Here is a 57221-nt window from a genome sequence, read left to right on the forward strand (position 1 = left end):
TTCGCTACGGAGTTTTGGGAGCGTTTTTCATATTACGGTATGCGCGCCATCCTTACGCTCTTTTTGACTGCCGAGTTGGTTAAAGGTGGTTTCGGCTACACAGAGGCGCATGCGTTAGAGATTTATGGTATTTTTACTGGTTTGGTTTATGTAACTCCTATCATTGGGGGGATCTTGGCTGACAAAGTATTAGGACAACGAAAAACGATTTATATTGGTGGAATTACCATGGCGATTGGTCAGTTTGTACTGACCTATTCGGCAATGCACGGTAACGATCCTACTGCACATCACCAGTTTATGTTTAACCTGGGGTTGGCCATCTTGATTTTGGGTAATGGTTTCTTCAAGCCAAATATCTCAACAATGGTAGGTGGTTTGTATGATGCAAAAGATGATCGCCGTGATGGTGCTTTCACCCTTTTCTATATGGGAATTAACGCTGGAGCCTTCTTTGCGCCATTGGTTGCAGGTTCTTTGGCTGAAAGTGTTGCCTGGTATTATGGATTTATGTCGGCAGGTATCGGTATGTTACTTGGTACTGCTTGGTTCTATTGGAGAGCCGAAACTTTGGGCTTTGTAGGGATGCCACCAAAAGCGAAAATCGATGCTTTGCGTATTGCAGCAAAAGACTGGATGGACGTGATCATTTATGCTGTTGGAACCATTGCCGTGGCTGTTGGTTTTATGTTCGGATGGACGGCTATTGATGGTGATATCCAAGACATCATTTTAGTGGCTGTAGCAGTAGGTGGATCTGCTTATTTGTTGTTCACGATTTTCAAAAATACGGAAGGAAAAACAGAGTGGAGCCGTGTTGGTGTGATCTTCTTGCTGACGATTTTTAACATCGTTTTCTGGTCAGGGTTTGAGCAGGCAGGGGGTACTTTCAACTTGTTTGCCCGCGATATGACCGACCGTTTGGTTTTCGGTTGGGAAATTCCAGCTTCCTATTTCCAGTCTGTTAATGCAATTGCGATCTTTATCTTTGCGCCAATCTTTACCGTTATCTGGGCCAAATTAGGAAAGAAAGGAATCAATCCAAGAACTCCTGTAAAGTTTGCATTGGGGATCTTATTGTTGGGTGCTGGTTTCTTTGTAATGGCACAGGCAGATGCCGCAACAGCGGGTGGAACGATTAAAGTTTCTCCATTATGGTTGGTGTTGGTTTACTTGATCCACACTTGGGGTGAGCTTTGTTTGTCACCAATCGGTTTGTCAATGATCACCAAATTGTCGCCTCCTAAGATTGTTTCTGTCATGATGGGACTATGGATGGGATCGATCGCACTGGGTAACTACCTTGCAGCATCTATGAAGTCTATCGTAGCTTCATACGACTTGCCATTGTTCTACTTCATCGGAGTGGAAGCCGTGATCGCAGCAGTGGTCTTGTTGGCATTGTCACCATTTATGAACAAAATGATGAAGGGTATCCACTAATTGGAATTACCTTCTTGAAAATATCGAAAGCCTCGGGGATAACTCGGGGCTTTTTTTTGTTTATAAGGATTGCCGCAGAATAAGTCCCACGGAATAAATTCCGCGTCTATTTCGAGATGCCCTTTTCAGGGCAGGTGTGTCGAAGTTACATTTTGCAAATGTTGCGGATTGTACTCCGAAGAAAAAATGATCATTCCCATAAATAACGCTCGTCGTATGCTTGTTGATATTTGTTTAAGAATGCCAAATACTCCTCTTTATAGCCCTTTGTTTGGTGGTGTATTTTCTGATTTTTAATGTATTCAGTAACTGCATCTACCTGTGTTGGGTTCACCGAAAAAGCCTCGTAACCCGCTTGCCAATAGAATGGTTTAAGGGCATGATCTTGCTCTTTCATCCAAATAGAGGAGCAGGCTTTTATTTTTTTTACCAAGTCGACTAATGTAATATTTTTGTTGAGCATGCATAGTAGGTGAACGTGATCGAGATATCCACCAACTATTATTGGATGGCAGCTCATATCTTTGCAAAGGGTTGTCAGGTAGGCAAACAAGCGGTTCTCTATTGCGGGTAGAATGAGTGGAACTCGATTTTTTGTTGAGAAGGTAATGTGCATGTAGTTTTGAACCAAAGATGAACCCATCTTACTCTATTTAATGAATATTAAGTTTTTTGCACTTACGAGAGATATGATTTTGGGTATAAACAGATGCTACCTGAATTTTTTTGAGGTACTTTTTATGACAAATGTGCCGAAGGTACATTTCGCAAAAGCTGCGGATTTCAATCCGTAGAAATTGATCCGAGGAAAAATATCGGGGTTTGTATTACCACGGAATAAATTCCGCGTCTATTTCGAGATGCCCTTTTCAGGGCAGGTGTGTCGAAGGCACATCTCGCAAAAGCTGCGGATTTCAATCCGTAGAAAATCAGCCCATAAATTATCATTAAACAAGTTTAATTTTATCTAAATCTCATAAAATAAACATTACCCCAAATAAAATTTACCCCCGCTATTGTTTTACAATTAAAATGTCGGATATTTAAACACGGAAAAAGTGTTTTCGTAATTCCTGATCACTTCCACACCTACGCAGCGCTGATAATTAGATATTTATCAGGCTTTTTTTTGTGCGTTAGTTTTTAGGCTAAATATAAATAATATGAATATCAAAAAAGCATACAGCTTCGACGACGTATTGATTGTCCCTAAATACAACACGATTAAATCTCGTCGTGATGTTTCATTCCGTACGCGTGTAACCAAAAATCATTCGATCGATATTCCAATTTTGATCGCCAATATGGATACCGTTTGTGAAGCTGATATGTGTATTGCTGTCGGTGAATTGGGCGGTTTGGGTGTGCTACACCGATTCCTGACCATCGAAGAGCAAGCCGCTGAGGTGTCCAAAGTAAAGGCGGAAGGTCTGCTTTGTGCTGCCGCTTTGGGTATTAAAGATTATGAAGATCGATTGGCAGCCTTGAGTGAAGCCAAAGTAGATATTATTGTTTTGGACATTGCCCATGGGCACTCTGAAATGGCCAAAGACACCTTGGTGTTTATCAAGAAAAATTATCCGCAGATTGATGTGATGGTAGGGAATATTGCTACCGCGGCAGCTGCATTGGATTTTATGGAATGGGGTGCTGATGGCCTTAAAGTGGGCATTGGCCCTGGGTCTATGTGTACCACCCGTATCATGACAGGCTGTGGCGTGCCTCAGCTTTCTGCGATTGATAATGTATATCAGGCAGTGGCAGGAAAAGTGCCGATCTGTGGCGACGGAGGCATCAAGGTTCCTGGCGACGTGGTGAAAGCGATTGGCGCAGGGGCTGACAATGTAATGGTTGGTTCTATTGTTTCTGGTACAGATGAAACTCCTGGAGAAGTTGTTTCTATGGACGGTAAAAAATATAAGACCTACCGTGGAATGGCCTCTTTTGATGCGGCAATTCAGAAATTGAAGAAAGACAATGTGAAATCAATGGAAGTTGTTTCTGTTGAAGGAGAGAAGACATTGGTTGATTATAAAGGACCTGTGGAGCCGATCATCAAAAAATACCTTGGTGGATTGGCATCAGGCATGACTTATAATGGTACAAATAACATCGCTGCCATGAAAGGTAACGTGGAATTCGTTGAAATTTCTACGCAGGGAATGAAAGAAAGTATTGCGCACGGAGTGAATAAAATTTAAGCTGCGGCGGAATCATAACTTTAGGTAGTAAGCAGTGTCTCGGCAAGGACACTGCTTTTTTTTATGGCCTTTTTATTCTGATTTATATATAGTATTTTGCCCAAGCTGCGGTATGGCACAAAAATGTATCGCTTCAGGTATTTTTCATATCCCTGATCTTATTTTTTCGTACCTTTTGTTACACCCCATCACCTCAATAGAATAACAAAGCATGAGCAAATTTTTCTTCCCATTACTAATCGCTGTTGTTTTAGGTGCATGCCATGCGCCGCCAGAATTACCTCATCAGCCAGAAATAGGTTTCCTGTCGGTGAAGTACTGGGAGACGGATTCCCGCCGTGATTCCCTCAATTTAGTCCTTGCTTTTCAGGATGGTAATGGCGATTTGGGGCTCGCTCCCATCGATACCGTTCCACCTTATAACCGTCGGGATTTCGTGCTTGGCGCCAATGGCCAACCAATAACTTATGCGAATCGTCGTCCCGAAGACCCTATTTTTACCACCAAAAATAATGGTATCAAGTGGGAAATACGTACATCAGAGAGTGAGACGGATTTTCAGGCAGATACTTTAAGGATTGAACTGAACCCGAACCATTATAACTATTTTGTTCGCTGGTACCACAAAGATGCAGGCGTGGAAGGGGCACAATATGAGGAGTATAACTTTCTTGAGGTAACAGGTGTGCCGCTCGATGGCCGCTTTCCAATATTGAATACCACTGATCGTGAGCGTCCGTTGCAAGGCGAGCTTAAGTATGGCATTGTCTCCTCTGGGATTCGGCAATTTAGCAAAGATTCCATTCGGTTGGAATTATGGATTCAGGACAGGGCACTTAATGAAAGTAATCATGTCTTCACACCGAGTTTCACACTAAACGATATTAAGGCGAGTAACTAAACGGATTCGCCGAACATTTAATTTTAGGCGATGAAATATTTACTGATTTTGGGTTTGTTGTTGATCAGCATCCCGACGATGGCACAAAAATCTACTGAGATGAAAGAAAAGGATGAAGCTTACTGGAAAGAAAAACTGAGCCCAGAAGAATACCGGGTACTCAGAGAGAAAGGAACCGAGCGTGCTTTCACGGGGAAATTTGATGATTTCTACGAAGTCGGTTTGTACAGTTGTAAGGCCTGTGGGCAGGATCTGTTTTTGTCAGATGCCAAATTTGCCAGCCACTGTGGATGGCCGAGCTTCTTCAAAACCATTGGGGAGAAGGCTGTAACAGAAACAGTGGATCGCAGTCATGGAATGGTACGCACCGAAATTACCTGCTCAAACTGTGACAGCCACCTTGGGCACGTATTTAATGATGGTCCGCCACCAACAGGCCTGCGGTATTGCATGAATTCTGTCGCTTTGGATTTTAAGCCGATAAAGAAAGAAGATTGATTTGACAAAATACCTCAGGCGATAGGGAAACACTCTCGTAGGCACGTTGCATGCAACGTTCGTACCGTAGGAAAAAAATATCAGACAAGGAAAGCTATTCGAAAGGATGGCTTTTTTTATTTTTTAGAGGAAACTCGATTGTCGATCAAAGAAAGAAATGCTAATTTATGACTTTAATCTAAAGCTATGAAAGTATATACCAAAACTGGCGATAAAGGAACCACCGCCCTTGTGAATGGAAAGCGAGTTTCCAAGTCGCATATCCGACTCGATGCTTACGGAACCACAGATGAGCTCAACAGTTACATCGGTTTGATCCGTGACCGTTCAACAGATCAGGAGCGCCGAGCGCTGTTGCAGGATATTCAAGACAGACTTTTTACCATTGGTTCGCATTTGGCCAAAGATGGCGAGGTGAAATTCGCATTGCCAGAGCTGCATGAAGAAGACATCACCATACTTGAAAAAGCCATAGACAAAATGCAGGAGACGGTGCCACCAATGCGGTCTTTTGTTTTGCCTGGTGGCCACGAAACCTCATCATTCTGTCATATTGCACGTTGCGTTTGCCGTCGTGCTGAGCGCAATGTGATTAAAGTGTCGGAGGAAAGTGAAGTTCCTGACTTGGTCGTGAAGTACCTGAACCGTTTGTCAGACTACCTTTTTGTATTGGCGCGGATGGTCATTTATGAACTCAAGCTGGAAGAAATTCCGTGGGTGCCTAAAAAGTAAAAGCCCTCTTTTGGTGATCAGTCAATGAAATACCGACTAAATCAGGCTTTTTAGTTTTGAAATGAACAGGACAAAGTTTTTGTGGGATCAATTGCTTATCTTTCGGCAATTGTTGGTTTCCATAAGAACATCAATTTAAGATATCAGTAAATATTACCTTTTGAATATGGCAGAGACGCTCTCAATTTCAGAAAACCTCGTGGCGGAAAGTAACCTCCCACAAGTTGATTTTAATAACATCCCTTTTGGGCGAGTATATACGGACCATATGTTTGTCGCAGATTACGTCGATGGACAATGGACAGATTTGCGCATTGAAGCTTACGGAAATATGTCGTTGAGCCCTGCAAACATGGCCCTGCATTACGGGCAGTCAATTTTTGAGGGAATGAAAGCCTTCAAAGATGCTGATGGTAATGTATTGATGTTCCGTCCGGAAGAAAATGCCAAGCGCTTAAATCGTTCTGCAGAACGTATGTGTATGCCTTCAATCCCTGAAGAAATCTTCTTGAGCGGTTTGAAACGTTTGCTTGAAATCGATGGCGACTGGGTGCCGAACTTGGAAGGTACTGCACTTTACATCCGTCCTTATATGTTTGCGATGGATGAATATGTAGGCTTGAAGCCTTCACTAAACTATCGATTCATGATCTTCTGTTGCCCTGTGGGTGCGTACTATTCTCAGCCAGTAAGCGTAAAAGTTGAGGAGGAATATTCTCGTGCAGCATCTGGTGGAACAGGTGAAGCCAAAGCAGCAGGTAACTATGCGGGTTCGCTTTACCCTGCGCGTTTGGCACAACAGCAAGGTTATGACCAATTGATCTGGACTGATTCTATCGAGCACAAATACATCGAGGAAGCGGGAACGATGAACCTGATGTTTGTGATGGATGGCGAATTGTATTCTCCTGCATTGTCAGGTACCATTCTTCCAGGAATCACCCGAGCATCTGTTTTGCAGGTGGCTGAAGAGTGGGGTGTGAAAGTTCACGTTGGTCGTTTGGCTGTAGAAACTGTGATCGAAGCACACCGCGCAGGTAAATTGCAAGAAGTTTTTGGTGTAGGAACAGCCGTAACCGTAAGTTCAATTTGTCGCATCGGTTTCCGAGGTGAGGATTTTGAATTGGATATGGAAAACCGTGAGCTGTCACAAAAAATTGCCTCCTATTTCGAGTCGATCCGTTACGGAAAACAAGAAGATACACACGGTTGGATTGAGAAGGTTTAATCCGGTTCACCGTAAAATATTATAATTGTAGAGCCAGCGCATGCGCTGGCTTTTTTTGTGCAAAAAAACCAATCCCCAAAGGATTCAATATTAAAGCGATGGGTGAAACCCATCGAAATTTAGCACCCCCGCCACCAACCCTGAAAGGGTGGAGTTACCTCCATAAGTATCGTTCATTAAATAAAGGGAGATTCGATTTGTGATTAAACCTCTTCAGGATTGATCGGCTTGTGTATGATAAATCAGTTCGGAAGAAAACACATTTCCCAATAAATTTCCGTTCTGAAATTATAATTTCCTACCTTTGCGCAACGGTTTCCTATATAAGGAAATACTAAATCATTATTTTCAACAACTTATCTATCCATGACAGTAGAACAACTGAAGGATTTAAAGGCGCGTATTTCGGCCTTGAGGGGGTATCTTTGACTACGATCGTAAGGTATCAGAAATCGCAGAAGAAGAAACAATAACTGCTCAGCCTGAATTTTGGAATGATCCAAAGGAGGCGGAGAAAATCCTGAAAGGGATCAGAAATAAAAAAGTCTGGACCGACGCCTTTGCGGTATGCTTTTCTGGTCTGGAAGACTTAGAGACACTCTATGAGTTTTACCAGGAAGGGGATGTAGACATGGACGAGGTGGACGTGGACTATAAAAAGGTGCTGAATGATGTTGAGGAATTGGAGTTCAAGAAGATGCTTTCTGCAGAGGAAGATCAATTGGGGGCCATGCTCGAGATCAACCCAGGAGCAGGAGGTACGGAGTCGCAGGATTGGTCAGAGATCCTGATGCGTATGTACATCATGTGGGGTGAGAAGAACGGCATGAAAGTGAAGCAGATTGATTACCAGGCGGGGGATGTGGCAGGCTTGAAGCGTGCGACATTGTCTTTCGAAGGGGAGTTTGCTTACGGTTTGCTGAAATCAGAAAATGGAGTACACCGTTTGGTGCGTATTTCTCCTTTTGATTCTGGTGGACGTCGCCACACGTCATTCTCATCGGTATATGTTTACCCAATGGTAGATGATACGATTGAGATCAACGTGAACCCTGCGGATATCAAGTTTGATACTTTCCGTTCATCAGGTGCTGGTGGGCAGAACGTGAACAAGGTAGAGACGGCAGTGCGTTTGCATCATGGACCTTCAGGGCTCGTGATCGAATGTCAGCAGGAGCGTTCGCAGTTGGGTAACAAGGAGATTGCTATCCAGATGCTGAAGTCCAAGCTTTACCAATTGGAGGTAGATAAGCGTAATGAGGCACGTGCAGAGATTGAAGATTCCAAAATGGGAATTGATTTCGGTTCGCAGATCCGTAACTACGTTTTGCATCCCTACAAATTGATCAAGGATGCCCGTACAGGCGTTGAGCGCACCGACGTTCAGAATGTCCTCGACGGTGATTTGGATGATTATATCAAAGCTTATTTGTTGGCCGCACAAGGCAGCAACAACGAGCAGGATTAATTTTTCCTCATAGATATTGAAAGGGAGTTGTGTGATACAGCTCCCTTTTTTTGATTTGTAGAGACGTTATTCTTAATGTCTTCTTGCAGTGGGAAAAGGACCATGATTTTCATGATTAAAAGGATTGCCCTGATTTTTTAAACGGCTCCCTGTAAAGGCATAATTCATTATGTCTCACGTCTTGTTTTGATTCAGATTTGTAGAGACGTTATTCTTAACGTCTTCTTGCACCGGGAAAGGAGATCATGATTTTCATGATTAAAAGGATTCTTGATTCTTTCTTTGGGGCTCAAGTAAAGAGGCTGTCGCACAACCATAACCTGAAGTTGTCCCTCAAATTTTATTTGGTCGCTGTATGGGCAGACCTGGGTGTCTGCCCAAATTCTCATAAATTTTGGATGGTTTGGATACACACATAGGTGCATCCGTACAGCTTACAAAATAATCTTTTGTGTCATACTCTAAGAATTAGGTTGTGCAGCAGCCCCTCACGTTACAATTTGAATAAATCGAATGAAAAATCTATATGATCAGTATTGTGTTAGACGTAAGTAATTACGTCTCTACAGGATAATGATTTTAACTTGATAATATTGAGGGTGTTCCAAGCGAGGTGCTTGAATCAGGATAGCTTTATTTCAACTTTCACCGCTCTCAAACCCTTAGACTTTTTGGTATTGCTTTTTCTTAGGCTAAATTTGCAGCCTGCCTTCAGGCCGATTATTTATTTACAAGTAATGCTTTGAAAACAACATCCATCTATCACTTCCAATTCTGGCTTTTGTGCCTGAGTTCCCTTCTTTTCTTCGCCAGTTTCAATATGCTCGTTCCCGAGTTGCCCGAATACCTGACCCGCATGGGTGGAGCGGATTATAAAGGTTGGATCATTGCCCTTTTTACGCTTACGGCTGGCCTATCGCGACCTTTCAGTGGTAAGCTGACCGACACCATTGGCCGTGTGCCCGTAATGATCTTCGGGGCAAGCGTCTGTTTTGTGATGGGCTTCCTGTATCCGATCATGCAGACGGTGGGTGGTTTTCTGATGATTCGACTCTTTCACGGACTATCGACAGGTTTCAAACCCACCGCCACCAGTGCTTATGTGGCGGATGTGGTGCCTGCCAAAAGGCGTGGAGAGGCCATGGGAATTCATGGTTTCTTTGGTTCTACGGGCATGGCATTGGGGCCGTGGTTCGGGAGTTTGATTGCCAATCAATATGGTATTGATGCCCTTTTCTATACCTCAAGTGTGGTGTCCATTTTGTCGGTGATTATTCTTTTTGGGATGAATGAAACGGTGGAGGAGAAACAGCCTTTTCAGTTGAAATTACTCAATGTCGGCTTGGATGACTTTTTCGATGCACGCGTTTTAGTGCCTTCGGTGGTGATGTTGTTTACCGTCTATTCTTTTGGGGTGGTGCTGACCATCATTCCCGATTTTACCGTGCATTTGGGCATCTCCAATAAGGGAATTTTCTTTACCGCCTTTACCGTGGCTTCCTTGTTGTGTCGGGTGGTGATGGGGCGCTTGTCCGATAAATATGGTCGCCGACCGATCTCTATCATTGGCCTGACGATCATGAGTGCGGGCATGATCCTTCTGGGATTTGTCAATAATTTCACCTTGTTGATGGTCGCTGCTGGGCTGTTTGGATTTGGCTTCGGGTCGATGATTCCTGCGATTTATGCTTGGGTAATTGATCTGGCGGATGATGCCCGTCGTGGTCGGGCAATCGCCACCATGTACATCGCTTTGGAGTTGGGGATTGGTATTGGGGCCTTGGCCTCGCAGGCGGTTTATGATAATCAAGCGGATAATTTTCCAATTACTTTTTGGTCTGCAGGGGCAATGTGTTTGATCGCTTTGGGGTATGTGGTATTGCGCGGCAAAAGAACGGCGTAATTAATTTTCACAGAGAAAGATCAAACCGTTATATTTTACTATCCAAATATTCTCCTTTTTTAGTCATTTTATCCTGCTTTGGATATCAATAGATTTTTGAAACCTGTCTTATAGTATCTCAATGAAGGTTTTGGTAGTTTATGAATATTAAACTTAACCAAAACCTATTTTTATGCCTAAATATTGGCTCCTGATTTTTTGTGGTGCTTTTCTTTTTAGTTGCCAAAGCTCGCCTCAAGATCCACAACCTGATGATGCGATTGATGAACCGCCCAAGGTCGATGTACCCGTTGATGATGAAGTAAGCCCAATTGAGCCGACTTGTTATCTGAAAACGATGAAAGGGGGGTATAGTCATTCAGATGAGGTCAACTCTATCTCCACCTACAGCTATGATGAAAACAAGAGATTGATTTCAGTTGTTGATCAAAACCTGAATCCCGAATACACTACTGTTGAAACTTATATATACAATGAAAAAGGGCAGTGTATAGCAATGGAGTATACAGGAACTGAAGTTGAAGGGAAGATGGGGCATACATACACTTATGATGAGTTAGGGCGCTTGATTAAAGTCTATCTTGATTTGAAAGGTGAAGCAGTAAACAGCCGAGTAGGAAGAAAACTTAAAGATACTTTTTTCAAACAGTTTTTGGGGATAGCTCATCAGCGACAAAAGCAAGTCAATGAATCCAACGAAACGATTACCTTGGTTTATCAGGGGGATGCTAAATATCCCTCACAGATGATTGGTTCCTATGATGTTGAAGGAGAGTCAATTATTCATACGAATGATTTGGTGTTTGAGAATGGTAATTTGGTGCATTTCTCGGATACTTACATTGATGAAGATGGTCAAGAGGTATTTAGGGAAGTCATTTGCGAATATGATGATAAACCATTGATTTTATCTCAGTTACCTCAAGGTATAATTTCCCCCAATCTTCAGACAGCAATCTCTGCTATTTAAATTATTTTCCCTTGAACTCAAAACATCTGAGCGAGTTATCAAGTGCTTCAGTGAATCTTGTCAAGGGTGCTCCTGTGTTGCGCCTGCGGCAGGAGCATTTACCCGCCCTTGACTGATTCTAAGGAAGCGCTTACTTTTGCTTCTGATGTTGTTGAGTGCGGCTTGGATTGGTAAAGATCGCAGGGCCTTTTCTCATCGATTGAGCTATGCCTTCTTTCGTTATTGTAAAAGTTCATATATTCGATAAGTCCTATCTGCAGCTTTAATCCATCGCGATACTCATTCAAATAAATATCTTCATATTTGACCGTTCGCCAAAATCGTTCAATGTAAATATTGTCGGTTGCTCGACCTTTTCCATCCATGCTAATAGTTACTCCTTGGCCTAAGAGATAGCCCGTAAAGAGATCACTCGTAAATTGACTCCCTTGGTCTGTATTGACAATTTCAGGAGCGCCATGGTTGTTAATACATTCTTGAATTGTATTGCGGCACCACTCTGCTGACATGGTGTTTGAGAGTGACCAGCCTACAATATATCGAGAGTGGACATCAATCACAGCCATCAGATACATGAACCCTTTTGCAATAGGAACATAGCTGATATCCGTCTCCCAAACTTGATTTGAATGGGTTATTTCAAGGTTTCTAAGTAAATAGGGGTATATTTTATTTTCAGGTGAAGGTTTTGAAGTGTGCGGACCAGGAAGAAGAGAACGAAGCCCCATGACTTTGTACAGACGTTCAATTCGCTTCTTATTGATCGGATAACCGCAATCATTAATCAAAAACGAAGTCATAGAAGGTACCCCTCGAAAAGGATGCTCAAGGTATTCTTTGTCAATTACACGCATCAATTCAAGATTCAATTCACTTTCCCCTTTTGGCTTGTAATACCAGCCCGAACGAGAAATTTGGAGAAGCTCACATTGACGTCTAATGCTTAAATCAGCATGTTCCTCATCGACCATCACCTGTCTTTCGGTAACGCTCTTTACTTCGATGAGGCCTTTTTTAAAAAATCATTCTCAACTTGAAGTTGTCCTATTTTAGAGTATAATTTATTTAACGCTCCTTCATGATCAGATTCCTGCTTGATAGCCTTACTCCCTTTTTCAAAAACACTCGATGCATTCTCCAAAAAAAGTTGTTTCCATTGGCCAATCTGTGCAGGACTGATTTCATATTTCTGACAAAGTTCCGCTGTGCTTTGTTGTTCTTTGATCGCTTCAAGTGCTACCTTGGCTTTAAACTTGGGGCTAAATTTTCTTCTGCTTTTCATTGATTTACAAGTTAGTATATTATTTTAACTTGCTGTCTGAATTGTTGGGGTAATTATAAGGAGAGAGAGTCATTAGTGGTCTGATCTATGAGAATAATTTAATTCACACTCATATCAAAGAAAATGGCGTCAGCCAATTCGAGCAGTTTTTCAATTTTGAATATGATGAGGAGGGCAAAGCTATTTCTGGAACCTACGCAATGGAACATTATTCTGACGGTATTTCCGGTGGTTATGAGGAGTATGGCTTTGGGATTTTTGAGTATGATTGTAATGATTAATTTATATAAATATCAACCTAAATGAAAAATTTAGTTTTAGCTGTATTGTCAGCATTTTTGTTGTTCGGGTGTAGCTCTGATGAAGAAATTGGAGTTAGTAATCAACACCCGAAAGATCTTGAGATTATTTGTCCATTAGTTTCTGTTTCGAGTGATGAGGGATACATTTACACCATCAATTATGTTTATGAGGAAAGTAAGCTCGTTTACTACACATTAACAACATCGGACGGTTATCCCAGCACAATAGCTACCTACAAATATAACGCACAAGGACTGTTAAGTGAAGAAAAAGCTGGTGGTGTTACAACTTATTACGAATATGATGAGGCTGATCGTTTGATAAAAACTACTCAAAGGTACCCAACTGGTGCTTTGCGTAATAAAAGTAGCAAGGGTGCTCGCTTTCCTTTTTATCAGCTTTTGAATAAGAGAAGATCCCACCTAAACACTCGCTTGGGTAATAGCGAAACTGAAGATGATTACACTGAATATCAATATAGGGCAGGAGAATTTTATCCCTATAAATTGGTGTCATATTATTCTGAGGGAGGAGAAAAGGGTATTATGGAAGGTGAATTGGAGTATAAGAATGGAAACGTTACTCGGGTGGTATTAATTAATTCCTTAGATGATGAACGGGTCGAGTATTTGATGCATTATGATGATAAGCCGTTGAGCGATGCTTCAGTACCTTTTGCTGTGCGATTTGAAAGCTTACAGTTTGCGGTCAATAATCTTATTCTTGTAGAGGGGTATTTCAATGGGAAGCTTACCATGGAAGATAAAAGTGAGCCTACTTATTCGGAGAATGGGTTGATAGCTGAAACTAAATTAAGCATTGTTGCATATGATGAGGATGGCGAGGTAACCTATTCAGAGGAGCAAGTGTTGAAATATAATTATCAGTGCGACTGATTTTTCGATAATTTTTTTTGTGGCGGAAGTCGCTAAAAATAATGCAGTTAACAAAAGGTGAGTGATTGGGCTGAAAAAAAAGCAAACCCCTTGTTTGCATTTTTAAATCCGTTGCTTACCTTTGCAATCCCTTAAGGAAACAAACGCAGTCAAAAAGCAGGCGTTTTCAGCGGAATCTCAACGGAGATGCTGTTAAGGGCGATTTAATGAATCACAAAGATATTCTCTGCGGGTGTGGCGAAATTGGTAGACGCACTAGATTTAGGATCTAGCGCCGCGAGGTGTGTGGGTTCGAGTCCCTCCACCCGCACTATTACGACAGAATATCTTTTGCGGATGTGGCGAAATTGGTAGACGCACTAGATTTAGGATCTAGCGCCGCGAGGTGTGTGGGTTCGAGTCCCTCCATCCGCACTAATTCATTAAATCGAAAATAATATTGATTCTTCAATAACGATAATGCCTGCGGGCGTGGCGAAATTGGTAGACGCACTAGATTTAGGATCTAGCGCCGCGAGGTGTGTGGGTTCGAGTCCCTCCGCCCGCACTACGTTATGAAGAATCTGCGGATGTGGCGAAATTGGTAGACGCACTAGATTTAGGATCTAGCGCCGCGAGGTGTGTGGGTTCGAGTCCCTCCATCCGCACGAAGCACAAATCGAAAGGTTTGTGCTTTTTTTATGCCTGATTTTTTTTTGGCAATAAAAAACCTCTCGTGGGGAGAGGTTCTGTTTTTCTTGTGGTTTGTCAAACGTAAAGTCCGTCGAGCTCAGTGAGGATCTTTCGAGAGATCACGATCCGTTGAATTTCCGAGGTCCCTTCATAAATCTGCGTAATCTTCGCATCACGCATCAGTCGCTCTACATGGTATTCCTTTACAAAGCCATAGCCGCCGTGTATTTGTACGGCTTCTACGGTGGTTTTCATGGCCACTTCAGAGGCCATCAGCTTGGCCATGGCGCTCCACTTCGAAAAGTCCCTTTTTTGATCTTTTTCATAAGCAGCTTTCAGTACCAGGAGGCGGGCGGCTTCAATTTCAGTGGCCATGTCAGCGAGTTTAAAGGAGATCGCCTGATGGTGTGCAATGGGCTTGTTGAAGGTCTTCCTCTCGAGGCTGTAGTTTCGGGCCAGTTCGAAGGCACCAGAGGCTATACCGAGCGCCTGGGCGGCAATACCGATGCGTCCGCCATTCAGGGTGTTCATGGCGAAATTAAAGCCAAAGCCGTCTTCACCAATTCTGTTTTCTTTTGGTACCTTAACGTCTGTAAAACTCAGCATATGGGTATCGGAACCTCGGATCCCCAGCTTGTCCTCTTTTTTACCTACCACGAAGCCTTCCATTTCTTTTTCAACAATCAGGCAGTTGATTCCCTTGTGCCCTTTTTCTCGGTCCGTTTGTGCTATGACTAAATAAATGGAGGCGCTATTGCCATTGGTAATCCAGTTTTTTGTTCCATTGAGCAGGTAATGGTCCCCCATGTCAATGGCTTCGGTCTGTTGGCTTGTGGCATCGCTACCTGCTTCAGGCTCTGAAAGGCAGAAGGCGCCGATAAGTGCTCCGCTGGCCAGTGGTTTCAGGTATTTTCCTTTTTGTGCTTCCGTGCCGTATTTCTCCAGCCCCCAACACACCAGGGAATTATTCACAGACATCGAAACCGATGCGGAGGCATCAACTTTAGAGATCTCCTCCATGGCCAGAACGTAGGAGATGGTGTCCATTCCTCCTCCATTATATTTGGGGTCTACCATCATGCCCATAAAGCCTAAAGCGCCCATTTCCTGGATCTGTTCCGCGGGAAAGGATTGTGCGTTGTCACGTTCGATCACGCCAGGCAGGAGTGCAGTTTTGGCAAAGTCCCTGGCGGCATCCCTTACGGCAATATGCTCTTCGGTTAAATCAAAATTCATAAGTGGTCAGTTGTTTTGGGGTGTCAGTAATGAGTTTAGAGCGTTCATGAAACTAAAACTGCGGTTGGGTGGTTAGTTGATCAACCCGCTCTTAAATAAATTAATGATAATTATCATAATTTAAAAGATAAATCACTGATAAAGGTTGTGTATGTATTTCAATTATTAGAAATAATACTTACGGTATTCAGTTTATTCATTAAATTTACCCTTAGTTTTAAATGAAGAAGGTTATTGAATTAGGTGATAATATTTGATATTAAACATATATCATCTTCTCTTTGATCTTTATTTTTATGTGGTTAACTAATTTTTGCGCATGTATTTTTTGGAATATTTAAAAAAGGAAGAAGGTGGGCTGAATAAGAAGGAATACGCCTCGCTGCGAAGTTTAACGCATCTTGTGGACGTTTTTTTCTTGATTCAGGCAATCATTTTATTGACCACATATTGGGGAGAAATACAAACCGTCAGTACGGTTTTGGCATTCCTGATGTTACTTCCAATGGTTACGTTACTTCTAACGCATTTGCGGTTCAGAAAGCCGTTGTTAACTATACTATTGTTGGCAGGGCAGGGAGTGGGGCTGTCGGCGCTGTCAGTGGTTTTGATCACTGCTGGAACAGTTTCTGTCCTTGTGCTGCAGGCGCAAGTCATTTTATTTTATATCTTCAGCATGTTGTTTCCTGCGAAAAAAAGAAGTCTGGAGTTGTTGTTACAGTTGCTGATTATGGCGGGAATAGTATTGCCTTTTATACTTGGAGAGGCATTCGCAGGGGCAGATTTGCGTTGGAGCAGTCCTGTGCTGAGCATCATGATATTGACGGCTCTTTTTATTCCGATTGTATCGCTTGCGCATCGCATTCAGTTGGTGCTTTATAAGGTTGAGCAGCGATTTCGGACTGAATTAGTGGCGGTGAAGAAAACGGTTGTTGAAAAACAACAGGAGTTTGATCAGCAATTTCAACGGGTAAAGGAGCAAAAGCAAAAAGATGAGAAAAGGCAGTGGGTGATTTCTGGTGTTGCTGAGGTAGAGGATATTCTGCGGCAGGATGCGGAATCCACCGAAGTGGAAGGAGAGGTGATCAAGGCGATATTGAAGTACCTTGATGCCACGCAGGGGGCATTGTATTTGGTGGAGGATTTTGAAGCTGAGGAATCCATTTTGGAGCTGACCTCGTGTTATGCCTACGGTCGGAAAAAATTTGTTAGCGATAAGCTTGAGCCAGGGCAGGGGCTGGTGGGGCAGTGTTATCTGGAACAGGAATATATCCACCTGACCGAGGTGCCGCAGAATTATATGAAAATTACTTCAGGCCTTGGCGCTGCCGAACCAAGTTCAGTATTGATATTTCCTGTAAAGTGGAATGAGAAAGTGGTCGGAGTGCTTGAGATGGCTTCTTTTGGAGCGTTTACGGCGCATCATTTTGAGTATGTAGAAAAAGTATCGGTGGCCTTGGCTTCTTTTGTTACTAACCAAAAGGTCAATTCTAAAATCAAGAAATTACTGAGGGCTTCACAGATTGCTGCGGAACAAATGCGGACACAGGAAGAAGAGGTGCGCCAGAATATGGAGGAATTACAGGCGGCTCATGAGCAGATGGAAAAACTTCAGGCAACGCAAAAGGAACAGCATGAGAAAATGCTCAGGGAGATTGATGAGCGCAATAAAGTCTTTTTGAAAATTATTGATGAAATGCCTAATCGGGTTGCACTGAAAGATAGTCAGCATAAGTTTGTACTGGCCAATAAGGTGGTATGTGAGCTGCACAACCGTACGGAAAAGGAGCTTCGTAATTTGACTGAAGTAGATGTGGCGGGAAAAGAAATCGGTGAAAAAATTCTGGCACTCGATCAGGAAATTATGAATGGCACGGAGCGAAAAATCTATGATAAAGTGGAGTGGATTGATGGGCAAGAGCGCCATTTTAAATCCATGAAAATGCCCTTTTTTATCGATCACCTGAAGGAAACGGGCTTGTTGTGTATTCAGTACGAAACAACGGAAGTACAACAGCTGAAGGCGAAACTTGAGGAAATAGGTGCTGAAGTTTAGCTTTGGAGCGTATTTAAAAATTGGCCATCCTACCTCAAATTCGGGTGATTGGAGTTGATTTTAAATGATTTATCACTTCTGCAAAATGCCAAATTCTTGTTACGAATTTAAGGCTTAAACACGCCATGAGTTATGTGCCGTGAAAAAAAAGTCAGTGGGTTTTCCACTGACTTTTTTTATTTCTTTTCGGCTTCGGTTGGCCAGTCTTTAAAAGGGTAACTGATCAGCGAAGCATTGTAATACTTCGGGTCGCCAGTTACTTCTGCGCCAATCCAGTTTGGTTTTTCAAATTCGGTATCTTCTGCAGGGAGTTCAATTTCCGCCACAACCAGCCCTTTGTTGTCTCCGTGAAATTCATCAATTTCCCACAGGAACCCCGCCCAGGGTAATTTGTATCGATGTTTTTCTATCGTTGGACGAAGGCACAGGTCATTCAGGATTTCCTCGGCCTCTTCAAAGGGGATTTCATACTCAAATTCTGGTCGGCTGGCACCTACGGTTGGCCCTTTGACGGTCATGAAGGCAGTATCTCCAGCAATGCGGACACGAACAGTTCGTTCGGCCTCAGCGCATAAGTAGCCCTGGTGGTAATAAACCCCTTCAGCAAGTGATTTATAGGCATCAGTATCTACTAAAAATTTACGTTCAATTTCTTTCCCCATAATGGTTCTTAAGGTTACGAAAGCAAATAAAGAAAAAAAATAACAGACGGCGAAACCTTCGGGCGATCAATCAGCAAAAAGCCCCTTTCCGACACGGTGGTCAGTAAGGGGCTTCCTTTTTTGCTGCGTGATTCAGCAGCTCATTGTTGATTTATTATTCAGCATCCATAAATGGGTAGCGAATGTCTTTTGCTGGTACGAATGTTTCTTTGATAGTACGTGGTGAAACCCAACGTAACAAGTTGATCATCGATCCCGCTTTGTCGTTCGTTCCTGAAGCACGGCCACCACCAAACGGCTGTTGCCCTACGACTGCGCCAGTACACTTGTCATTAATGTAGAAGTTTCCTGCAGCATTTTTAAGCGCTTTTGTTGCTTTGGATGCCGCATAGCGATCCTGCGAGAAAATAGCACCAGTAAGTGCATAAGGAGAAGTTTGGTCGACGATTTCCAATGCCATATCGAAATCATTGGCATCGTAAACATAGATCGTCAATACAGGACCAAAAATCTCTTCTACCATTGTAGTCGATTGTGGATCATGCGAAAGGAAAACAGTCGGCTCTACGAAATACCCTTTGGATTTATCGTAGTTTCCTCCAGCAACCAATTCCACCATGGCATTTTCTTTGGCGCCATCAATGTATTTAGCGATTTTATCAAATGACTTTTCGTCAATGACCGCATTCACAAAGTTCGAGAAGTCTTCTGTTGGGCCCATCTTGATTGTTTTCAGGGTCGCCGTCAGTTTTTCTTTAACCTCCTCCCAGATCGTATGCGGGATGTAAGCACGAGAACATGCCGAACATTTTTGCCCCTGGAACTCAAAGGCACCACGAACAAGCCCTACAACCAGAGCATCAATGTCTGCAGACTCATGCGCAAGGATAAAGTCTTTACCGCCTGTTTCCCCAACAATGCGAGGGTAAGATTTATACTTGTGAATGTTTTCACCGATGGTTTTCCAGATGTGCTGGAATACGCCTGTAGAACCCGTAAAGTGAATTCCTGCAAACTCTGGATGATTAAAGATCACCTCTCCTGCCGTTGGGCCATCGACATGCACAAGGTTAATTACCCCGTCAGGAACGCCCGCTTCCTTGAAAACCTCCATCAATACATTGGCAGAGTAAATCTGTGTGTTGGAAGCCTTCCATACAATGGTGTTGCCCATCATGGCAGCTGAAGTAGGTAGGTTGCCCGCAATTGCCGTGAAGTTGAATGGCGTAAGGGCAAACACAAAACCTTCCAGTGGACGTTGCTCCAGACGGTTCCAAACTCCAGGAGCGGATTGTGGCTGTTGCTTATAAATTTCTGTCATGTAAGAAACGTTGAATCTCAGGAAGTCAACAATCTCACAGGCAGAATCAATTTCTGCTTGAAAAGCATTTTTCGACTGGCCAAGCATCGTGGCTGCGTTGATTTTTGCCCGATATGGTCCAGCAATTAAATCGGCAGCTTTCAGGAAGATCGACGCACGGTGCTCCCATGTCAATTCTTCCCATTCTGGTTTTGCAGCCAAAGCGGCGTCTATGGCTTGCTGAACGTGTCCTGCATCTCCTTCATGGTAATAGCCAAGAATATGCTGATGGTCGTGTGGGGGCGACATCGGGTGCTTCTTCTCGGTGCGTACTTCCTCTCCACCAATAAACATCGGAACGTCAACTTGTGTTGCTCGTGCCGCTTCAATCGCTTTTTTCAGGGTCTCGCGCTCGGCTGATCCTGGCTGATATGAAAGAATAGGTTCGTTGATCGGTGTCGGGACATTAAAAACTCCTTTAGCCATGCTTGTGGTATTATTTAGCTGATAATTAATTAAAAAAGTCCTTTTTCTGGATGAAAAAGGCGGTCTGTTGTTTGACAAGACCCTTAAAGTTACAGAAATGAAGTGAAAATCCGAAAACTATTTTTTCAGCTTAGGATTGTTTTTGTGTCGATTAATATCTCTGATGTTCTTTTTCTCGAAATTTTTTTGTAGTGCTTCCGTAAGGTCAATTCCCGTCTGGTTAGCCAGGCAAATCAATACCCAGAGCACATCGGCCATCTCATCTCCAAGATTTTTGTCAAGGTCAGATTTTTTAAAAGATTGATCTCCGTAGGTTCGCGCCATGATGCGGGCAAGTTCCCCAACCTCTTCGGTCAGGATGGTCATATTGGTCAGTTCGCTAAAGTAGCGTACGCCAACCGTTTTAATCCAGTGATCGACTTGCTCCTGAGCCTCACGGATGGTTATTGCTTGTGGTTCGTTCATATTATTCTTTATTTTTACTGTCGATCATGATCGTAACTGGGCCATCATTGGTGAAGTTTATCTGCATATCTGCGCCAAATTCTCCCGTGTAAACAGGCTTGTTCATAACACGCTGCGCTTCTTCAACAAAGGCTTCATAGAGTGGGATGGCGATGGCAGGTTTAGCTGCTTTAATGTAGGAAGGGCGATTGCCTTTCTTGGTCGAGGCGTGTAAGGTGAACTGGCTTACGATCATTAAATCTCCGCCAGTGTCCAGTAAGCTCAGATTCATTACGCCCTGTTCGTCGTTAAAGACCCTCAGATTAGTGATTTTTTTGACCAGCCACTGAATGTCTTCCTGACTGTCGGTATCCTCTATGCCCACTAAAACCACCAGTCCGTTGCTGAAACTGCCTCGGTCGATGCCATTGGCCACAATATTTGCATTTTTGGCTCTTTGTATGATAATCCGCATGCTAATAATTTTTATTCAAAACCGTTAAAAGTTCTTTTCTTCGTAAAGATGTAAGGCTTGGCGTATTTTTTTAGAAAAAAGCGCCAATTATTGATGAAATATATATTAAAAAACAAACAATTTAAAGAAGCCTTCGTTGAGTAAGATTATGAATTACAAACTCATTAAAACCCAAACGTTACAGGAAGAGGAAATCTTCATGAAATATCACCCCTCTGAAGGTATTCTGGAGGGGATAGCGACTGGTTACATGTATGAAGATGTATTTCAGGAGCGTGGAGAAGCGCTGCTCCGTATTGCTGAGGAACGAGGTGTAAAAAGGATGCTCCTCAGTTGCGAGGTATTAAATGTACTGAAGCCTTCAAATCAATTATATCTCAGGGATCATTGGTTTCCTGCACTTTACCGACTTGGAGTAAAAAAAGTAGCCATTGTTGAGCCGATAGATATGCTGAGCAATTGCTCCCTGAAACAGGCGGTGGATTTGATGGGTGCAATGAACACCAAGGAATTTTATCAGTACTTTTCAGCAAGAGATCAAGCCATTGCGTGGCTTAAAGCATAAAACAAAAAAGCTTGTCGTTTGACAAGCTTTTTTTTTAGGTTAGTAATTCTTGATTTTCATAGACATGGTTGCCCGAGGTTTCATATTGTGCCACCTGGTACATTTTTTCAGCAACCGTGGAGGCTTCAATAGCTCGGTACTTTTTTAGCGAACCCACCAATATCAGGTTGAGTACAGGGCTGAGCAGCTTGCCAATTTCTTCCATCAGTCTGGTTTCTTTCCTATCGCCAAGCAATAAAGAGGGGCGCAAAACACTGAACTGCTCGAAGCCGACTTCCTTAATAGCCTCTTCGAGTTCTCCTTTCACCTTACTATAAAAAGCCTTTGATTTTGGCGAGGCTCCGAGGGAGGAGATCAGAAGGAAATGGGGGCAACCTTTATGATGAGCTGCCTTGGCAAGGTGCAGTGGAATGTTATAATCCACTGCGCGGAAGGCCTTTTGGCTTCCCGCTTTTTTAATGGTAGTTCCAATACAACAGAAAACCTCATCGAAGTGTGCGGGCAATTCATGGGTGAGATGTGATAGCTGAAAATTGCTGGTCACAAAATGAATTTTCGGATGACTCGAGGCTGGTGGCCGACGGCCAAGCACCACAATTTCACGGTACTGATCATCCTGGATCAGGTGTTTCATTAAATGTCCTCCGATAAGCCCAGTGGCTCCGATGACTACTGCCGTTTTTTTACTCATGGGTTGCTAATTACTGTAAATTCTTCCTGAATGGTTTTTCCTCGATCTTTGGCATACCACTTTTGTACTTTTACCGCTTTCTCATTGGTATCTGTGCCTCCAGCGGCTTTCCAGTCGAGTACAATTTGTTGGGCAGCAGCGGGTCTTGGTCCCCACTGAAACTGTTCGTCCATGGTTTCAGCATCAAAAGCGATTAATTTAGGGATTGCGCGCCCACCGTTGGTTAAGTATTGATCCGTCAGTGGCAAGTGCTCATCTCTTAACAGAATGCGCAGTTGTATGTTGGGGTTCGAGGCCGCCATAGCCGCAATGTGTGGTAAATTAAGTGCGGCATCACCACACCAGGCTTCAGCGAGTACCACCCAGTATTGTGGTCGTTCAATACGACGGAGGGCAGCGACTGTTTCGTCCTGTAGTTTGAATGTTTTCGCTGCGCGGTGCATGCGTTGTTCATTCAGTTTGGTGTATTCAATTAAAGCTTCAGACTGATCCGTCCCTGAGGTTTTACCCTCTTGAGTTAAATGACTGACCAACTCCTGATACTGCTCGTAGGTATATCCTTTTTCAAAAATCGCTGCATTAATTGCCATAGTGGTGTTGATAAATTAAATGGGAATTGATTATTCTTCTCGCTCCAAAATTGTCGTCTTTTGGTTGCGTTTCCAATCTTTGTAACGTTCAATTTCATGGCGCAGGGAATGATACACCCATAATATGACAGATATGTCGTCTACAAGTCCAGCGACAGGGAAAAAGTCAGGAATGACATCAATCGGGCTGACGAAATAGATCAGGCCAGCAACGATCATCACAATAGAGCTCCACGGGATATCGCGGTATTCTCCCTTGGCGTAAGCGGCCACCATCTCGACCAGCAGCAGGACCTCTTGTTTGATTTCATTGATTTTCCCTTTTTTATCTGTCAGGTGAAATTTAACATCATCAATCAGGCTTTGGCTATTTTTATAGTCGGCTAAAATATGGGCGGCCTGCTGGAGGGCATATCTGAAGAATCCGCTATTGACCGCCTTATTTAGAATATTATTACTTTTCTTTCCCATATTAATTGCTTAAAAATGAAAAGAGGCGAAGGAATTCTCTTCCCTTCGCCTCCCTGTCCTATTATACGGAATAAAAGATCTCCATGTTGAGCTTAGAAGATGCTTCGGATTTCGTTTTTTACACTACTGAGCGCAAAGGTAATGTAATCTTCCTCCTTGGCCATACGTTCAAATACCGCTTTGGCAAGCTCCATGCTTGTGGCCTTTGGGGAAAGTTTTTCCGCCTCCTCGTTAATGAGCATGATCAGTCGGTCGGCAGTGGAACGAACAAGGTTCCAGGCGTCGTCACTCATATAAACTTGTTGGCTTAAATTGTGGTTCAACTCCTCTCGGATTTCGTGTCCAAGAATTTGCTTAAATTCGTTGGCACTCATGCCACTCTGGTTTACCCTTGGCAGTAGGTTATGAGGGCTGATTCGCTCTAAAAACAAGCAGATGCGCTCATAGGCCTGAAGGCGGTTAGGTAAAATAACCTCACTGTTTTTTATTTTCAGACTCAACAATTGTTTTTCAAAATCTTTTTGAAGGAACGACTGGGTGGTCAAATACATGGCGTAAAGCACCAAGGCTGCAGGAAGAATGATCTTTACGAAATCAAATAATAAATCCATGATTGAAAAATGTCTTTTTGGTGATGTATTTGCTTTTAATAATTCGTTAAATGAGCACTGAAAAGCTTATTTTAGCACAAATTTGGCTTAAAATTTTGAATTAAGAATATATGGAACCGATAAAAATCACCGAAAAAGCCCAAAAGTATCTGAAAGAAGCTTTAGCCACCAAAAAAATCCCTGAAGGATTCATGTTGCGTATGGGAGCAAAAGGTGGCGGCTGCCATGGTGTAAACACTTACCTTGGCTTTGATAAAGAAACAGAAGAGGACAAGCGCTATACCATTTCAGGTATTGAGTTGATTATCAAGAAAAAAGAGGTGATGTTTTTGATTGGTAAAAAATTGGACTATGTTGATGAAGGCGAAGTTCAAGGGTTCGTATTTCTTACGGCGAGTGCTGAGGAAAAATAAAAAAAGGGAATGCCTGATGAAAGGCATTCCCTTTTTTTGATCTGAATTATTTTAATTTTTTCAGCACGTCTTCAAACTGGTGCAATGGGATCATGTTTGGCCCATCAGAAAGGGCGTGGTCAGGGTCTTCATGTACTTCAAAGAAGAAGCCGTCAACGCCAACCGCTTTAGCCGCAGCAGCAATGTAAGGCGCGTATTCGCGGTTTCCACCACTTCTGCCACCAAGTCCGCCAGGCTTTTGCGTAGAGTGGGTGACGTCCATGACTACTGGGTAGCCCAGGTTTTTCATGTCGACCAAATTACGGATATCCACCACCAAATCACCATAGCCCATCAAAGTGCCGCGCTCTGTCAGCATCACTTTGTTATTGCCAGAATCAATGACTTTCTGCGCAGGATACACCATGTCTTTACCTGAAAGGAACTGTGCTTTTTTAATATTGACAATCTTGTCTGTTTTTGCGCAGGCCACCAATAGGTCGGTCTGGCGGCAAAGAAAAGCAGGGATTTGCAGGATGTCGATGACCTCCGCCAAAGGAGCTGCCTGGCAAGATTCATGCACATCGGTGGTGATCGGTAAATTGAATTGCGTTTTCACCTTTTCCAAAATGCGTAAGCCTTCTTCCAAGCCTGGGCCTCTGAAGGAAGAGATCGAGGTTCTGTTGGCCTTATCAAAAGAAGCCTTGAAGATATAAGTTAAATGCTGGCGTTCGCAAATTTCGGCAATTTGTTCCGCAAGTCGCATCACCATGTCTTCACTCTCGATGACACACGGGCCAGAGATAATGAATGGTGCCGATTTTAGTTTATTATATAGTTCCATAAAGGTATATTTTTACTTGTTTGGAGTCTCCATCAGGGATTTTACTTTTTCAAAATCCTCGAGGGTATCAACGCCTATAGGACTGTGTTGTGTTTCGATCATCTTAATGGCATAACCATTTTCGATTGCACGAAGTTGTTCCAGCTTTTCCACCCCTTCGAGGTAGGATGGGGCCATTTGTGCATACTTCAGCAAAAATGATTTGCGATAGCCATAAATGCCGAGATGTTTGAAATACTGAAGGTCTTCAGGGACATAGCCACTTTGCAGTTCCTCAATACGGTCCCTGTAAAAAGGGATGGGGGAACGTGAAAAGTAAATGGCATGACCACTTTGGTTGGTGATGACCTTGACGTTATTGGGATTGTTCAAAGTTTCGCAACGCTTGATGGGCGTCATGACGGAAGCCATCGGCAATGTACTGTCGGACTTAAATTCAGCAGCGAGTTGCGTAATGATTTCCGAAGGAATCTGTGGCTCATCTCCCTGAACGTTAATAATCACCTCGGCCTCCATTTGCTGTGCCGCTTCGGCGATACGGTCGGTACCACTCTGGCAATCAACGGACGTCATGATGATGTTTTCTGTAAAACTCAGGCAGCGGTCCCGAATTTCTTCGGCATCCGTAGCGATAAATACAGCATCAATGCCATCGGCAGCCAATGCTTTCTCATAGACCCATTGTACAATCGGTTTGCCTTGAATTTCCAGCAGAATCTTGCGTGGAAGGCGGGTGGATTGCAGCCGAGCGGGAATAACAACAATTGTTTTCAAAAGACTAAAGGTTAAGGTCGTAAATTTGGATCACCCCTAACAGCTGTTCGTCTTCAGTAACTAACAGGGAGTTGATTTTATGCTGATTCATCAATTGGTCCGCTTCACCAAGTTTGGCGGTTTTATTGATGGTTTTGGGATGAACGCTCATCAGGTCTTTTGCCGACATGGTAAAGAAATCTGCCTCGTGGCTTTCCATATTTCTACGGATGTCGCCATCAGTAATAATCCCTTCAACCTGTCCATTTTCAATCACGATCGCCAATCCCAGTCGTCCTTCTGAAACGCGCTGTACGACCATCAAAGAGCTGGTGTCAGGCGCAACGATAGGCAGGTTTTCTTTACGCATCAATGTTTCGACATTGGTGAGCAGCATACGGCCAAGGCTGCCTCCAGGATGGAAACGTGCAAAATCTTTGGCTTCAAATTGTCGCTTTTTCATCAGTGCCACCGCAAGGGCATCGCCCATGGCCAAAGTGGCCGTGGTGGAGCTTGTAGGCGCCAGGGCCAAAGCACAAGCTTCTTTCTCTACGGCAACATTAAGGTGGTGATGCACATTTTTTGCCAGGATAGAATCGGGCTTGCCCGTCATCCCAATCAGAAGATTGCCATTGTCCTTGAAGAATGGGATCAGGTTCAATACCTCATCGGTTTTACCGCTGTTGGAAATCAAAAGTACGGTATCGTTTGGGGTTACCATTCCGAGGTCGCCATGAAATGCTTCGCCAGGATGCAGGAAGAAACTCGGCGTACCAGTACTCGCTAATGTTGCAGCAATTTTTTTTCCGATATGTCCAGATTTGCCCATCCCACAGATGATGAATTTTCCCGTGCTTTTTAGGACGGCTTCCACTGTGGCGACAAAGTCACTGTCGATTTGGTTGGCAAGTTGCTTAACGGCCTGGGCTTCAATTTCAAAAACTTCTTGAGCCAGTGCCAATATTTCATGTTTACCCATGGGTGATCGATCTAAGAAATGATAATAGCTACAAAACTAAAAAAATAAGTTCAACAATTAAATGGTACATTCAATCCTTTTCAGGCTAATCCTTGTTATCTCAGTACTTAAGTAAAAGGAGGGGGATATGAAAGTTGTTGCAAGAGGGGTATTCTTATGGTTTTTTTTAGGATTGGTAAGCTGTCAGGGCCCTGCGGTAGAAACCATTCAAATCGGGCCTGTGCTGCCGCCACCACCACCACAAGAGGAGAAGCTGCCACTGGTCATTACACAGCTATTGGATGGGGTGCCCGACACTGTATTGGCATTCCGCTATGCGCAAAACGACCAATTTGTGCAGGCAAGGTGGCGGGATCGTCATGTTTTTTTCTTTGAGTTTGATCAGCAACAGCAGTTTAGGTCTTATACCTTGCGTGTGGATGGCTACGATGTGAAAAAAATTGACAAAATTAGCCAGCAGGACGATCAGATTTTTTTCAGGCAGGAAATTATTGATCAGGAGATTTTCTTGCGGTACAGGAAATCCAGGATGAAGGTACTTTCCGCAGATTTAAACATTATTGAAAGGCTTGATGAAAATAACCATGCGGAATCCATGACTTTCAGGGATATTGAGGCCGATACCATTGTGGGAATGGTGAAATTTGACCGTATGCCCAATGGTAATTTGCTGAAGCTGGAAGAAATAAGTCGGGCCCCTGAGGTCACGCAGCCTTTATTTACCATTAATTTTGAACATGATGATCGGCAAACTTATTTTGGGCGCTTCGGACAGTTGCCTGAAGTGGTGTTACTGGATATATTTGAAGAAACCCGTCTGAGTGCTTTCAGCATGGGAAATAATGCGACAAAACTGGCGGTAGAAACCCAAAGGCGGACCCGCAGATCGCAGGAGGTGAACCATTACGAATACATTTATGATGAGCAGGGTTACCCTTTGGCATTAGATTTTATCACGGATCGGTTTGGTGTTCTCGATACTGTAAGGTATTTTATAACTTATCGATAAAAATTACGAATACTGTTATATTACATAACGCTCTACCCAACATAACTTATGACCTTATTAAAAAATGTATTTGTTGCATTAATTGCAGTGGTGGCTTTCGCTGCCTGTAAATCTGATGACGCTGCTCCGCAGGAAATTGCTACACCAACGATGCTGACCATCAACTCTACTACTGGAGAGATTCCATTGTATGAGTTTGAGTATAATGAAGATAAATCGATCAAGGAGATCATATTAGAAAATTATGGTGTAAAATGGGCTTTTGAGTATGACGATCAGGGGAGGTATGAATCCCACGGACTGATGAGCCTTGATGGGCAGCTCACCCTTCAGCAGCACCAGGCAATTTGGGGGAATAATGAGCAAATTTCAGAAATTAAATATTTTATCAATATTGATAACAGTACCTCCAGGCTCAAAAAGAATTCATCGTTTTTGGGTATTAAGCAAGGAAAGCAGTTCTACCTCCAAAATTCAAATTTAAGAACATCGGAATTGGTGGAAGTTTTAACCTACGAGCCGTTTTATCAGGGAGGCCGCATGAAAGAGGCCAACTTCAACCAGGGGGAGTTTAACCTGGGGAAAATGGTTTTTGAATACGGGGATAACGGTCAGTTATTGTCTGCGGAACAGATTTACGATTTTAATGATGGTGAAGAAGATATATTTCAGTCTACTAAATTTGCTTTTACCTACGATAACCGTGTAGCACTTTTTGGCAGCTTTGGGAAATTACCGCAGATCGTTTCTTATTTTATCATGGAAACCCTATTGAGTAATAATATCGATTTGCTGTTGCCGAGTGCTGTAAATAACCCGACGACATTACAGTACACGGTATCAGATGGGAATGATGCTGACGGTTTTGTAGAGTCAATCGCTTATGAGTATGACGACAAAAACCAACCGATAAGAATCCTTATTGGGCCAGAAGGGCAGGAGTTTGTGAAAAATGCCGCTTATTCTGAATAATGAACGTGGCCGCTGATCAGCCTTGGGGCTTTGTAGCACATGCACTCCGATGGTCGATTCATCAGTTATTTTTTCAGCGCTGAAGTTCATGAGTGCTGAAAATGAATTTTTCGGGATTTAGCCTTAAATAAGAAAGTAAATATTTTCTGAGAAATCACACCACAGAAAAACCGTTTCAGCAGGAACGGTTTTTTTGTTTTATATGGGCTACCTGTTTGATTTTTACGATCTTTGTACAAATATCGAAACACTATGCAATCATTGAAATATAATATTAAAATGGTCATCACGGATGTGGATGGCACCCTTACCGACGGTGGGATGTATTATACCGAGCAAGGGGATGAGTTTAAAAAGTTCAATGCCAAAGATGGTATGGGGATGAATCTTCTGCGCAAAGCGGGGATCGAGGTTGGGATTATCAGCCACGGAAAAGCACCACACATGGTCCTGAACAGGGCCGAGCGTCTTGGACTGAAATATTGCTATGTGGGGCAGGAGCCTAAGATGAAGGTGCTCGAAGGTTGGTTGAAAGAACTGAACATTTCTGCGGCGCAGGTATGTTATATCGGTGATGATATTAATGATCAGGAAATCATGGAGTCTGTAGGTTTGTCGGCTTGCCCTGCCGATGCTGTCAAGGTAATTCGTGCCACCGCAGACATCGTTTTGAGCCGTGGTGGAGGCGATTGCGCTTTCCGTGAGCTGGTCGATGAACACCTTTTGGGTTAAGCGAAGCCTCGTGGGTGGAGGAATAGTCTGTCGGTTGGTTTTTTATTCTGCCAACTAAGGGTTATTTTTGCCATTCTTTTTTTAATGGATTAAAAACTGCTTTAATAGAAAGCTCATGAATATAAATAGTGCAATCAAAAAAGCCATTTCTGAGGCTTTTCAGGCGCAATTTGGTGCCGAATTACCTGTTGAAGAAGTGAAGCTTCAACCTTGTCGTAAGGATTTTGAAGGAACACATACTTTCCTGACTTTCCCTTTTGCGCGCATCAGTAAGAAAAATCCTGAGCAAACGGCGCAAGTTTTAGGGGAATACCTGAAAGAAAATAGCGAAGTGATCGCTGATTTCAATGTGGTGAAAGGTTTCTTGAACTTGGTGCTGGAGCAACAGGTGTGGGTTGATGCCCTGAAAACGATGGCCGCTGACGATCAATATGGTTTCGCCGCTTCGAATGGCAAAAAAGTGATGGTGGAATATTCTTCCCCAAACACCAACAAGCCATTGCACTTGGGGCATTTGAGAAATAACTTCCTGGGGTATTCTGTTTCTGAGATTTTGAAAGCGGCAGGTTACGAAGTGCAAAAAGTGAACTTGGTCAACGACCGTGGTATCCACATTTGTAAGTCGATGCTTGCCTACCTGAAGTTTGGTGAGGGGGAAACGCCTTCGACAGCAGGGATCAAAGGCGATAAGCTGGTAGGGAACTACTATGTGAAGTACGATCAGGAGTACAAAAAAGAAGTACAGGCATTGGTTGCTGAGGGGAAATCGGAAGAGGATGCCAAGAAAGAAGCCCCTTTGATGGTTGGCGCTCAGAAAATGTTGCGTGACTGGGAAGCTGGCGAAGAAGAAGTGGTTGCACTTTGGAAGAAAATGAACGGATGGGTGTACGATGGCTTTAATGCGACTTACAAAACCATGGGCGTTGATTTCGACAAGTTCTACTATGAGTCGGATACTTACCTTTTGGGAAAAGACATCGTGAATGATGGGCTTGAAAAAGGCGTTTTCTTCAAAAAAGACGATAACTCCGTTTGGGCTGACCTTTCGAATGAAGGATTGGACGAGAAACTGGTATTGCGTGGCGATGGCACTTCGGTATATATCACACAAGATATGGGGACGGCAGATCTTAAACACAAAGATTTTGCCTTCGATCAGTCTATTTATGTGGTAGGGAATGAGCAGGATTATCACTTCGATGTGTTGTTCCGCATTTTGAAAAATGTTGGTCGTGAGTATGCTGAAGGAATGTATCACCTTTCTTACGGAATGGTAGATTTACCTTCAGGGAAAATGAAATCCCGTGAAGGAACAGTGGTTGATGCCGACGATTTAATGCAGGAAATGTTTGATACTGCTGAAGCGCACACCAAAGAGTTGGGTAAGATTGACGGCTTTACAGAAGCAGAAGCTTCAGCACTTTATCGCCAGCTGGGCTTGGGTGCACTGAAATATTTCTTGCTGAAAGTGGATCCGAAACGCCGAATGATGTTCAACCCAGAGGAGTCTATCCAGTTCCAGGGAAATACAGGCCCGTTCATCCAATACACGCACGCACGGATTTCCGCAATTTCCCGCAAAGCGAAGGAGCAGGGGATCGATACGTCGAATATCGGTGAGTTGACTGACCTTCAGCCATCAGAAATTGAAGGTATCCGTCTTTTAAGTACTTTCCCTGACGTGATCAAGGAAGCGGCAAGCAACCATTCTCCTGCGGTTATTGCTAACTTCTGCTTTGAGTTAGCCAAAGAATATAACCGCTTCTATGCCGAGGTAGCGATCTTTAATGAAGAAGATCCTCAAAAACTGGCCTTCCGTGTCGCTTTCTCTGAGAAAGTTGCTGAGGTGATTCGTCGAGGAATGCAATTATTGGGTGTTGAAGCACCAAATCGCATGTAATTTCTAAATAAAAAAAACATTTTCATAAACCCTTTCGTAATAGCGAAAGGGTTTTTTGTTGCCAAGATCATCATTATCTTTGCGAATTGATCCTTATTTTTTGAATCAAACAATCAACAATACCAAACAATCAACAACACCATGAAAAAAGTAGCAATTGGGATTTGCTTAGTAGCCTTCGCGCTGGGGATCCTTACAAGTTGTGGCGACGCAACCGTAAAGTCGAAGCCTGCAGCAACCGCAACCACAGTAAATCCTGAAAAGGCAGCAGTGGTAAGCAACAGTGCTTTTTATGATTTCAAGATGAATGATATTGATGGCAATGAGATCGATTTCTCAAAATTCAAAGGAGAAAAAGTTTTGATTGTCAATGTGGCCTCAAAATGTGGTTACACACCGCAGTATGAAGGTTTGGAAGCCTTGAACAAGCAGCATGGCGACAAGGTGATTATCCTTGGGTTCCCTGCCAATAACTTCGGAGGGCAAGAGCCTGGTTCAAATGCGGAAATCAAGAAGTTCTGTACAGGTAATTATGGCGTTTCGTTCACCATGATGGAAAAGGTGAGTGTGAAAGGGGCGGACCAGAACGCACTCTACACCTGGTTGTCTGATAAAGACAAAAATGGCTGGAATGATCAAGCGCCAAACTGGAATTTCAATAAGTATTTGATCAATGAAAAAGGGGAGTTGGTGAAGTACTTCGGTTCGAAAGTGAAGCCTATGTCGCCAGAATTGGTGAACGCTATATTGGATTAATTATTATATTTGCATTATAAATGAAGTCAGGCATTTGTGTCTGACTTTTTTTTGTAGTGTGTTTAATACTTAAAATTCGCAACGAAAATTTGCCGTATTGTAAAAGTGATGAAGAATTATTTTTGAGTGCATAGCAGCGCTACTGTTGATCAATAATTCAAAATCAGTTCCAATCATTCGAATTTGCAGTAGGATGGTGAGTTTTTAAACATACGCTTATTCATTTTAGCATAAACAATTTCGATCTTCAACTTCAAATGAATCAAACCCATACGCCTCCGAGTAAAGCCAAGGCATGGTTATCTGCTTTTAGGTTACGAACACTTCCATTGGCCTTTTCAAGTATATTTTTAGGCAGCTTCGTGGCTGCATATCAAGGGGTGTTTCATTGGCAAATTTTACTGCTTGCCAGCCTAACGACCCTTTGTTTACAGGTGCTGTCCAATTTAGCCAATGATTATGGCGATAGCATCCATGGTGCTGATTCCGCAGACCGTACAGGCCCACAGCGGGCAGTTCAGGCAGGTTTAATTTCTGCCCAGGAAATGAAAAAGGGCATGATCGCCTTTGCCGCACTTTCTTTTATTTTCGGTCTTTTGCTGATTTTGGTGGCTTTTGGTGCCAATTTAAAATTACTTCTCATTTTCCTCGGGATGGGGGTGGCCGCAATAATTGCCGCAATTACTTATACCGCAGGCGTGCGCCCTTATGGTTATATGGGGCTGGGAGATTTGTCCGTATTTATCTTTTTTGGTGTGGTCGGGGTAATGGGCGTTTTCTTTTTATATGCCCAGCAGTGGCAAAATGAGTTGCTGCTGCTTGCTATTGGTGTTGGTGCCCTGAGTACAGGCGTGTTGAATGTGAATAATATTCGAGATATTGATTCTGACCGCAAGGCGGGGAAAATCTCCATTCCTGTGCGTATCGGCCGATCAAAAGCCGTTGTTTACCATTGGGTGTTGCTTGCTGTTGGTGTACTCGCTCCTGTATGGTATATGAAAGCTAATATTAATCATGTTTGGCAATGGGCTTTTTTGCTGGTGGTTCCTTTATTTTTTAAAAATGGAATAGCGGTTTCTCGATATCAGGATGCTAAAGCACTCGACCCTTATTTAAAGCAGCTTGCGATTTCTACCTTTTTGTTTGTGATTTTGATTGGTGTATGCCTTTTGTCATAAATCTACCTGTTAAGTATTTTGTGTAACTTTGGATAAATAGGGATTTTAGCATTAAATTTGTAATGTTGTGTATGACCTAAATGGGATATTGAAAATAAGAACATTAGGTCAGGTTGGTTGTAAATTTAAGTAGGTAATTGTGGCTAATAATAAAGTTCCAAAAAATACCTGTGACTCATGCCCTCGCTTGGAGGATACCCTTTTTAATGGTGTTAATGGCGACGAGTTACTGAAAGTATCGGAGAATAAATCTTGTATCAGGTATAAGAAAGGCCAGACGCTCTATTATGAGGGCACGCGCCCAATGGGGATGTTCTGTGTCAATTCTGGTAAAGTGAAGGTTTTTAAGATGAGTTCTGACGGCAAAGAGCACATTGTTCACCTGGCAAAAGCAGGCGATTTTTTGGGATATAAAGACCTTATCGGTGAAGAATTCTATACAACTTCAGCGACGGTACTTGAAGATTCGATCATCTGTTATATCCCAAAAACAAACTTCCTGAGTTTGCTAATGTCTAATCCCGACTTTTTCTCTAAAGTAACGAAAGCCATTATTCGCTCTCATGGAATTTTGGAGAACAAGCTTTTGAACATCGCCCAGAAATCTGTTCGTGAGCGTTTGGCGGCAACATTGTTAATGCTGAAAGAAACTTACGGTATGGATACTGAAGAGCAGGGGGTTTTGTTGGATATTGCTTTGACTCGTGAAGATTTAGCCAATATTATCGGGACAGCAACGGAAACGGTGATTCGTTTGCTCAGCGAGTTTAAGAGCGAGAAAATGGTCGCACTTCAGGGCAAGAAGATTAGGATTATCGACGAGCCTTCGTTAGTGAAAACGGCAGATTTTTACGAAACGCTTAATTAAGATATTCAGTCGTGTGATTGTTAAAAAAAGTGGATGCTTATTTTGTTAAGCATCCACTTTTTTTTTGGTAATATTTTTTGATAATATTCAATAGGTGGTCTGATAATTGTCAGTGCTTACGCAATAAAATTGATGTAACTTTGTTTAAGTAGGATTATATCTACCTGATAACAAGTGAGATATAATTTATGTAAGTAATAGAACAATCAATTGACCTTAAACAAGACAATCAATTTTTTTAATTAATTGTAAACAGCTTTTGTTGTGACGCTTCCTTGAAAAAGGAAGAACAATATTTTTTAAGAGAAACAATAGAGCTAACCATAGAAAGAAATTATGGCAAGAATATTAGTAGTTATAAATGACGACTTCGCAGCGCTCAATGGGCTGAGTGTGATCGTAGATAGACTTGACGGAGTGAAGGATTCCTACTTTGATATTTTACTGTTGTCTTCACCATCCCAAACAGAAGAGTTGCGCACTAAACGTCGAAAAGAAGTTTCCGCTATTATCGACGAGTCCCCACTGAATATCCGAATAAAGCCTTTGATGGTCAATAAAGCATCAGATGTTGTAGATGTTACCTCCTTCTATGATATGATCTTATTTGATTATAATGCGGCCTTTTCTTTCATTGATGATAAAGGCGATACCGCAAATTTATTGTATATCCTTAAGGGCTCGCGTTGCCCTGTCATGATTCTCCCAGAGGATTATAGCGAGTTAAAACACTTGATTTTTACTTATGACGGAAAAGATACTTCCGTATTTGCAATCAAGATGTTTACCCTGCTTTTTGGGGACCAGTGCAAAGATACTGAAATCACAATTCTTTCTGTTGTTCAGGAAGATGAGGACGAGTTGTTTTACTATGAACGCCACCTGATGGATTTTGTCAGAAGTAAATATAAGAACGTCGGCCTCAAGCACGTTTATGGTGAAGAGGCTTCAAGTGAGATTTATAAAGTAGCGCAGATCATGACGGATTCCCTGATCGTGATGGGGGCTTACGATCGCCAGCTGGAATCTTACAAAGAGCGGCCTTCTGCAGCACGTCAGATTATTTTAAAGCAAAATACCCCGCTGTTTATTGCCCATCATTAATGCTGTGAACAGCCATAAAAAAAGCCAAATGCGATCGTTCAGCATTTGGCTTTTTTTGTTTAACGGCTTTTTATCGTCTTCTCATTAAAACGTTCCCATACAATATGAATGGAGGGGAAAGTATTTTTTAGTGCAATATCAATCTCCGCATCGCTCATCCACCTTACATCAGTAATGTCCTCCTCAAGCTGTGGTTTCATCTTTCGGTCGTCAAGGCATTTCATTTCATACCAGTGGGATTTCTTCAGCACATTTTTGCCTTTATAAACATAGGTGTGCCAGGTGTGGCAAATCTTTTCCGCAAGTGCCACCTTAATATTGCATTCTTCCTCAACTTCCCGCAAGGCACCATCAGCAGCGGCTTCCTTTTTCTCCAGCTTGCCTTTGGGAAGGTCCCATTTGCCCAGGCGGAAAATCATCAGCTTTTTACCTTTATCATTCAGTACCAGTCCGCCCGCAGCTTCCACAATATTGAATTGCTCCTTGAAAAACGTCTTTGCAGGCGCAAGGTCCTCAAATTGCATCGTTACGCTGGTCCATCGCCCAGCATCTTTGCGTCGGCTGATCTCAATCACTTGCGAAACATGCACAAGCCCCGCATTTTTAATGAAGACCGTCCCCTGAAGCGATGTCTTGAGGTGTTCTTTGGTCCCATCGAGGATATGGTCAAAAGCACTTTGACGATATTCCTTTTTTTTGCTGATGAGCCGAATAATTCGATCGTTGATGAAAATCTTCATGCTTTGTAAGGATTGTGCTTAATTTTTTCTCAAAAGTGAATATAGAATACCAAAATTTGAATGGTTCCCCAAAAATAGTTTTTAAATTTGTACCATGAATATGGATCCTAAAGAAATTTCTCAAAAAGTTGCTTCTGTACTTTTAGAAGTGGAAGCAATCAAGTTAAGCCCAAGCAGCCCTTTCACTTGGAGCTCAGGCTGGAAGTCCCCAATTTACTGCGATAACCGTGTTTCTTTGGCTTATCCTGCAGCAAGAACCTTCATCAAGGAATCGTTGGCGGCGATGATCAAGGCCAACTATCCAGAAGTTGAAGCGATTGCAGGTGTTGCTACCGCAGGTGTACCACAAGGTGCCTTGGTGGCAGATGCTTTGGGAGTGCCGTTTATGTATGTACGTTCGTCGCCGAAAGGCCACGGAATGGAAAACCTGATTGAAGGTGCGCCTAAAGGCGGACAGAAGGTGGTTGTTTTAGAGGACCTGATCTCCACTGGAGGAAGCTCACTGAAAGCCGTTGATGCTTTGCGCAAGGCAGGTATTCAGGTGTTGGGAATGGCGGCAATTTTCACCTATGGTTTCCAGATTGCTGATGATAACTTCAAGGCTGCGGATGTTTCTTTGTCGGTATTGTCAAATTATGGCGATATGATTGAAACCGCTTTAGCGACAGCATATGTGAAGGCAGAGGATGTTGAGTTGTTGAAGGCGTGGAGAGTGGACCCAGCCAATTGGGGTGCATAAGGATTAAAAAAATTAAGGATTGAAAAAAGCCTGTTTTTGCAGGCTTTTTTCTGTTTGTGGCTACAGCTCGAAGTCGCCATTTTTTTCATTGACACCAATACCGAAAAGCGCGAGATCGTATTTTACAGGATCCAGCGGATCAAACGCTTTCAGGTTTTCTGTCAGTTCCACAGCCGCAAGCCAGTCGGTTTGTTTGCGGGTAAGTAGGTCCAGCCGTCGCGCAATGCGATCCACATGAACATCGCAGGGACATATAAGCTGTGCAGGGCTGATTTTTTTCCACAGCCCAAAATCGACGCCCCCTTCAGCACTTCTGACCATCCAGCGCAGGTACATATTAATCCGCTTGCAGGCGGATTTCCGCGCAGGGGTAGCGACATGTTTTCCCGTTCGCTGTGGGAAAGTGTCTCGCTGAGTAAAAGCCTCATTGAAATAGATCAGGCCCCGTTCTATATTGGGAGCGTCCAGGGCATCTTTCAGGCAAAACCACTCTTCCAGGCTGTTGTGTTCTTTATAGCAGTATTTCAGGAAATCAACAAAATAAAGCAAGTCTTCTTCATTGAATGTTCGGTGCTTAAAACCGAGCAGTTTTTTCAGGTCAGCAGACTGATGGTGAAGGATGAAATCATGAGGCGCATTGTCCATGCGCTCCATCAGTTCTGTACATTTATTGATGATGGTTTTCCGTTGCCCCCAGGCGAGCACGGCAGCAATGAACCCCGATATTTCTATGTCTTGTTTTTTACGGAAGCGATGCGGAATACTGATGGGATCATGGGGGATGAAATCAGGCTGGTGGAATTGCTCAAAGTGGGTGTCGAGCAATTGCTGAAGATCGTTGGGTGTTGCCATAAGGAAAGAGGTCGTCCACTGCCTTGTTTTGCAGTGGACGGAAAGTTTTTTTAAAGCTGATAAAGCATTTGTGTGGCGACTTCTTTGGATCGAAGTGCACAATCTTCAATCGATAGTCCATCGAAATAGTTTCCAGTAAAGAAAATCGGCAGCGCCTTGCTCTCTTGCTCAATCGTTCTGACGATGTCTTTATGGCCAAGTCTCAGGCTCGGTAAAATGTTCTCTTTCTTGAACTGATGAACGATATGATCTTTGCGGATTTTTAATACATCGCAGATGGTGTCGATCTTGACAGCATCGCTCAAATGCTGTGGCTTGAAGTGAAAGGTAAACCCTCGGTATCGGTCATCTTCCACCACATCGCGCGAAACAACCGAATAATAGCTGCCATTAGGCGCAAATATACCCGCCACTTCAGGGATCGAAAGGTCTTTCTTTTTTACCATCACCCCCATGGCTTCGCTTTTGGCTACGGGGATTTTGGCAAGGGCAATCGTGAGTGCCTGATGGTGGGGTGTCATGAGCCTTTGTGCCTCATCGGGAGGGGTGGCAAAGGCTAATTGTTGCGCCTCGAATACCTGCCCACTGTTCAGCGTAGCGGTAACCACCGAGCCTGTATAGCTGATACTATCGACGGTGGCATTGGTAATCAACTTAATATTGGGATGGTGCGCCAGGCTTCGGGGTACAGACTGAAGGCCGCTTTTCATGGTGAAGCTCCGTAAAATGTCCTTCCGTTTCTCACGTTTTTTGAACAGCATATCGGCGGGAAATTCATCCACAGGCTGGCAGGGAACAGCCGAAAATACATGACTGAAGTAGTTTTGGTAATTTTTTTTGCCAAGAATTTTCCCGTAGTATTCAGCAACCGTTTTCTCTTCTTTTTTGGCGAAGAAAATATTCGGTACAGCAGTAATGGCATTCAGCCAGCTCATGGGTTTGGTCACTCCTGCAAGCTTGTTTTTGTGCAATACCTTGTAGGGGACTTTCTTTCGGGCATTGAGCGCCGTAAGTCCCTGGCTTTTCTCAATAAGCTCAATAAATGCCTGATAAGAATTATAGGAGGTGTGCGCACCCATTTCCAGCCAGAAGGAATCATCTTCGGAAGAGGTTGCTGACCGTAAGCACCCCCCGACGTGATCTGACTGTTCTAAAACCAATACTTTTTTTTGGGCTTCAGCAAGATGAAAAGCCAAGCTGACTCCACTGATTCCCGCTCCAATGATGATTGCGTCGTACATGAATACTATGATGATTGATCTCAAAAATAATTGATCGACGCCAATAAAAAAATCATCGCTGTTAAATCCTACAAATTCTCTACGTAACAGAACACATTCCCTTGCCGATCAAGGGCAACAAGTGCCTGTTGTTGGTTAATCGTCATCTTGCCAGTATAAATCATTCCCATTTTTACCTGTTCCTCAAGGTGGTCTTCCCCTTTCCACGAAACACATTTCTTTTTCAGTACCTCACAAAACGACTGATTGTCCACGGGTGCGAGTCGCTCCCTGAACCGAATCAAATCCATGGGCTGATCAATTCTGAAATGAAAAAAAGAATGTTGCTGATCTTTATCGAAAACCGTAAAGTCCATGTGTTCATCAGGCAATAGGTGTGAAATTGCAGGCAGGATGTAAGACTTCAATTGATCGGAAGGCTGTTGCGCAAAAGCAAACGTCATGGAAGAAAACAGGAAGAGAAAACACAGGGAGAAAAGAACGAGATATGGCTTGCGGTCGATCATTGATGGCGGAAAAAAATTAAATTAAAGGCTGAGATTACATATAAACAAGGTAATCATTTACGATGTCTTAAAATAACAATTTACCATCCCAAATCGAAATAATTAACCCGAAATTATTCTGTGATTTAATGGAAGTTTCTACTTGTAAAATTCACATCAATTGGTCAAAATGCAATATTAAGCATGATTTTTGATAGTATTTAGCCGCATCAGCTGATAACCTGCATTGATTTTTGCATAGCACTGATATACCTCCTAAATTGTAAACAGGAGCATAATCCTATTTTTGTCTTTTTTGAAACTAACTATTAAATATCATACCGATGAATAAACCACTGGTAAACGCTACCTTCTTCGCAGGCGGTTTCCGCCCAATGATGCTTGCACTTGGGCTCTTTGCCGCAGCCTCCCTGCAATCCTGTAAAAAGAAACCTGCGCAAAGTGAACCTGTAGCTCAGGAGGTCAGTCAGGTCAGCAACAAAACTCAGGAGTTGGTCGAGCAGGCGCAATATCTTTATGATAATATGAATAAAATGTCTGTTGACCATGTTAAAAGTGAAGTCAGCAGAATTCGTTCCGAAGCCGCTGGTAATGCGCAAGTGGAGGCCATTCTCAAAAAAGTGGAGGAAAAGCTGTCGGTGAAAGAACAACTCAACCACGCGCAGTTACTGATAGATAATTTTGAAAATTACGACCTGGCTTACCTGAAAGAAGAAACGGAGAAACTCCACAACTCTCCTTACAGCGAAGTTAAAGCGCAAGCCAACCAACTCGACAGTATGATTACAGCCCGTGAGAAGCGTGCTTCGGATGCCCGCCCAACCAAAGTGAGGCTCAACGAGTACATGCGCAATATTGGCAGCGCAAGCTCTCCTGCCAAAGCAGACCAGGAGATTGAGAAAGCACTGAGCTTGTTCTCTAACCCAAATGTGGATGTGCTGATTATTATTGGTGTTTTCGATGGGGAAAAGGATTTTGACAAGCCAACCACCATTGGGCAATATTTGGAATACCTGAAATTACAGAAAAAAGCACCGTACAGCATCGAGAATATTGAAACAGATGCCAGCGGTAAAATTCGTTTGTTGGAACTTCAAAAATAAGTAGTGCATTATGATATCAGCAAAAATGATTAAGCAATTTTTTTTTATGGTGCTGCTGCTTACGGCGAGTGCCAATGTATGGGCGCAATCTGCAGAGCCAGACATCAGCCCCGACCGAAAGCAGGCCATTGATTCTCTCGCATTGGAGAAAGTGCGTGACCTGAGTAAGTACATCACCATCATCGGCGATAAGAAAACCCGTGATGTGGAGGCCAATGCGGCTATTGAGCGTGCAGTAGAGCTCTTCGATGCCGATGCGCAAATTGATGTCTCGTCATTGAATACCCAGAAAACCAAAGCATACGGCGTAAAGGATTATCTTAAAAGACTGAAGTTGCTCAATTACGATCAGGTGAATATTGAGTGGTTTCACATTCAGTATATTTCTGATTTGGTAAAACAGGCCGATGGCCGTTATGTGGGGGTCATCACCATTTATCAGCGATTTGAAGGGAAGCGCAAGGATGGGATGAAATATGTCGATACCACCAAGAAAGATATTACCGTATATGTAGAACGAAAGAAGACCACGATTCAAGGCAGAACGATCGGTTTTTGGGATGTGATGTTGGGTGATATTCGGGTAACGAACACCTATAAGTAAACATCTTTTCTGAAAAACAGGCAAGGCGTGGTGCGTTTTGCCTGTTTTTTTATTGGATGAAAACGATAATCAGTTATGCTATCTTTAAAACGCTTAATGCTATTGCTGCTGTGTGCCTGCTCGAATTTGCTGGCGCATGCCCAGATTGGTGATTACCTCAATGCGGAAGATTTTTATGCCCGTACAAAGCAGGTGAATCAGTTTATCCGAAGGTTTAACGGCGAGGAAACCTTGAGGGGGCAACGTTTACTGCCTACGGACAGGAATTACCATGGCGATCGACTGAGGAAGCGGTTTTTGCCACAGCTGATCGATCAGCAAAATAAGCAGGTGGCCGATCAGCTTCAGGCTTTTGGCGAGCGGGTACTTGATGCCAATGATCCGCAATTTCTCGATTTCTACAACCCCAACTGGTTTGCTGAAGTGCGCACGATGGTGGACTATCAGGGGAAGCAAATGCCCATGACTTTTTTCCTGACCCTCGAGGAGGTAAACGGAGGCTGGAAGTGGGTGATCGACAGGATCAATTTTGCCCCTTACGACAAACTGTTCAATATGAACCATGCGCCTAAAAAATTCCTCAATCCCATGAGTCATGAGCTTTATTTTATGCCTCTGGAGAAAGCGATGAACCACCCGGAGAACCTCGAAGACTATATTCAAAAAGGGTATCAGCCCAATACACTGACGGTATTTCTGGCGGATATGAAAAGAGGGTTGCTGAAGTTTGAGCGTGTCTCGCAGGTGAATCTTCACTTCTTTCAGGTGAAGGGCTGGTATTTTCAGGTCTCAGAGATTAACCGCGCCGGGAAAAATGCCGGTTGGTTGATGACCAACCTCGTGCAGGCCGATCAGCCAACAAAAGAAAAGCTCAAGGCTTATATACAGGAGCAGGAATAACAAGTGCCATTTTTTATTCCATAAAGAATCAATAGAGAATGCAAGGAAGAAATAAAATCTGGATCATTTTGATCCTTTGTCTGGGCATGGTGGGAAAAGGCTTTGCCCAGCAGGAGAAGCTCGATAAATACAAAGAAGATGCTGGCCGCCTGATTAATTACTGGCAGGTTTATGTGAATATTCTTGGCGATTCTACTGAAGCCATGGATGATAAAGAGCGTATTGTGTCGGAAAGTTACCTGCGGGTAATCCGTGATTCCAAAGTTCAGATAGAGGACGATTTGGATGCCAACCGTCTCGTTCCTTATTATAAAGATGCGCAGGCCTATTTAAAAGACATTACCTTCTTTTATCGTCAGGTGCAATTTAACTATACGGTAGAATCCATTGAACCATTAGTAAACGACCAGGGGGAGTATAGCCTGATCGTTAAAACCCAGCGCAACCTGCAGGGGATATTGGTGAAGGATCGGCAGGCGGTGGAAGATACCAAAACGGTATATTTTGAAATGACGGTGAATCAGAGTGATGAAACCGTGAAAATCGTCAGTGTATATTCTACCAAACTGAACGAGGACGAAGAACTTTACAAATGGTGGTTTGCCTTGTCGCCAAACTGGAAAACCATTCTTGGAAGCCATACCTTCCTTGCGGACAGCAGCAAGCTTGCAGACCTGCAGCCCTTTGTTGCCCCCGATTCTTCTGCCGTTGCGGAACAGGTGCCGGCATCAGCCACCGACAGCCTGAGCACGCAACCAGTCGATTCATCAGCAGTGGCCATCACGAAGGCTGATTACATCAATGCGATAAAGCGTGCAGTAAGTACAGAAGCTTTGGATCTATCAGACCATATGGAGCTTTATGATTTTGACCCGCTGAACAAACTGACCAACCTTCGTACCCTCAACCTGAGTCATACTTTCATCGATACGCTTTATATGGTTCGAAATATGACACAGCTCGAACGATTGGATATTTCCTACACCCGAGTTCGCGATTTGGGCAATCTGCGCTATTTGGCCTCGTTAAAGGAATTATCTGCACAATACAGCCCCATTGAAAATGCCCTGACCCTCAGTAGGCTTCGGGGGATTCAACGTCTGAATTTAGCATATACCCCTTTCGATTCCCTCAATATTCTAAAGTACAACAATCATTTAAAAGTGCTTGACCTGTCCGGAACGGCCAACTATGACCTCAGCCCGCTTGCCGAGGTTCACAGCCTGACAGAATTGCATCTGGAGTCAGATTCGCTGGTTGATTTTCAGCAGCTTGCCCAGTTCAAAAAACTTGAAAAATTGGAATTGACCAATACCAATATTGCCGACCTTTCGGTACTGAAACCACTAACGCAGCTACAGGTGCTTTTTATCAAGAACACCAGGGTTGCCGACCTTGCGCCACTTCAGGAATTGCCGTCATTAAAAACGGTGTATTGCGATAACTCTGGCGTAGATATTAATCATGCACAGAAGTTTATGCGTGAAAAAGCGGGTACACTGGTGGTGGCAGATTCAAAAATGCTACAGCAATGGTGGCAAACGCTTCCCTCTGCCTGGGCGGAGGTGTTCCATGCCATGCTCCCTGACAGCCTTCAGGAACCAACAGGGGAGTGGTTGCATCAAACGGTTTTTGGGGTGACAGATTTAGCGGTGAACGGTAAGGACATCATGGATTTGGAACCACTGCGGATGCTGGTCAACCTGAAAAAACTCGATATTTCACATACAGGGGTTTATCGACTTGACCCACTGAAGGATTTAGTCAGCTTGCAAGAGCTCAACCTCTCCGATACCAAAGTTACCAGCCTGAGCGCATTGAAAAGCCTCGGGCAGCTGGAGAAAATAGACTTTTCGGGGACACCGATTGCCACCATTACCGATCTGAAATCTTTGCATCAGCTGAAGCAAATTAATGGAGATGGAACGCAGGTTGGCGACCTGAAAGCACTGGACAGCCTGAAACAGCTTTCGAAAATCCATTTTGACGATACACGGGTGGAAGATCAGGACGTGAAAGAATTTCTACAGGTGCATCCCAAAGCCATGGTGATCTACAAAACCAAAGCACTGAAGCAATGGTGGTCGGGAATGTCAAGGGCATGGAAAAGTGCTTTTGATAAAAATACAGGACTGGGGCTGTTGCCCACCTCAGAGCAGTTGCATGAGTTGATTTTGAGCGATCAAATCGACCTCTCTAATATGCCTGATGTTCAGCGGCTCGATGCCTTGGCGCCTTTCGTAAACCTGAAGCGCCTTGTGGCTCGCAATACCCGCCTGATGGACATCAGTCCTTTGGCCAAACACCCCGGCCTGACCTATCTTGATATTTCCAATAATCCTATTGAAAATATTGAAACGGTTAGTCAATTGCAGCATCTGAACGTGCTGTTGCTTGAGAATGCACAGGTGCCTTTGTTTGACCCTATCGCTACGCTGCCTCAGCTGAAGCAACTCAACATTGCAGGTACCCGCATTAAGCGGATTCATGGGGTGGAGATGCTTAAAAGTTTGGAGGACTTCTCTTTTTACAATACTAAAATTCGAGGAATTTCCCGCTTGGCAGATTGCCCTAACTTGAAGAAAATTTCATGTTATAATTCAAAAGTAAGAAGCTCGGATATCGAGAAGCTTAAGGCGAAACACGCAACCTTGTCGGTGAATTATTATTGATGAACCCGACGAGTACAGGAAGCATGAATCGGCAGGCAATTTTTGTCTGCCGATTTTTTTTATATGCTTATGAAGCCGTAGTTTAGCGGGGTCAAAAAAATAATTCTTATAGTGGAAAAAGTCTTCTTAGTAACGGGCGGTTCTTCAGGTATTGGGAAGGCCATTGCGCTTCATTTAAAAGCAAATGGCTACCGTGTATTTGGTACCAGCCGTCGCATGATAGCGAATGATCCTTCGGGGTTGGAATTTATCCAGATGGATGTCAATAACGATGAGGCTGTAAAGGCGGGGATTCAGCAGCTGATCGAAAAAACGGGCCGATTGGACGGGGTGATTAACTCGGCAGGTTTAGGGACGATTGGTGCCGTGGAGGAAATGCCTATTGATACCATAAAGGAGGTTTTTGAAACCAACTTTTACGGCGTGCTGCGGGTTTGTCAGGCAGTGTTGCCCATCTTCAGGGCTCAGAAGTCTGGGCATATCATCAATATTTCGTCTATTGCAGGAGAGGTTTCTTTGCCTTTCAGAGGGTTCTATTCAGCCAGTAAGTTTGCCGTAGAGGCGATGACGGAGGCTTTGCGTATGGAGGTGAAAGGTTTCGGAATTGAGGTGTCGATGATTCAGCCAGGGGATTTCAATACCAATATTGCGAGTGCAAGAAAAAATGCCGATCTCGATGCCAACTCTCCTTATGCCAAGCTGATCGAGGAGATGAATGTCCTGATTAAGAAAGGGATGGACAGTGCACCAACACCTGAGGCTGTTGGCGTTGCCGCATTGAATATTGTGGAAAATAAAAAACCCACACTGCGTTATCCAGTGGGGGCTTTTGTAGAGAAAATATCGATTAAGCTGAGGAAATTTCTTCCAACAAAACTTTACGAGAAAATCATTATGGGGCATTATAATATGCTCGACGACCGCATGTATAAATAATCTATAGAAACGGGAGCATGGCTGCCATGGGGCGTTTGGTTTTCCTGATCGGGAGAGGCATGCTCCCGATGAGCAACAGCTCCCTTTTTTTATCACGTCCTTCAAATAGTTTCGGATTGCGCCTCGAGCTGCCGACGTATATGGCGTTTGAATGCAGGGTTTTCATCGACAAGCGATTTCAGCCGTTTGAGGCATTTGCTCTTTTTGTTTTTCAGCGCCTGAGCACTGCTGAAAGGGCTTTCGATCACGGCTTCTTCATAGCGGAGCTGATGAAAATAGTAATCCATCAGGACTTGTTTACAACCTTCAGGAAGGTGGTCGAAAATATTTTCTATCGCTTCCTGTTTATTAATGACGGGCAATTGCAAAGACTCGTCAATTTCATCTTCTACCCGTGGGATGATGACCTTCTGATTGACCAACTCCTCAAAATTTTCAACAGCGGTAAATCGCTCATTTTTTTTCAGCTGCTGTAGCCATCGGTTTCTTGAAATGGCATAAAGAATGGTGGTGATACTTGCCTTGTATTTGTAGTCGTTTCTTTTTATCAGGTCGATAAGAATTAAAATGGCTTCCTGAAAAATGTCCTCGGCATCTTCCACCCGACCATTATTATAGCATATCCATCTTTTTACACTCGGGAAACTTTTATGGTAAAGGGACAGCATCGCCGTTTGCATATTCTGTCCGTTTTTGATCTGCCTAAGCATATCTTTATCTGTCATGTCCTATCACTATACTTGGTTCTTTCAGACTAACGGAGCGAATGAACGGTCAGCTAAAAGGAAAGGTAACCCAAATATGTTAGGTTTTCGTCAGATTGCAGAGGAGTTCCTTACAGATGAAAAGAGTAGCCTAAAGTGAAGGTAAGCGCATTATTGAGCAAGGCATTGTTGTTTTCCCTGTTGTTGGTTACATCAGTCAGGCCGATGGAATAATAAACCGACATCAGGAAGTTGGGGCGAAGGGCATATTCAATACCAATATTGGCGGAAATATCCAAGGGGTTGAGCACCTTGGTGATATTTCGCTTCTGTCCATTTTCTACCTCTGTGGCATTGAGCAAAAAGCCAAACTGAGGGCCGGCAATCATGTTGAGGTTTTTTTGGTTGATCGACACTTTTCCCCACACGGGAATCTGAATATACTGCAAGTTAAGATCGAAGGTCGCGACCTCTGATTTGAAGTGCGCCCCCCCCTGCATATAAAATAGGCCGACTTTAGTATAGATGTCATTATTCAGGGGAAGTACAATCATGGACCCAAACTGTACGCCGACAAGTCCCGATCCACCTTCCTGCCCAACACCACTCATAAACGAATAGTTGAGCCCCATTTGAGATTCTACACTTATTTTGTGAAAGACACCATTGAACTTCCAAGCCCTTGCAAAGGAAGATAGGTGGATGACGACAAAGAAGGCAATCAGGGCAATTTTTTTCATATTCAAGAAATGAGAGCGGGCAGTTTATGCACAATCGTTTTGTGGTGCAAAGCTAAAAAAATATTGAAATGCACAGAAGAAAAAGGGCAATTAAAGGTGGGGTGTTTTAAAATTGATGGCTTTTTGGCCATGAAAAAAGGCCTGCCCTCATCATTTTCTGATAAGATACAGGCGTAATATTTTTCACTAATTCCATTTGGAAAGACGCTTTTTCCAATTAAACCTCCAACATCAGCTGTTCATATTCTTTTCTCGATCGGTCAATGGTGATCTTGGATCGGAAACAAACACCGCCAATGGGTGGGTTAAATTTAGAGATGACCACCTTGCATCGTTTTACGGCAGGGATCTTGGCCATAATTTTCATCAGTACCCGCTGGGCAACATTCTCCAGAAGTTTGGAGGGCGTAGCCATTTCTTCCTTGATAATATTGTAAAGCAGGGTATAATCGACGGTTTTCTGCAGGTCGTCGTCAATGGCGGCATTCAGCAAATTGGTGTCTACCACCACGTCCACGCCATACTTGTTGCCAATCATCTGTTCTTCCTTATGGAACCCGTGATAGGCAAAAAACTCCATCCCTTCTAAGCTGACTTGTCCCATGTTTTATAGCTGGTCAAAAAATGAAGTACTTCCTTCCTGCGAATGATCAGAAGCAGGAGGGGTCGCCTCTTTTTTAGGCGGAACACTTTGGTGGTCTGGGGCAGGCTCTGGGCTGTCAATCTCAGGCATGCCGTATTGTTCAGGCTTCTCAGCAATAATTTTTTCCTCTTCCTCTGGTACATTTGTAATCACTTCCCTGAGGTCGTTGTTTTTAATCAACTCACTGTTCAGGCGGTGCATATTGGCAAATACCTGCTCATGCTTTTTGCGCAGCTCCCGTTTTTTGAATTCCATTTTGCTGACACGAATCTGCAAATCTTCCATATTTGCTTTAATTTCAGCAATAAGGTCCTCGCTCATGCCATCTGTCGCGGCATAATTAAGCTGCATATTTTTCAGCTCCTGCTCAGCATTGAGTTTAAACTGATGGGTCTTTTGCTTCAGTTCATGATCAAGATTTGCGACATGCTCCTCGGCATCGTTCACCATTTTTGACGCCTCAAGCTGTGCCTTACCGATAATTTGCCCTGCTTCATTTTGCGCCTCACGTAAAATAAGCTCAGCCTCTTTGGTGGCCTGCTCCTTGATATTGGCACCTGTGTCCTCGGCGGTTTTCAGTGTTTTAAACAGCGAACTTTCCACCTCTCGGAGCTTCTCAACTTCTTTTTCCGCAGCCTCCATTCGGAATTTCAGCTCTTTGGACTCATCGAGCATTTGTTCCCACTGTACCGACAGCGATTTAAGAAAGGCATCGACTTCCTCTTTGTCATAGCCTCTGAAGACTTTTTCAAAGGATTTTTGTCTGATTTCGATAGGGGTTACTTTCATGACTTTTCGTTGAAGTTAATGTTCCAGATGGAAATGTTGCGGTCGTCGCTCCCAGAGATCAGTTCTTCAGAAGGCGTTAACCATATCAATTTATTTACCGAGGTGGCATGCCCCGCATGTCGGGACTTATCCAACACTTTAAGTAAGCGAAAATCTGAATATCGCCAAAGTTTTATAGATTTATCCATACTCGCCGAAGCAAAATAATCTCCCGAAGGGTCAAATGCAAGGCTATTGATGGCATACATATGTGCAGGAATATTCTTGACCATGCGGTACGCGTCTTCACTTTTCCACACCTTGATCTGCGCATCCCTGCCAGTGGTCAGCAGGCAACTTTCGTCGGGGGAGTACACCACACTGAAGACCGAACTGCTGTGCCCTTCAAGGGTGTGTTTCAGTTCGTGGGTATGGAGGTCGAAAATTCTTACCTGATGATCGCTGAAACCTACGGCCACCTCCTGATTTTTTGCTGAAATGGCAATGGTTCGGGCGGCCTTTTCAGTGGCTTGAATCCGTTCAAGTACCGTTACAGAGGGCAGGTCTATGAGGAGTAATTCCCCATTTCCACAGGCGACCCAGGCTTTGTCCTGATATACCTGAATATCGAAAATATTGGCATCGGTACATTTCAGGCTGGCAATTTCTTTGGCTTCTGCCACCTTGATCAAGTGCAGGCCTTCAAAATTGTGGCCAACAAGCAAAATATCCTGCTCGGGCAAATACCTCAGGGCGTAAACGGAGTTTTTTAGGCGGGCGACCAGTTTGCCTTCATCAGGCTGGGCGATATCCCAACCGACGACCATGCCATCTCCTGCACCACTGAAAAACTGCTGTTCGCCAGGGCCTTTTTCAAGGGAATAAACACAATCTTTATGACCTGAGAAGGTGTATTTTTTATCGACTTGTATCAATTTATTTTCCTTTTGATAGATTATTCTGATGACCTCTACGGTTAGTTTACAGAATTCTGTAATTTTGAAGCTCACCAATAATGCTTGATTCAAAATGTTGGATGCTAAGATAAAAAAATTAAAGCAAAACCTGTTTTATAGTGTCGTTGAAATTACGGATAAGATTGAAGTGGACTTGGTGGACTTCCCTGAACTCGAGCGAATTCGGCATCAGGCAAGGCAGCGAGAGTCTTATGCGGTTCGTTTGGCGCTCAAAGCACTGATCAGCAAGCTCGGTTTGCCCTTTTTGGGGCTGAACTACAACGAACGGCGGAAGCCTTTCCTGAAAGGGTCAAATGCGGGGATCAGCCTGACGCACGGGCATGGGCTGGCCATTGCGGTATGGCTTGAGGGGGCAGCTGTTGGTGCTGATTTTGAGAAAATTTCTCCCAAGCTGCTGCGTGTGGCCAAGCGATTCTGTAATGAGGAGGAGTTGGCCTACTGTGGGGAAGACCTCGATAAATTGGCAGTACTGTGGACGGTGAAAGAGGCGGTTTACAAATGGTATGGCTTGGGTGGGGTAGATTTTCAGCAACACATTCATGTGCCCCCTTTTGAACTGGTGGCCACGGGTGGCGATCTGCTTGCCGAACTGAACTATAAATCGTTTTCAATTCCGCTGCAGGTGCATTATATGCCAATAGGGGAAGGTATGTTTTCGATCTGTTATCAGCAGAAATAAAAAAAAGCAACATGCGTTTGGCACGTTGCTTTTTTTGGGCTTAGAATAAATCTTGCCAGCTTCGGGTTCTGTTGATTTTCAGATCTCTCAACAAAGACGATTTGGCGTTGATCGTGATATTGTAAGACTGATATGCTCCAAAAGGAATCCAGTTGAAGGACATCTGCCAACAGTGTAAATCCCTGTTCACGCCAATGTTGGTCTGGGTCATGGCCATGGCCTTGAAATCGTAACCTGAGCTGAAGTTGATCTTCCAGTGCTCGGTCAGGGTCAAATCTCCAGACATCCTGATGGCCTGCGTGGTGGTGGCATCTGCAAATCCCCGCTTATTATAAGTGAAATCATAATTCAGCCTCAAACTCCACGGAATGTCGAAGTCCACATAAGCGTCGGGGTTGGCAATCAGCCAGGCCTTGTCAGCAATATCGAGGTCGGAATCATCCACCCCTTTCTGGAATTTCTGTTCTTTCTCCCGCGCTTTAGGGTTCAGGTTGGTACTGAAACTCGCCCGAAAGGAGGACAGTGAACCAATACCATTACCAGATTTCCAGGCATATTCATTAATTCTTACCTGATCGACCCTTCTTTCACCAGTGTTGTCGACGTATTCATCGAGTAACTTGTAGGTGTATGGATCGACAGTGGCATTCAAACTGATGTTCAGTTTTTTGTTGAAAATAGCCGTCCTTGCCGCAATATTGAAGTTCGACAGGTTAAAGGAGTCGGCAACAAAGTTGTAACCCGAACTGAACGAGAAGTTGTCCAGAATAGAAACCTTCTTGCTTTTTACGCCTGTAGAATCCTTTTTGTCCAGCACCTTGGCTTCGAGAGTATTGGATAAGGAGAAGCTCATCGAGGCGGAATTACTCGCACTCGGTGTGCCGTAAGCATAACCCTGATAGCGGGACAGCTTGCGGAATTCTCCTGGAGCAACCTGTACATCCTGATAGTACCCGTAGGAATCGTCTGTAAAGTCAGGTGCAGCACTAAAACTCACCGAAGGGGTCATCACGTGGCGAATGGCCTGTAAATTTCCACCTTTAAAATATTTGGTTCCATACAGACGGGTATTTACCGATACCGAAGCACTGTAATCATATACCCTGTTGAAACCGCTCAATGTATCTACCTGTACCGCTTCCTGGGCAGGGATATAAGTGTAGTTCAGTGAGGATGCATAATCCCTTTCTGTGTAGTTCATCGACGGCGATACCGTGAAGAAATTGAACAGATTAAAGGAGGTGGACACTGGAATGGTGTGCTTTACCCCAAACTGCCCCCTTGCCAAAAGTTGCGAAAGGTTATCCTGGTTGAAGTCAATAATATCACCCGCATTAGGGTCTTCGTTCGCTATCGTAAACCCTGGGTTTGAACTGATCGCCTTATTGCTGAGCTGGTTGGTCATCACCCCGTTATAGTTCAGGTTGATTTTCTCATACCAGGTATCTCCCTTGCTGTTTTTTCCACGGAAGGGATAAATACGGTTCATTAAACTCCACGAAAGATCGGGCAGGGTAAGATCCGTTTGTTTGGTCTGCACATTCTGGTTCACCCTTGCTGATGAACTGAAGTTGAAAACATTACCAATTTTACCAGAATACTGCACACTCGAGGTAAAGTTCTGGCTCAGGTTATTGTCCAAACCGCCCTGCCCGTAGCCAGGGTTAATTTGGTTGTAGTTATTCGACATCAGGTTTACATTGGCAGAGAAACGCCCCTGTCCTGGTCGGGATTTTGGACTGTGTCGCCACTGAAAACGGAAGGTGTTGGAGCTCCCTCCGTCGTTCAGGATACCATCCAGGCTGTTGTTTACCTGATATTCTATATTTACACCACCATCATAGCGGTAACGGTCACGGTAAGTGGATTCGGCACGGAAACCCCAGTCGCCTCGGGAATAAATTGTTCCGTAGAGGGTAAGGTTGACGTAATCACTGATATCGAAGAAATAACCCGCATCCCTCAAAAAGAAACCCCGGTTACGCTCTTCCCCAAAAGAAGGAATCAAAATACCTGACGATCGCCGGTCGGGCATAGGGAACATCCCCAGCGGGAAAATCGCCGGCGTAGGAATATCCATGATATACACTTGGAAAGGTCCCGAAACGAGTTTGTTTCCCGGGATCATCTTAATCTTATTGGCCTCAATATAAAAGTGAGGGTGTGGTAAGTCACAGGTGGTGTACCGGGCATGATCCACCATCAGCTCATCCTGAGGGTTTTTCATGATCGTGTCGCCATGAATAAAACCATCCTGCTGCTTGGTGATTACGCCGGTAATCATCGCTTTTTTGGAACCAAAGTTATAGGCCATGTTTTCTGTTTCGTAAACCTGCCCATCATCACTGAATACCGGTTTACCCTTCATGTTGCCCGTGGTGTCTTCCGTTCCTTCGGCACGAACTAAATTTGTTGAATAATTGAGCTGAATATGATCTGCATCGAGCTTGATTTTACCATAATTAACGGCTCCTTCGCCGTACATTTCTACATCTTGAGTACGTAAGTTTAGCACCAAAGAATCCGTCGCACCATAATCAATCTTGGTCTGGATTGGCCCTTTGGGAATTCTTTGAAGAGAATCCGCCAAAGCGAGCGAGTCCATCGCAAGGCTGTCTAATGAGAGCGAGTCTGCAAGGGTGGAGTCAACAACAGTTGAGTCACTACGTAAATTATTTACAGGAATCTGGTAGCTTGTGTCGCTAATTGCTGCAATATTGAGCAAGGAGATCAAAGCTAACAGACATAGGTATTGGATTTTTTGCACTCCTATTTTTCCGTTTTTAGAAAAATTCACAATTTTGTGTAAAGTTAATGTGTTTATGCCATACCAAGCGAAAAAAATTGAAAAATCTTAGCATACTATTTTTACTCTCTATAGGATTTGTCCTGATGTCCTATACGACCCTGAACACACATAGATACAGTGTGAAGACCGTTGTTATTGATGCCGGTCACGGTGGTAAGGATCAGGGAACCCATGGTAAACTCTTGAAGGAGAAAGATGTAGCGCTGAGTGTTGCATTGAAACTCGGCAAGATCATCAAGGAGAATTTACCCGATGTGAAGGTCATTTATACCCGGGATTCCGATCATTTTGTAGAATTAAACGATCGGGCGTTAATTGCCAATAAAAATAATGCTGACGTATTTATTTCTATTCACTGTAATTCTTCGCCTCATAACGATGGGGTTCACGGTACCGAAACCTACACGATGGGGCTGCATTCCAGCAAAGGCAACCTGAATGTGGCCATGCGGGAGAACAGTTCTATGCTTATGGAGGATGATTATAATAATAATTATGATGGTTTTGATCCCAACTCTCCAGAATCGTATATATTATTTAACCTTTACTTGAGTGCATATTCGGACAATAGTCTTAATTTAGCATCGAAAATTGAAGGTCAGTTTAAGCGAAGGGTTGGAAGACATAGCCGGGGAGTAAAACAAGCCGGTTTTGTAGTGTTGTGGAGAACCTCGATGCCGAGTGTTCTGGTGGAGACGGGATTCCTGAGTAACCCCAAAGAAGAAAAATATTTGGGAGACCCTTTGGGGCAGACCTATATCGCATCAGGTATCTATCGAGCCTTTCGTGATTATAAAAAAGAGATAGAATCAATTTAATAAATTTAGTTTTGAGTAAATTTAAAAGTAAAGAACTGAAAGTGGGCGCAATGGTCGTCATTGCTTTTGCTTTATTATATGTCGGCTTGAGGTTTCTCAAAGGCATTAATTTCTTTTCCTCATCGAGGACCTATTATGCTGTTTATGAAAACGTAGATGGCCTGGTAGCTTCCAACCCTGTGATGGTCAATGGCCTGAATGTGGGAATGGTTTCTCATATCGACATTATGCACGATGAAGGCAATAAGCTGAAAGTAGAGTTATTGATAAAAAATGATGTGGCTATTGGCCCCAAGACCGTTGCTGAACTTTCCAGTAATGGACTGCTGGGCAGTAAAGTGATCAATCTAAATATTGAGCCTAATATCACCCAGCCTTTAGAGGATGGTTCGCGAGTGCTCTCGATGGCCGACAAACCTTTTACCGCACTGGTGGCTGATCAAGCCGCGCCTTTGGTGGAAAAGCTTGATAAACTCATGACTGACTTTCAGGGCAGTGGGGCCGAAGCGAAAAACATGATGCACTCCTTTACAAAAACGTCTTCGAGTGTTGATTCTCTGATTGTGGCAAACCAGGTAAAAATTACGCAGCTGGTGGGCAATTTGGCGCAAACAACCTACCTGCTGAACCGTTCCTTGGCGGATCTGCAACCTACTTTGGAAAACCTCAATAAGCTGAGCACTGATATGGCCAAAACAGACCTGTCGAAAACCGTGGAGGCACTGGATAAAAATCTGGCATCCTTGCAGGCAGTACTTGATAATGTGAACAACGGCAATGGCAGTATGGGTAAACTGATGAAAGACGAACAGTTGTACAACAACGTCAATCATACGGTACAATCGATGGACAGCCTGCTGATGGACCTTAAAGCGCACCCAAAACGCTATGTACATTTTTCTGTTTTTGGAAAGAAGGATAAAGCACCCAAGGAAGTGAAAAGCGCCGTTGATACTGAAGCCGCAGAATAAGGCTTGTATTTGGCTTTAACGCATTTAAAATATTACATTAAAGGGTTTCTTGTCGTAAAGAAACCCTTTTTTGATTACATTGTTCTTTTTAATAAATGAGGGAGAACGACGGACTACGGTACAATGGTGAATGAGCAAGAATTTAAGGCGATGGTATCGCTTTTGGATGATGAGGACCTGACGATCTCAGGGCAGATTTCTGATAAAATTATGTCGATGGGCACAGATGTGTTGCCTATGCTGGAACAGGCATGGACCGATGCGCCTTTTGATTCTCCTTTGCAAATGCGGGTGGGCGATATCCTGCATCAGTTACAGTTCATCGCCGTTACGGAAGGCATGGCTGCCTGGAAAGCGGGAGATCAGAAAGATTTACTCGAAGGGCTTTACTGGATTGCGCGCTATTCCTATCCAGATGTAGTATTGGAGGAACTCAGGGATGATATTGACATGATCGTTCGTGCTGTACGGCACCAGTTCAATCCCGATGGTCACCCCATTAAACAGGTGAAAGCCATCAATGAAGTGCTCTTCGACCAAATGGGTTTTGGCCCCAACAGCCGTAACTTTCACAACCCGGCCAACTCGATGATCAATCAGGTGTTGAACCACAAAAGGGGGAATCCGATCAGCTTATGTGCCGTGTATTATCTGGTAGCTAAAAAACTCGGGATGCCGATTGCAGGGGTCAACCTCCCCAACCTGTTTGTCCTGATTTACCCGCACGAAACCACACCTTTTTATATCAATGCTTTTAATAAGGGACTGATATTCTCCAAAGAAGATCTACAGGAATATGTCCGCCATCTTCATATCAAGATCGACCCCGTGTATTTCGAGCCTTGTTCACATCAGGCCATCATTATTCGCAGTCTTCGAAATTTGATATTTTCTTTTAAAAAATTAGGGGATACTGAACGCACCAACGAGGTTAGATCGTTATTAGATATTTTTGTAGGAAATTAGATCATTTCAGGACTTTTTGACTTATCCGTGGTTGAATAAGAGGCTTAATTTGAATTATTGAGGGTGTTGTCATGGTTTTTTTAGACTGTTTTGGGATATAGTTTGAATTTATTCTTTAATGTCTTTTTAAAGTGTTGATTTTGGCATATTATGTGTAATAAATCAATCATAAAACAACAACAACCCTGTATGAGTACAATAAAACCCACCGCATCGAGTCAGCGAGTAGCGTCGGTTGATGCACTAAGAGGCTTTGCCATTTTAGGAATTTTGTTTGCCAACATCCTTTCATGGAGTGGTTACAAATTCATCCCCTTTACTGCTATGGAAGGGTTGAAATGGCACGAATTTGACTCCTACATATCGACTTTCCTGAGTGTGTTTATCGACACCAAATTTTACACGATCTTTTCCCTTCTTTTTGGTATTGGTTTTTATTTTCAGTTTAAGAAATTTAAAAATCAGGCAGATCAAAAGCCATTTGTCGATGTTTACCGCCGAAGAATGAGCTTTCTGATTTTATTCGGATTTATTCACATGACTTTCTGGTCGGGAGATATCCTGATGCTTTATGGAATGATGGGTTTCATCTTGCTTGAGCTAAGAAATCTGACCAAAGAAAATTTGTTGAAGGTCAGTATGATTTTGCTGATGAGCTCTTTGGTGTTGGATGTGATCTTGATGTATGTCGCTCCCGGTTATGGAGTGCCTGATGTGGCGCTGGCGAAAAAGCACTATATAGATATGGCACCTGAGGCAGTTTCTGCCGCATTTATGTCTGGCGATTGGTTGACAACACTGAAAGTAAATGCCCACAATATTATGTGGCGCTGGTTCGATTTTGTTCCTATGGGCCGACCAACGAAAGTGTTGGGCTTATTCCTGATGGGCTACTATTTGGCAGAGCAGAATTTCTTCAATACTACCGCTAAAAAAGGCGTCAATTTCTGGAAATTCTTCATTCCTGGTATAGCACTTACTTTAACCGGTAAATACCTTATCGGAGGCAGCATGTCAGCTATTCCTACGCAGTGGAGTGATATTCTTTTCAAAGCGATTGAGGTGCCCGGACAGGTATTGTTAAGCTTGTCGTATGTGTGTTTGTTGGTGGTTACTTACGAATCAAATTTTGGAAAAAAAGCATTGCAGGGACTGACAGACGTTGGTCGGATGTCTTTTACAAACTACCTTTCACATACTATTTTCGGAATTGTTTTATTCTACGGAGTAGGCTTTGGCTACTTTGGGCAGTGGAGCCTGACACAAATCTGGATCGTGGCCG

57 protein-coding genes and 4 tRNA genes (2 of these 61 only partly in view) are annotated in these 57221 nt (G+C 43.5%); 36 read left to right on the forward strand and 25 right to left on the reverse strand.

What is annotated here, in order from left to right; genetic code table 11:
• Positions 1-1443, forward strand: partial view of a peptide MFS transporter gene (locus AABK40_RS03010; protein ID WP_338397605.1) — the 3' portion only. The gene continues 51 nt to the left of window position 1, outside the view; the window shows 1443 of its 1494 coding nt (coding positions 52-1494); its start codon lies beyond the left edge, outside the window; it ends in the stop codon at positions 1441-1443.
• Between the two features lie 190 nt (positions 1444-1633).
• Here the strand turns inward: AABK40_RS03010 and tnpA are convergent, their stop codons facing one another.
• On the reverse strand, positions 1634-2086 hold the full coding sequence (gene tnpA / locus AABK40_RS03015; RefSeq protein WP_338397606.1) for an IS200/IS605 family transposase: 453 nt from the start codon (positions 2084-2086) through the stop codon (positions 1634-1636).
• A 520-nt stretch (positions 2087-2606) separates the two neighbouring features.
• Here tnpA and AABK40_RS03020 point away from each other — a divergent pair.
• The 8 genes from AABK40_RS03020 (at position 2607) to AABK40_RS03055 (ending at position 11344) form a co-directional block, all read left to right on the forward strand.
• Entirely contained in the window at positions 2607-3644 is a 1038-nt protein-coding gene (locus AABK40_RS03020; RefSeq protein ID WP_338397607.1) for a guanosine monophosphate reductase, read from the forward strand.
• Between the two features lie 211 nt (positions 3645-3855).
• Positions 3856-4545 carry a hypothetical protein gene (locus AABK40_RS03025; protein WP_332922509.1) on the forward strand — a complete coding sequence of 230 codons (690 nt, stop codon included), beginning with the start codon at positions 3856-3858 and terminating at the stop codon, positions 4543-4545.
• A 30-nt stretch (positions 4546-4575) separates the two neighbouring features.
• Positions 4576-5043, forward strand: a complete 468-nt coding sequence (gene msrB / locus AABK40_RS03030; protein WP_338397608.1) for a peptide-methionine (R)-S-oxide reductase MsrB — start codon at positions 4576-4578, stop codon at positions 5041-5043.
• A 186-nt stretch (positions 5044-5229) separates the two neighbouring features.
• Positions 5230-5775: a cob(I)yrinic acid a,c-diamide adenosyltransferase gene (locus AABK40_RS03035; protein ID WP_332922507.1), complete on the forward strand. Its 546-nt coding sequence runs from the start codon at positions 5230-5232 to the stop codon at positions 5773-5775.
• A 166-nt stretch (positions 5776-5941) separates the two neighbouring features.
• A complete protein-coding gene (locus AABK40_RS03040; RefSeq protein ID WP_338397609.1) occupies positions 5942-7003 on the forward strand; it encodes a branched-chain amino acid aminotransferase in 1062 nt (353 codons plus the stop codon).
• Between the two features lie 366 nt (positions 7004-7369).
• Positions 7370-8471, forward strand: a protein-coding gene (gene prfB / locus AABK40_RS03045; RefSeq protein ID WP_332922504.1) for a peptide chain release factor 2 whose coding sequence is annotated in 2 segments (ribosomal slippage) — positions 7370-7429 and positions 7431-8471 — 1101 coding nt in all. Because the reading frame shifts where the segments join, the coding sequence is not laid out codon by codon here.
• Between the two features lie 742 nt (positions 8472-9213).
• The gene (locus tag AABK40_RS03050; RefSeq protein WP_338397610.1) at positions 9214-10374 is read left to right on the forward strand and encodes an MFS transporter; all 1161 of its coding nucleotides are present in this window, start codon (positions 9214-9216) and stop codon (positions 10372-10374) included.
• A gap of 172 nt (positions 10375-10546) precedes the next feature.
• On the forward strand, positions 10547-11344 hold the full coding sequence (locus AABK40_RS03055) for a hypothetical protein (RefSeq protein ID WP_338397611.1): 798 nt from the start codon (positions 10547-10549) through the stop codon (positions 11342-11344).
• Positions 11345-11442: 98 nt separating this feature from the next.
• Here the strand turns inward: AABK40_RS03055 and AABK40_RS03060 are convergent, their stop codons facing one another.
• Both AABK40_RS03060 and AABK40_RS03065 read right to left on the reverse strand, forming a co-directional pair.
• The gene (locus tag AABK40_RS03060) at positions 11443-12348 is read right to left on the reverse strand and encodes an IS3 family transposase (RefSeq protein WP_338398059.1); all 906 of its coding nucleotides are present in this window, start codon (positions 12346-12348) and stop codon (positions 11443-11445) included.
• On the reverse strand, positions 12339-12626 hold the full coding sequence (locus tag AABK40_RS03065; protein WP_338396827.1) for a transposase: 288 nt from the start codon (positions 12624-12626) through the stop codon (positions 12339-12341). Before AABK40_RS03065 ends, AABK40_RS03060 begins: the two co-directional genes overlap by 10 nt.
• Before the next feature lie 302 nt (positions 12627-12928).
• On the opposite strand from AABK40_RS03065, the gene AABK40_RS03070 reads away from it, so the two are divergent.
• The 5 genes from AABK40_RS03070 to AABK40_RS03090 all read left to right on the forward strand — a co-directional run bounded on the left by AABK40_RS03070 (position 12929) and on the right by AABK40_RS03090 (position 14472).
• A complete protein-coding gene (locus AABK40_RS03070) occupies positions 12929-13825 on the forward strand; it encodes an RHS repeat domain-containing protein (RefSeq protein ID WP_338397612.1) in 897 nt (298 codons plus the stop codon).
• A gap of 228 nt (positions 13826-14053) precedes the next feature.
• Positions 14054-14135: transfer RNA gene (locus AABK40_RS03075), tRNA-Leu, on the forward strand.
• Between the two features lie 22 nt (positions 14136-14157).
• Positions 14158-14239 (forward strand) — tRNA-Leu (locus AABK40_RS03080).
• Positions 14240-14290: 51 nt separating this feature from the next.
• Positions 14291-14372 (forward strand) — tRNA-Leu (locus AABK40_RS03085).
• An 18-nt stretch (positions 14373-14390) separates the two neighbouring features.
• Positions 14391-14472, forward strand: a tRNA-Leu gene (locus AABK40_RS03090).
• Positions 14473-14572: 100 nt separating this feature from the next.
• Here the strand turns inward: AABK40_RS03090 and AABK40_RS03095 are convergent.
• Entirely contained in the window at positions 14573-15733 is a 1161-nt protein-coding gene (locus AABK40_RS03095) for an acyl-CoA dehydrogenase family protein (RefSeq protein WP_338397613.1), read from the reverse strand.
• A 319-nt stretch (positions 15734-16052) separates the two neighbouring features.
• Between AABK40_RS03095 and AABK40_RS03100 the strand changes: the two genes are divergently transcribed.
• Complete coding sequence (locus tag AABK40_RS03100; RefSeq protein WP_338397614.1) at positions 16053-17789, forward strand: GAF domain-containing protein; 1737 nt, start codon at positions 16053-16055, stop codon at positions 17787-17789.
• Positions 17790-17965: 176 nt separating this feature from the next.
• Here the strand turns inward: AABK40_RS03100 and AABK40_RS03105 are convergent, their stop codons facing one another.
• From AABK40_RS03105 to dtd, 4 genes are all read right to left on the reverse strand, one after another.
• Positions 17966-18451: a CYTH domain-containing protein gene (locus tag AABK40_RS03105; protein WP_332921153.1), complete on the reverse strand. Its 486-nt coding sequence runs from the start codon at positions 18449-18451 to the stop codon at positions 17966-17968.
• Between the two features lie 154 nt (positions 18452-18605).
• On the reverse strand, positions 18606-20237 hold the full coding sequence (gene pruA / locus AABK40_RS03110) for an L-glutamate gamma-semialdehyde dehydrogenase (protein WP_338397615.1): 1632 nt from the start codon (positions 20235-20237) through the stop codon (positions 18606-18608).
• 117 nt (positions 20238-20354) lie between these two features.
• Positions 20355-20684 (reverse strand): nucleotide pyrophosphohydrolase, encoded by a 330-nt coding sequence (locus tag AABK40_RS03115; RefSeq protein ID WP_332921156.1) that lies wholly within the window; start codon positions 20682-20684, stop codon positions 20355-20357.
• Positions 20685-20703: 19 nt separating this feature from the next.
• Positions 20704-21156: a D-aminoacyl-tRNA deacylase gene (gene dtd, locus AABK40_RS03120; protein WP_338397616.1), complete on the reverse strand. Its 453-nt coding sequence runs from the start codon at positions 21154-21156 to the stop codon at positions 20704-20706.
• Between the two features lie 148 nt (positions 21157-21304).
• Here dtd and AABK40_RS03125 point away from each other — a divergent pair, with 148 nt between their 5' ends.
• On the forward strand, positions 21305-21721 hold the full coding sequence (locus AABK40_RS03125; protein ID WP_332921150.1) for a hypothetical protein: 417 nt from the start codon (positions 21305-21307) through the stop codon (positions 21719-21721).
• Between the two features lie 34 nt (positions 21722-21755).
• On the opposite strand, the gene AABK40_RS03130 is transcribed toward AABK40_RS03125, so the two are convergent.
• The 4 genes from AABK40_RS03130 to AABK40_RS03145 all read right to left on the reverse strand — a co-directional run bounded on the left by AABK40_RS03130 (position 21756) and on the right by AABK40_RS03145 (position 24084).
• Positions 21756-22412: an NAD-dependent epimerase/dehydratase family protein gene (locus tag AABK40_RS03130; RefSeq protein WP_332921149.1), complete on the reverse strand. Its 657-nt coding sequence runs from the start codon at positions 22410-22412 to the stop codon at positions 21756-21758.
• Positions 22409-23002 (reverse strand): thioredoxin family protein, encoded by a 594-nt coding sequence (locus AABK40_RS03135; protein ID WP_338397617.1) that lies wholly within the window; start codon positions 23000-23002, stop codon positions 22409-22411. Before AABK40_RS03135 ends, AABK40_RS03130 begins: the two co-directional genes overlap by 4 nt.
• A gap of 30 nt (positions 23003-23032) precedes the next feature.
• On the reverse strand, positions 23033-23473 hold the full coding sequence (locus AABK40_RS03140; RefSeq protein ID WP_332921147.1) for a YkvA family protein: 441 nt from the start codon (positions 23471-23473) through the stop codon (positions 23033-23035).
• 92 nt (positions 23474-23565) lie between these two features.
• Positions 23566-24084 carry a DUF7935 family protein gene (locus tag AABK40_RS03145; protein WP_332921146.1) on the reverse strand — a complete coding sequence of 173 codons (519 nt, stop codon included), beginning with the start codon at positions 24082-24084 and terminating at the stop codon, positions 23566-23568.
• A gap of 110 nt (positions 24085-24194) precedes the next feature.
• Between AABK40_RS03145 and AABK40_RS03150 the strand changes: the two genes are divergently transcribed.
• The gene (locus tag AABK40_RS03150) at positions 24195-24497 is read left to right on the forward strand and encodes a HesB/IscA family protein (RefSeq protein ID WP_332921145.1); all 303 of its coding nucleotides are present in this window, start codon (positions 24195-24197) and stop codon (positions 24495-24497) included.
• A 46-nt stretch (positions 24498-24543) separates the two neighbouring features.
• Here the strand turns inward: AABK40_RS03150 and kdsA are convergent, their stop codons facing one another.
• Genes kdsA through AABK40_RS03165 form a run of 3 tightly spaced genes read right to left on the reverse strand, consistent with a single transcriptional unit; the run spans position 24544 to position 27052 of the window.
• Complete coding sequence (gene kdsA / locus AABK40_RS03155; RefSeq protein ID WP_332921144.1) at positions 24544-25320, reverse strand: 3-deoxy-8-phosphooctulonate synthase; 777 nt, start codon at positions 25318-25320, stop codon at positions 24544-24546.
• 12 nt (positions 25321-25332) lie between these two features.
• Positions 25333-26094 (reverse strand): 3-deoxy-manno-octulosonate cytidylyltransferase, encoded by a 762-nt coding sequence (kdsB, locus tag AABK40_RS03160; RefSeq protein ID WP_338397618.1) that lies wholly within the window; start codon positions 26092-26094, stop codon positions 25333-25335.
• Positions 26095-26098: 4 nt separating this feature from the next.
• Entirely contained in the window at positions 26099-27052 is a 954-nt protein-coding gene (locus AABK40_RS03165; protein ID WP_332921142.1) for a KpsF/GutQ family sugar-phosphate isomerase, read from the reverse strand.
• 127 nt (positions 27053-27179) lie between these two features.
• Here AABK40_RS03165 and AABK40_RS03170 point away from each other — a divergent pair, with 127 nt between their 5' ends.
• The 8 genes from AABK40_RS03170 (at position 27180) to AABK40_RS03205 (ending at position 35571) form a co-directional block, all read left to right on the forward strand.
• The gene (locus AABK40_RS03170) at positions 27180-28061 is read left to right on the forward strand and encodes a hypothetical protein (RefSeq protein WP_332921141.1); all 882 of its coding nucleotides are present in this window, start codon (positions 27180-27182) and stop codon (positions 28059-28061) included.
• 48 nt (positions 28062-28109) lie between these two features.
• Positions 28110-29033, forward strand: coding sequence for a hypothetical protein (locus tag AABK40_RS03175; RefSeq protein ID WP_338397619.1), 924 nt, complete (start codon positions 28110-28112; stop codon positions 29031-29033).
• A gap of 252 nt (positions 29034-29285) precedes the next feature.
• Positions 29286-29765 (forward strand): KdsC family phosphatase, encoded by a 480-nt coding sequence (locus tag AABK40_RS03180; protein ID WP_332921139.1) that lies wholly within the window; start codon positions 29286-29288, stop codon positions 29763-29765.
• A 115-nt stretch (positions 29766-29880) separates the two neighbouring features.
• Positions 29881-31665, forward strand: coding sequence for an arginine--tRNA ligase (argS, locus tag AABK40_RS03185; RefSeq protein ID WP_338397620.1), 1785 nt, complete (start codon positions 29881-29883; stop codon positions 31663-31665).
• Positions 31666-31806: 141 nt separating this feature from the next.
• On the forward strand, positions 31807-32421 hold the full coding sequence (locus tag AABK40_RS03190; RefSeq protein WP_338397621.1) for a glutathione peroxidase: 615 nt from the start codon (positions 31807-31809) through the stop codon (positions 32419-32421).
• A 257-nt stretch (positions 32422-32678) separates the two neighbouring features.
• The gene (locus AABK40_RS03195; protein ID WP_338397622.1) at positions 32679-33599 is read left to right on the forward strand and encodes a 1,4-dihydroxy-2-naphthoate polyprenyltransferase; all 921 of its coding nucleotides are present in this window, start codon (positions 32679-32681) and stop codon (positions 33597-33599) included.
• 139 nt (positions 33600-33738) lie between these two features.
• Complete coding sequence (locus AABK40_RS03200; RefSeq protein WP_332921135.1) at positions 33739-34467, forward strand: Crp/Fnr family transcriptional regulator; 729 nt, start codon at positions 33739-33741, stop codon at positions 34465-34467.
• Between the two features lie 336 nt (positions 34468-34803).
• Positions 34804-35571 carry a hypothetical protein gene (locus AABK40_RS03205; RefSeq protein WP_332921134.1) on the forward strand — a complete coding sequence of 256 codons (768 nt, stop codon included), beginning with the start codon at positions 34804-34806 and terminating at the stop codon, positions 35569-35571.
• Between the two features lie 59 nt (positions 35572-35630).
• Here AABK40_RS03205 and AABK40_RS03210 read toward each other — a convergent pair whose 3' ends face one another.
• Entirely contained in the window at positions 35631-36311 is a 681-nt protein-coding gene (locus tag AABK40_RS03210; protein ID WP_338397623.1) for an NUDIX hydrolase, read from the reverse strand.
• Positions 36312-36411: 100 nt separating this feature from the next.
• Between AABK40_RS03210 and pyrE the strand changes: the two genes are divergently transcribed.
• A complete protein-coding gene (gene pyrE, locus AABK40_RS03215) occupies positions 36412-37050 on the forward strand; it encodes an orotate phosphoribosyltransferase (protein ID WP_421953296.1) in 639 nt (212 codons plus the stop codon).
• A gap of 60 nt (positions 37051-37110) precedes the next feature.
• Here pyrE and AABK40_RS03220 read toward each other — a convergent pair whose 3' ends face one another.
• The 3 genes from AABK40_RS03220 to AABK40_RS03230 all read right to left on the reverse strand — a co-directional run bounded on the left by AABK40_RS03220 (position 37111) and on the right by AABK40_RS03230 (position 39649).
• Positions 37111-37902 (reverse strand): TIGR02757 family protein, encoded by a 792-nt coding sequence (locus AABK40_RS03220; RefSeq protein ID WP_338397624.1) that lies wholly within the window; start codon positions 37900-37902, stop codon positions 37111-37113.
• Positions 37903-37952: 50 nt separating this feature from the next.
• Positions 37953-39143, reverse strand: coding sequence for a protoporphyrinogen/coproporphyrinogen oxidase (locus AABK40_RS03225; RefSeq protein WP_338397625.1), 1191 nt, complete (start codon positions 39141-39143; stop codon positions 37953-37955).
• Between the two features lie 68 nt (positions 39144-39211).
• On the reverse strand, positions 39212-39649 hold the full coding sequence (locus tag AABK40_RS03230; RefSeq protein ID WP_338397626.1) for a hypothetical protein: 438 nt from the start codon (positions 39647-39649) through the stop codon (positions 39212-39214).
• A 323-nt stretch (positions 39650-39972) separates the two neighbouring features.
• Here AABK40_RS03230 and AABK40_RS03235 point away from each other — a divergent pair, with 323 nt between their 5' ends.
• From AABK40_RS03235 to AABK40_RS03255, 5 genes are all read left to right on the forward strand, one after another.
• Entirely contained in the window at positions 39973-40752 is a 780-nt protein-coding gene (locus AABK40_RS03235; protein WP_332921128.1) for a hypothetical protein, read from the forward strand.
• 25 nt (positions 40753-40777) lie between these two features.
• Positions 40778-41356, forward strand: coding sequence for a hypothetical protein (locus AABK40_RS03240; protein ID WP_338397627.1), 579 nt, complete (start codon positions 40778-40780; stop codon positions 41354-41356).
• A gap of 75 nt (positions 41357-41431) precedes the next feature.
• The gene (locus AABK40_RS03245; RefSeq protein ID WP_332921126.1) at positions 41432-42256 is read left to right on the forward strand and encodes a hypothetical protein; all 825 of its coding nucleotides are present in this window, start codon (positions 41432-41434) and stop codon (positions 42254-42256) included.
• A gap of 38 nt (positions 42257-42294) precedes the next feature.
• A complete protein-coding gene (locus tag AABK40_RS03250) occupies positions 42295-44928 on the forward strand; it encodes a leucine-rich repeat domain-containing protein (RefSeq protein ID WP_338397628.1) in 2634 nt (877 codons plus the stop codon).
• 111 nt (positions 44929-45039) lie between these two features.
• Positions 45040-45864, forward strand: a complete 825-nt coding sequence (locus tag AABK40_RS03255) for an SDR family oxidoreductase (RefSeq protein WP_338397629.1) — start codon at positions 45040-45042, stop codon at positions 45862-45864.
• Positions 45865-45965: 101 nt separating this feature from the next.
• Here the strand turns inward: AABK40_RS03255 and AABK40_RS03260 are convergent, their stop codons facing one another.
• The 5 genes from AABK40_RS03260 to AABK40_RS03280 all read right to left on the reverse strand — a co-directional run bounded on the left by AABK40_RS03260 (position 45966) and on the right by AABK40_RS03280 (position 49747).
• Complete coding sequence (locus AABK40_RS03260; protein ID WP_332921123.1) at positions 45966-46589, reverse strand: RNA polymerase sigma factor; 624 nt, start codon at positions 46587-46589, stop codon at positions 45966-45968.
• 110 nt (positions 46590-46699) lie between these two features.
• On the reverse strand, positions 46700-47308 hold the full coding sequence (locus AABK40_RS03265; protein WP_338397630.1) for a porin family protein: 609 nt from the start codon (positions 47306-47308) through the stop codon (positions 46700-46702).
• Positions 47309-47525: 217 nt separating this feature from the next.
• Positions 47526-47912, reverse strand: coding sequence for a dihydroneopterin aldolase (gene folB / locus AABK40_RS03270; RefSeq protein WP_332921121.1), 387 nt, complete (start codon positions 47910-47912; stop codon positions 47526-47528).
• Positions 47913-47915: 3 nt separating this feature from the next.
• Positions 47916-48740: a DivIVA domain-containing protein gene (locus tag AABK40_RS03275; protein WP_332921120.1), complete on the reverse strand. Its 825-nt coding sequence runs from the start codon at positions 48738-48740 to the stop codon at positions 47916-47918.
• Positions 48737-49747: a WD40 repeat domain-containing protein gene (locus AABK40_RS03280; protein ID WP_338397631.1), complete on the reverse strand. Its 1011-nt coding sequence runs from the start codon at positions 49745-49747 to the stop codon at positions 48737-48739. The genes AABK40_RS03275 and AABK40_RS03280 overlap by 4 nt, the downstream gene beginning before the upstream one ends.
• A gap of 1 nt (position 49748) precedes the next feature.
• On the opposite strand from AABK40_RS03280, the gene AABK40_RS03285 reads away from it, so the two are divergent.
• On the forward strand, positions 49749-50375 hold the full coding sequence (locus AABK40_RS03285; protein ID WP_332921118.1) for a 4'-phosphopantetheinyl transferase family protein: 627 nt from the start codon (positions 49749-49751) through the stop codon (positions 50373-50375).
• Positions 50376-50415: 40 nt separating this feature from the next.
• Here AABK40_RS03285 and AABK40_RS03290 read toward each other — a convergent pair whose 3' ends face one another.
• Positions 50416-53172 carry a putative LPS assembly protein LptD gene (locus AABK40_RS03290; protein WP_332921117.1) on the reverse strand — a complete coding sequence of 919 codons (2757 nt, stop codon included), beginning with the start codon at positions 53170-53172 and terminating at the stop codon, positions 50416-50418.
• A 95-nt stretch (positions 53173-53267) separates the two neighbouring features.
• Between AABK40_RS03290 and AABK40_RS03295 the strand changes: the two genes are divergently transcribed.
• From AABK40_RS03295 to AABK40_RS03310, 4 genes are all read left to right on the forward strand, one after another.
• Entirely contained in the window at positions 53268-54002 is a 735-nt protein-coding gene (locus tag AABK40_RS03295; RefSeq protein ID WP_332921116.1) for an N-acetylmuramoyl-L-alanine amidase family protein, read from the forward strand.
• Between the two features lie 11 nt (positions 54003-54013).
• Complete coding sequence (locus AABK40_RS03300) at positions 54014-54973, forward strand: MlaD family protein (protein WP_338397633.1); 960 nt, start codon at positions 54014-54016, stop codon at positions 54971-54973.
• A gap of 123 nt (positions 54974-55096) precedes the next feature.
• Complete coding sequence (locus tag AABK40_RS03305; protein ID WP_338397634.1) at positions 55097-55939, forward strand: transglutaminase-like domain-containing protein; 843 nt, start codon at positions 55097-55099, stop codon at positions 55937-55939.
• Positions 55940-56128: 189 nt separating this feature from the next.
• On the forward strand, positions 56129-57221 hold the 5' portion of the coding sequence (locus tag AABK40_RS03310; RefSeq protein WP_338397635.1) for a DUF418 domain-containing protein. The gene runs 164 nt beyond the window's last position; only the first 1093 of its 1257 coding nucleotides appear in the window; the start codon lies at positions 56129-56131; the stop codon falls past the right edge of the window.

The organism is Persicobacter psychrovividus (assembly GCF_036492425.1).
GTDB classification, from domain to species: domain Bacteria; phylum Bacteroidota; class Bacteroidia; order Cytophagales; family Cyclobacteriaceae; genus Persicobacter; species Persicobacter psychrovividus.

Bases quoted from the DNA above. Each gene is read 5' to 3' on its own strand.
- tnpA (WP_338397606.1), bottom strand. From the start codon at position 2,086: ATGGGTTCATCTTTGGTTCAAAACTACATGCACATTACCTTCTCAACA.
- AABK40_RS03020 (WP_338397607.1), top strand. From the start codon at position 2,607: ATGAATATCAAAAAAGCATACAGCTTCGACGACGTATTGATTGTCCCT.
- AABK40_RS03025 (WP_332922509.1), top strand. From the start codon at position 3,856: ATGAGCAAATTTTTCTTCCCATTACTAATCGCTGTTGTTTTAGGTGCA.
- msrB (WP_338397608.1), top strand. From the start codon at position 4,576: ATGAAATATTTACTGATTTTGGGTTTGTTGTTGATCAGCATCCCGACG.
- AABK40_RS03035 (WP_332922507.1), top strand. From the start codon at position 5,230: ATGAAAGTATATACCAAAACTGGCGATAAAGGAACCACCGCCCTTGTG.
- AABK40_RS03040 (WP_338397609.1), top strand. From the start codon at position 5,942: ATGGCAGAGACGCTCTCAATTTCAGAAAACCTCGTGGCGGAAAGTAAC.
- AABK40_RS03055 (WP_338397611.1), top strand. From the start codon at position 10,547: ATGCCTAAATATTGGCTCCTGATTTTTTGTGGTGCTTTTCTTTTTAGT.
- AABK40_RS03065 (WP_338396827.1), bottom strand. From the start codon at position 12,626: ATGAAAAGCAGAAGAAAATTTAGCCCCAAGTTTAAAGCCAAGGTAGCA.
- AABK40_RS03070 (WP_338397612.1), top strand. From the start codon at position 12,929: ATGAAAAATTTAGTTTTAGCTGTATTGTCAGCATTTTTGTTGTTCGGG.
- AABK40_RS03095 (WP_338397613.1), bottom strand. From the start codon at position 15,733: ATGAATTTTGATTTAACCGAAGAGCATATTGCCGTAAGGGATGCCGCC.
- AABK40_RS03100 (WP_338397614.1), top strand. From the start codon at position 16,053: ATGTATTTTTTGGAATATTTAAAAAAGGAAGAAGGTGGGCTGAATAAG.
- AABK40_RS03105 (WP_332921153.1), bottom strand. From the start codon at position 18,451: ATGGGGAAAGAAATTGAACGTAAATTTTTAGTAGATACTGATGCCTAT.
- pruA (WP_338397615.1), bottom strand. From the start codon at position 20,237: ATGGCTAAAGGAGTTTTTAATGTCCCGACACCGATCAACGAACCTATT.
- dtd (WP_338397616.1), bottom strand. From the start codon at position 21,156: ATGCGGATTATCATACAAAGAGCCAAAAATGCAAATATTGTGGCCAAT.
- AABK40_RS03125 (WP_332921150.1), top strand. From the start codon at position 21,305: ATGAATTACAAACTCATTAAAACCCAAACGTTACAGGAAGAGGAAATC.
- AABK40_RS03130 (WP_332921149.1), bottom strand. From the start codon at position 22,412: ATGAGTAAAAAAACGGCAGTAGTCATCGGAGCCACTGGGCTTATCGGA.
- AABK40_RS03135 (WP_338397617.1), bottom strand. From the start codon at position 23,002: ATGGCAATTAATGCAGCGATTTTTGAAAAAGGATATACCTACGAGCAG.
- AABK40_RS03140 (WP_332921147.1), bottom strand. From the start codon at position 23,473: ATGGGAAAGAAAAGTAATAATATTCTAAATAAGGCGGTCAATAGCGGA.
- AABK40_RS03145 (WP_332921146.1), bottom strand. From the start codon at position 24,084: ATGGATTTATTATTTGATTTCGTAAAGATCATTCTTCCTGCAGCCTTG.
- AABK40_RS03150 (WP_332921145.1), top strand. From the start codon at position 24,195: ATGGAACCGATAAAAATCACCGAAAAAGCCCAAAAGTATCTGAAAGAA.
- kdsA (WP_332921144.1), bottom strand. From the start codon at position 25,320: ATGGAACTATATAATAAACTAAAATCGGCACCATTCATTATCTCTGGC.
- AABK40_RS03165 (WP_332921142.1), bottom strand. From the start codon at position 27,052: ATGGGTAAACATGAAATATTGGCACTGGCTCAAGAAGTTTTTGAAATT.
- AABK40_RS03170 (WP_332921141.1), top strand. From the start codon at position 27,180: ATGAAAGTTGTTGCAAGAGGGGTATTCTTATGGTTTTTTTTAGGATTG.
- AABK40_RS03175 (WP_338397619.1), top strand. From the start codon at position 28,110: ATGACCTTATTAAAAAATGTATTTGTTGCATTAATTGCAGTGGTGGCT.
- AABK40_RS03180 (WP_332921139.1), top strand. From the start codon at position 29,286: ATGCAATCATTGAAATATAATATTAAAATGGTCATCACGGATGTGGAT.
- argS (WP_338397620.1), top strand. From the start codon at position 29,881: ATGAATATAAATAGTGCAATCAAAAAAGCCATTTCTGAGGCTTTTCAG.
- AABK40_RS03190 (WP_338397621.1), top strand. From the start codon at position 31,807: ATGAAAAAAGTAGCAATTGGGATTTGCTTAGTAGCCTTCGCGCTGGGG.
- AABK40_RS03195 (WP_338397622.1), top strand. From the start codon at position 32,679: ATGAATCAAACCCATACGCCTCCGAGTAAAGCCAAGGCATGGTTATCT.
- AABK40_RS03205 (WP_332921134.1), top strand. From the start codon at position 34,804: ATGGCAAGAATATTAGTAGTTATAAATGACGACTTCGCAGCGCTCAAT.
- AABK40_RS03210 (WP_338397623.1), bottom strand. From the start codon at position 36,311: ATGAAGATTTTCATCAACGATCGAATTATTCGGCTCATCAGCAAAAAA.
- pyrE (WP_421953296.1), top strand. From the start codon at position 36,412: ATGGATCCTAAAGAAATTTCTCAAAAAGTTGCTTCTGTACTTTTAGAA.
- AABK40_RS03220 (WP_338397624.1), bottom strand. From the start codon at position 37,902: ATGGCAACACCCAACGATCTTCAGCAATTGCTCGACACCCACTTTGAG.
- AABK40_RS03225 (WP_338397625.1), bottom strand. From the start codon at position 39,143: ATGTACGACGCAATCATCATTGGAGCGGGAATCAGTGGAGTCAGCTTG.
- AABK40_RS03230 (WP_338397626.1), bottom strand. From the start codon at position 39,649: ATGATCGACCGCAAGCCATATCTCGTTCTTTTCTCCCTGTGTTTTCTC.
- AABK40_RS03235 (WP_332921128.1), top strand. From the start codon at position 39,973: ATGAATAAACCACTGGTAAACGCTACCTTCTTCGCAGGCGGTTTCCGC.
- AABK40_RS03240 (WP_338397627.1), top strand. From the start codon at position 40,778: ATGATTAAGCAATTTTTTTTTATGGTGCTGCTGCTTACGGCGAGTGCC.
- AABK40_RS03245 (WP_332921126.1), top strand. From the start codon at position 41,432: ATGCTATCTTTAAAACGCTTAATGCTATTGCTGCTGTGTGCCTGCTCG.
- AABK40_RS03250 (WP_338397628.1), top strand. From the start codon at position 42,295: ATGCAAGGAAGAAATAAAATCTGGATCATTTTGATCCTTTGTCTGGGC.
- AABK40_RS03260 (WP_332921123.1), bottom strand. From the start codon at position 46,589: ATGACAGATAAAGATATGCTTAGGCAGATCAAAAACGGACAGAATATG.
- AABK40_RS03265 (WP_338397630.1), bottom strand. From the start codon at position 47,308: ATGAAAAAAATTGCCCTGATTGCCTTCTTTGTCGTCATCCACCTATCT.
- folB (WP_332921121.1), bottom strand. From the start codon at position 47,912: ATGGGACAAGTCAGCTTAGAAGGGATGGAGTTTTTTGCCTATCACGGG.
- AABK40_RS03275 (WP_332921120.1), bottom strand. From the start codon at position 48,740: ATGAAAGTAACCCCTATCGAAATCAGACAAAAATCCTTTGAAAAAGTC.
- AABK40_RS03285 (WP_332921118.1), top strand. From the start codon at position 49,749: ATGTTGGATGCTAAGATAAAAAAATTAAAGCAAAACCTGTTTTATAGT.
- AABK40_RS03295 (WP_332921116.1), top strand. From the start codon at position 53,268: ATGTCCTATACGACCCTGAACACACATAGATACAGTGTGAAGACCGTT.
- AABK40_RS03305 (WP_338397634.1), top strand. From the start codon at position 55,097: ATGGTGAATGAGCAAGAATTTAAGGCGATGGTATCGCTTTTGGATGAT.